At 34.3% G+C, this 57,671-nt stretch carries 53 protein-coding genes and 2 tRNA genes (2 of these 55 only partly in view); 31 read left to right on the forward strand and 24 right to left on the reverse strand.

The features are described 5' to 3' along the window. The 14 genes from IRZ80_RS02790 to IRZ80_RS02855 form a co-directional block, all read left to right on the forward strand. Nucleotides 1-338: the end of a hypothetical protein gene (locus IRZ80_RS02790; RefSeq protein WP_194640035.1), read on the forward strand. The gene continues 1,063 nt to the left of window position 1, outside the view; the window shows 338 of its 1,401 coding nt (coding positions 1,064-1,401); its start codon lies off the left edge, out of view; the stop codon is at nt 336-338. Next, the gene (locus IRZ80_RS02795) at nt 320-1,399 is read left to right on the forward strand and encodes a glycosyltransferase family 4 protein (protein ID WP_228520781.1); all 1,080 of its coding nucleotides are present in this window, start codon (nt 320-322) and stop codon (nt 1,397-1,399) included. Before IRZ80_RS02790 ends, IRZ80_RS02795 begins: the two co-directional genes overlap by 19 nt. A gap of 37 nt (nt 1,400-1,436) precedes the next feature. Continuing rightward, entirely contained in the window at nt 1,437-2,870 is a 1,434-nt protein-coding gene (locus IRZ80_RS02800; RefSeq protein WP_194640036.1) for an MBOAT family O-acyltransferase, read from the forward strand. A 477-nt stretch (nt 2,871-3,347) separates the two neighbouring features. Beyond that, on the forward strand, nt 3,348-4,265 hold the full coding sequence (locus tag IRZ80_RS02805) for a hypothetical protein (protein WP_194640037.1): 918 nt from the start codon (nt 3,348-3,350) through the stop codon (nt 4,263-4,265). Nucleotides 4,266-4,304: 39 nt separating this feature from the next. After that, a complete protein-coding gene (locus tag IRZ80_RS02810; RefSeq protein ID WP_228520782.1) occupies nt 4,305-5,498 on the forward strand; it encodes a glycosyltransferase family 4 protein in 1,194 nt (397 codons plus the stop codon). Continuing rightward, on the forward strand, nt 5,495-7,033 hold the full coding sequence (locus IRZ80_RS02815) for a glycosyltransferase family 2 protein (RefSeq protein WP_194640038.1): 1,539 nt from the start codon (nt 5,495-5,497) through the stop codon (nt 7,031-7,033). The genes IRZ80_RS02810 and IRZ80_RS02815 overlap by 4 nt, the downstream gene beginning before the upstream one ends. Nucleotides 7,034-7,036: 3 nt before the next feature. Then, nucleotides 7,037-8,041: a glycosyltransferase family 2 protein gene (locus IRZ80_RS02820; RefSeq protein WP_194640039.1), complete on the forward strand. Its 1,005-nt coding sequence runs from the start codon at nt 7,037-7,039 to the stop codon at nt 8,039-8,041. Nucleotides 8,042-8,046: 5 nt separating this feature from the next. Next, the gene (locus tag IRZ80_RS02825) at nt 8,047-9,051 is read left to right on the forward strand and encodes a hypothetical protein (RefSeq protein WP_194640040.1); all 1,005 of its coding nucleotides are present in this window, start codon (nt 8,047-8,049) and stop codon (nt 9,049-9,051) included. A gap of 9 nt (nt 9,052-9,060) precedes the next feature. After that, nucleotides 9,061-9,813, forward strand: coding sequence for an FkbM family methyltransferase (locus IRZ80_RS02830; protein WP_194640041.1), 753 nt, complete (start codon nt 9,061-9,063; stop codon nt 9,811-9,813). 205 nt (nt 9,814-10,018) lie between these two features. After that, complete coding sequence (locus tag IRZ80_RS02835) at nt 10,019-11,140, forward strand: glycosyltransferase (protein ID WP_194640042.1); 1,122 nt, start codon at nt 10,019-10,021, stop codon at nt 11,138-11,140. Further along, nucleotides 11,131-12,204, forward strand: coding sequence for a glycosyltransferase (locus IRZ80_RS02840; protein ID WP_194640043.1), 1,074 nt, complete (start codon nt 11,131-11,133; stop codon nt 12,202-12,204). The genes IRZ80_RS02835 and IRZ80_RS02840 overlap by 10 nt, the downstream gene beginning before the upstream one ends. Beyond that, on the forward strand, nt 12,205-13,548 hold the full coding sequence (locus tag IRZ80_RS02845) for an O-antigen ligase family protein (RefSeq protein WP_194640044.1): 1,344 nt from the start codon (nt 12,205-12,207) through the stop codon (nt 13,546-13,548). Then, nucleotides 13,520-14,527 (forward strand): glycosyltransferase family 4 protein, encoded by a 1,008-nt coding sequence (locus IRZ80_RS02850; RefSeq protein ID WP_194640045.1) that lies wholly within the window; start codon nt 13,520-13,522, stop codon nt 14,525-14,527. Before IRZ80_RS02845 ends, IRZ80_RS02850 begins: the two co-directional genes overlap by 29 nt. 58 nt (nt 14,528-14,585) lie before the next feature. Further along, on the forward strand, nt 14,586-15,980 hold the full coding sequence (locus IRZ80_RS02855; protein WP_194640178.1) for an exopolysaccharide biosynthesis polyprenyl glycosylphosphotransferase: 1,395 nt from the start codon (nt 14,586-14,588) through the stop codon (nt 15,978-15,980). Nucleotide 15,981: 1 nt separating this feature from the next. Here the strand turns inward: IRZ80_RS02855 and IRZ80_RS02860 are convergent, their stop codons facing one another. Both IRZ80_RS02860 and IRZ80_RS02865 read right to left on the reverse strand, forming a co-directional pair. Beyond that, nucleotides 15,982-17,121: a DUF4105 domain-containing protein gene (locus tag IRZ80_RS02860; protein ID WP_194640046.1), complete on the reverse strand. Its 1,140-nt coding sequence runs from the start codon at nt 17,119-17,121 to the stop codon at nt 15,982-15,984. 53 nt (nt 17,122-17,174) lie between these two features. Further along, a complete protein-coding gene (locus IRZ80_RS02865) occupies nt 17,175-18,209 on the reverse strand; it encodes a PorV/PorQ family protein (RefSeq protein WP_410504211.1) in 1,035 nt (344 codons plus the stop codon). A gap of 228 nt (nt 18,210-18,437) precedes the next feature. Here IRZ80_RS02865 and IRZ80_RS02870 point away from each other — a divergent pair, with 228 nt between their 5' ends. Both IRZ80_RS02870 and IRZ80_RS02875 read left to right on the forward strand, forming a co-directional pair. Continuing rightward, nucleotides 18,438-19,160 (forward strand): CDP-alcohol phosphatidyltransferase family protein, encoded by a 723-nt coding sequence (locus IRZ80_RS02870; protein WP_194640047.1) that lies wholly within the window; start codon nt 18,438-18,440, stop codon nt 19,158-19,160. A 28-nt stretch (nt 19,161-19,188) separates the two neighbouring features. Continuing rightward, nucleotides 19,189-19,998, forward strand: coding sequence for a glycoside hydrolase family 25 protein (locus IRZ80_RS02875; protein WP_194640048.1), 810 nt, complete (start codon nt 19,189-19,191; stop codon nt 19,996-19,998). 371 nt (nt 19,999-20,369) lie between these two features. Here IRZ80_RS02875 and IRZ80_RS02880 read toward each other — a convergent pair whose 3' ends face one another. The 6 genes from IRZ80_RS02880 to IRZ80_RS02905 all read right to left on the reverse strand — a co-directional run bounded on the left by IRZ80_RS02880 (nt 20,370) and on the right by IRZ80_RS02905 (nt 25,126). Next, the gene (locus tag IRZ80_RS02880) at nt 20,370-21,623 is read right to left on the reverse strand and encodes an MFS transporter (RefSeq protein WP_228520783.1); all 1,254 of its coding nucleotides are present in this window, start codon (nt 21,621-21,623) and stop codon (nt 20,370-20,372) included. A 142-nt stretch (nt 21,624-21,765) separates the two neighbouring features. Next, a complete protein-coding gene (locus tag IRZ80_RS02885; protein ID WP_194640050.1) occupies nt 21,766-22,029 on the reverse strand; it encodes a DUF5808 domain-containing protein in 264 nt (87 codons plus the stop codon). 97 nt (nt 22,030-22,126) lie between these two features. Next, the gene (gene lptB / locus IRZ80_RS02890) at nt 22,127-22,867 is read right to left on the reverse strand and encodes an LPS export ABC transporter ATP-binding protein (RefSeq protein ID WP_194640051.1); all 741 of its coding nucleotides are present in this window, start codon (nt 22,865-22,867) and stop codon (nt 22,127-22,129) included. A gap of 135 nt (nt 22,868-23,002) precedes the next feature. Further along, nucleotides 23,003-23,353: a carboxymuconolactone decarboxylase family protein gene (locus tag IRZ80_RS02895; protein WP_194640052.1), complete on the reverse strand. Its 351-nt coding sequence runs from the start codon at nt 23,351-23,353 to the stop codon at nt 23,003-23,005. Then, nucleotides 23,346-24,161 (reverse strand): twin-arginine translocase subunit TatC, encoded by an 816-nt coding sequence (tatC, locus tag IRZ80_RS02900; protein ID WP_194640053.1) that lies wholly within the window; start codon nt 24,159-24,161, stop codon nt 23,346-23,348. The genes IRZ80_RS02895 and tatC overlap by 8 nt, the downstream gene beginning before the upstream one ends. Further along, nucleotides 24,161-25,126 carry an SIS domain-containing protein gene (locus IRZ80_RS02905; RefSeq protein ID WP_194640054.1) on the reverse strand — a complete coding sequence of 322 codons (966 nt, stop codon included), beginning with the start codon at nt 25,124-25,126 and terminating at the stop codon, nt 24,161-24,163. Before IRZ80_RS02905 ends, tatC begins: the two co-directional genes overlap by 1 nt. 85 nt (nt 25,127-25,211) lie before the next feature. Between IRZ80_RS02905 and recQ the strand changes: the two genes are divergently transcribed. Beyond that, on the forward strand, nt 25,212-27,407 hold the full coding sequence (gene recQ / locus IRZ80_RS02910; protein WP_194640055.1) for a DNA helicase RecQ: 2,196 nt from the start codon (nt 25,212-25,214) through the stop codon (nt 27,405-27,407). Nucleotides 27,408-27,501: 94 nt separating this feature from the next. On the opposite strand, the gene IRZ80_RS02915 is transcribed toward recQ, so the two are convergent. Further along, the gene (locus IRZ80_RS02915; RefSeq protein WP_194640056.1) at nt 27,502-27,738 is read right to left on the reverse strand and encodes a hypothetical protein; all 237 of its coding nucleotides are present in this window, start codon (nt 27,736-27,738) and stop codon (nt 27,502-27,504) included. A 147-nt stretch (nt 27,739-27,885) separates the two neighbouring features. Between IRZ80_RS02915 and IRZ80_RS02920 the strand changes: the two genes are divergently transcribed. Then, nucleotides 27,886-29,448 carry an NAD(P)/FAD-dependent oxidoreductase gene (locus IRZ80_RS02920; RefSeq protein WP_194640057.1) on the forward strand — a complete coding sequence of 521 codons (1,563 nt, stop codon included), beginning with the start codon at nt 27,886-27,888 and terminating at the stop codon, nt 29,446-29,448. 24 nt (nt 29,449-29,472) lie between these two features. Here the strand turns inward: IRZ80_RS02920 and IRZ80_RS02925 are convergent, their stop codons facing one another. The 4 genes from IRZ80_RS02925 to msrB all read right to left on the reverse strand — a co-directional run bounded on the left by IRZ80_RS02925 (nt 29,473) and on the right by msrB (nt 31,833). After that, nucleotides 29,473-29,958 (reverse strand): nuclear transport factor 2 family protein, encoded by a 486-nt coding sequence (locus IRZ80_RS02925; RefSeq protein WP_194640058.1) that lies wholly within the window; start codon nt 29,956-29,958, stop codon nt 29,473-29,475. 65 nt (nt 29,959-30,023) lie between these two features. Beyond that, entirely contained in the window at nt 30,024-30,560 is a 537-nt protein-coding gene (locus IRZ80_RS02930) for a MepB family protein (protein ID WP_194640059.1), read from the reverse strand. Between the two features lie 70 nt (nt 30,561-30,630). Beyond that, the gene (msrA, locus tag IRZ80_RS02935; RefSeq protein WP_194640060.1) at nt 30,631-31,263 is read right to left on the reverse strand and encodes a peptide-methionine (S)-S-oxide reductase MsrA; all 633 of its coding nucleotides are present in this window, start codon (nt 31,261-31,263) and stop codon (nt 30,631-30,633) included. 18 nt (nt 31,264-31,281) lie between these two features. Then, nucleotides 31,282-31,833, reverse strand: coding sequence for a peptide-methionine (R)-S-oxide reductase MsrB (msrB, locus tag IRZ80_RS02940; protein ID WP_194640061.1), 552 nt, complete (start codon nt 31,831-31,833; stop codon nt 31,282-31,284). A 315-nt stretch (nt 31,834-32,148) separates the two neighbouring features. Here msrB and idi point away from each other — a divergent pair, with 315 nt between their 5' ends. From idi to IRZ80_RS02975, 7 genes are all read left to right on the forward strand, one after another. Continuing rightward, nucleotides 32,149-32,688 (forward strand): isopentenyl-diphosphate Delta-isomerase, encoded by a 540-nt coding sequence (gene idi, locus IRZ80_RS02945; protein ID WP_194640062.1) that lies wholly within the window; start codon nt 32,149-32,151, stop codon nt 32,686-32,688. Nucleotides 32,689-32,721: 33 nt separating this feature from the next. After that, nucleotides 32,722-33,132, forward strand: coding sequence for a 6-pyruvoyl trahydropterin synthase family protein (locus tag IRZ80_RS02950; RefSeq protein ID WP_194640063.1), 411 nt, complete (start codon nt 32,722-32,724; stop codon nt 33,130-33,132). Beyond that, the gene (locus tag IRZ80_RS02955; protein WP_194640064.1) at nt 33,132-33,590 is read left to right on the forward strand and encodes a peroxiredoxin; all 459 of its coding nucleotides are present in this window, start codon (nt 33,132-33,134) and stop codon (nt 33,588-33,590) included. Before IRZ80_RS02950 ends, IRZ80_RS02955 begins: the two co-directional genes overlap by 1 nt. 60 nt (nt 33,591-33,650) lie before the next feature. Further along, a complete protein-coding gene (locus tag IRZ80_RS02960) occupies nt 33,651-34,619 on the forward strand; it encodes a type I phosphomannose isomerase catalytic subunit (RefSeq protein ID WP_194640065.1) in 969 nt (322 codons plus the stop codon). Nucleotides 34,620-34,675: 56 nt separating this feature from the next. Continuing rightward, entirely contained in the window at nt 34,676-34,945 is a 270-nt protein-coding gene (locus tag IRZ80_RS02965) for a hypothetical protein (RefSeq protein ID WP_194640066.1), read from the forward strand. Between the two features lie 72 nt (nt 34,946-35,017). Next, nucleotides 35,018-35,091: transfer RNA gene (locus tag IRZ80_RS02970), tRNA-Thr, on the forward strand. Nucleotides 35,092-35,166: 75 nt separating this feature from the next. Further along, a tRNA-Thr gene (locus IRZ80_RS02975) sits at nt 35,167-35,240 on the forward strand. A 124-nt stretch (nt 35,241-35,364) separates the two neighbouring features. Here IRZ80_RS02975 and IRZ80_RS02980 read toward each other — a convergent pair. The 4 genes from IRZ80_RS02980 to htpG all read right to left on the reverse strand — a co-directional run bounded on the left by IRZ80_RS02980 (nt 35,365) and on the right by htpG (nt 40,955). Continuing rightward, entirely contained in the window at nt 35,365-36,312 is a 948-nt protein-coding gene (locus tag IRZ80_RS02980; RefSeq protein ID WP_194640067.1) for an MASE1 domain-containing protein, read from the reverse strand. Nucleotides 36,313-36,540: 228 nt separating this feature from the next. Further along, the gene (locus tag IRZ80_RS02985) at nt 36,541-37,353 is read right to left on the reverse strand and encodes a hypothetical protein (RefSeq protein ID WP_194640068.1); all 813 of its coding nucleotides are present in this window, start codon (nt 37,351-37,353) and stop codon (nt 36,541-36,543) included. 183 nt (nt 37,354-37,536) lie between these two features. Continuing rightward, nucleotides 37,537-38,727: a pYEATS domain-containing protein gene (locus tag IRZ80_RS02990; RefSeq protein WP_194640069.1), complete on the reverse strand. Its 1,191-nt coding sequence runs from the start codon at nt 38,725-38,727 to the stop codon at nt 37,537-37,539. A gap of 341 nt (nt 38,728-39,068) precedes the next feature. Next, complete coding sequence (htpG, locus tag IRZ80_RS02995) at nt 39,069-40,955, reverse strand: molecular chaperone HtpG (protein ID WP_194640070.1); 1,887 nt, start codon at nt 40,953-40,955, stop codon at nt 39,069-39,071. Between the two features lie 447 nt (nt 40,956-41,402). On the opposite strand from htpG, the gene IRZ80_RS03000 reads away from it, so the two are divergent. The 5 genes from IRZ80_RS03000 (at nt 41,403) to IRZ80_RS03020 (ending at nt 45,588) form a co-directional block, all read left to right on the forward strand. After that, nucleotides 41,403-41,921, forward strand: coding sequence for a lipocalin family protein (locus tag IRZ80_RS03000; protein WP_194640071.1), 519 nt, complete (start codon nt 41,403-41,405; stop codon nt 41,919-41,921). An 11-nt stretch (nt 41,922-41,932) separates the two neighbouring features. Next, nucleotides 41,933-42,616: an OmpA family protein gene (locus IRZ80_RS03005; RefSeq protein WP_194640072.1), complete on the forward strand. Its 684-nt coding sequence runs from the start codon at nt 41,933-41,935 to the stop codon at nt 42,614-42,616. 134 nt (nt 42,617-42,750) lie between these two features. Continuing rightward, the gene (locus tag IRZ80_RS03010) at nt 42,751-43,695 is read left to right on the forward strand and encodes an ABC transporter ATP-binding protein (protein WP_194640073.1); all 945 of its coding nucleotides are present in this window, start codon (nt 42,751-42,753) and stop codon (nt 43,693-43,695) included. A gap of 135 nt (nt 43,696-43,830) precedes the next feature. Beyond that, entirely contained in the window at nt 43,831-44,838 is a 1,008-nt protein-coding gene (locus IRZ80_RS03015; protein ID WP_194640074.1) for a 3-oxoacyl-ACP synthase III family protein, read from the forward strand. Nucleotides 44,839-44,913: 75 nt separating this feature from the next. Beyond that, on the forward strand, nt 44,914-45,588 hold the full coding sequence (locus IRZ80_RS03020; RefSeq protein WP_194640075.1) for a copper homeostasis protein CutC: 675 nt from the start codon (nt 44,914-44,916) through the stop codon (nt 45,586-45,588). Between the two features lie 82 nt (nt 45,589-45,670). Here the strand turns inward: IRZ80_RS03020 and IRZ80_RS03025 are convergent, their stop codons facing one another. Further along, nucleotides 45,671-48,007: a TonB-dependent receptor domain-containing protein gene (locus IRZ80_RS03025; RefSeq protein ID WP_194640076.1), complete on the reverse strand. Its 2,337-nt coding sequence runs from the start codon at nt 48,005-48,007 to the stop codon at nt 45,671-45,673. 323 nt (nt 48,008-48,330) lie between these two features. Here IRZ80_RS03025 and argS point away from each other — a divergent pair, with 323 nt between their 5' ends. Continuing rightward, nucleotides 48,331-50,109, forward strand: coding sequence for an arginine--tRNA ligase (gene argS, locus IRZ80_RS03030; RefSeq protein ID WP_194640077.1), 1,779 nt, complete (start codon nt 48,331-48,333; stop codon nt 50,107-50,109). Nucleotides 50,110-50,317: 208 nt separating this feature from the next. Here argS and IRZ80_RS03035 read toward each other — a convergent pair whose 3' ends face one another. From IRZ80_RS03035 to IRZ80_RS03060, 6 genes are all read right to left on the reverse strand, one after another. Then, complete coding sequence (locus tag IRZ80_RS03035; RefSeq protein ID WP_194640078.1) at nt 50,318-51,298, reverse strand: glycoside hydrolase family 43 protein; 981 nt, start codon at nt 51,296-51,298, stop codon at nt 50,318-50,320. Between the two features lie 62 nt (nt 51,299-51,360). Further along, complete coding sequence (locus IRZ80_RS03040) at nt 51,361-52,518, reverse strand: aldose epimerase family protein (protein WP_194640079.1); 1,158 nt, start codon at nt 52,516-52,518, stop codon at nt 51,361-51,363. A 58-nt stretch (nt 52,519-52,576) separates the two neighbouring features. Then, nucleotides 52,577-53,605: a family 43 glycosylhydrolase gene (locus IRZ80_RS03045; RefSeq protein ID WP_194640080.1), complete on the reverse strand. Its 1,029-nt coding sequence runs from the start codon at nt 53,603-53,605 to the stop codon at nt 52,577-52,579. A gap of 12 nt (nt 53,606-53,617) precedes the next feature. Next, a complete protein-coding gene (locus IRZ80_RS03050) occupies nt 53,618-55,438 on the reverse strand; it encodes a glycoside hydrolase family 2 protein (protein ID WP_194640081.1) in 1,821 nt (606 codons plus the stop codon). Nucleotides 55,439-55,573: 135 nt separating this feature from the next. Then, nucleotides 55,574-57,325, reverse strand: coding sequence for a sugar-binding protein (locus IRZ80_RS03055; protein WP_194640082.1), 1,752 nt, complete (start codon nt 57,323-57,325; stop codon nt 55,574-55,576). Between the two features lies 1 nt (nt 57,326). Next, nucleotides 57,327-57,671: the end of a glycoside hydrolase family 43 protein gene (locus tag IRZ80_RS03060; protein WP_194640083.1), read on the reverse strand. 708 nt of this gene lie beyond the right edge of the window; 345 of the gene's 1,053 nt are visible here — the last part of the coding sequence; its start codon lies off the right edge, out of view — the gene reads right to left on this strand; the stop codon is at nt 57,327-57,329.

Here is a 57,671-nt window from a genome sequence, read left to right on the forward strand (position 1 = left end):
CGGATTTAAATGTCAATATGCTTTCTACTATGAGTCTGGATTTTATGCAATTTGATAAATCGGTTATAAATCCAGTATTTGGGAATGCAAAAAATGGACTTTATGATGATCAGCGGTTTTTAGAATATCCACATATTAAAAAGGTGGTAAATTCTAATGCAACTAGGATTGTCAAAAACGAACAAGAGCTCATTGATGCCATAAAGCTATATTTAGAGAAACCCAATACAGACTCTGAAAACAGAAAACAGTTAATTCAGATGCAGATTGGAAAACCCCTCGCAGGAACTTCTGAAAGAATCGCAACAACTTTAAAAAAATGGAGTCAAGAAAAATAGCAGTTATCTGCAATTATGAACTTCTGCCGGAACGAGTAGGGGGAATGGATCAATTTTTCTGGCAGTTTGATGCCAAATGTAAAGAAAATAATATTCAGGCAGATTGGTTTTTTCCCAACGTATCCATTCATGGAGAGTATTATAAACTCACCATTTTAGAAAGCAAGAATGGTACTGTCGAATCTTCTTTTCTAGATTATTGTTCTCAAAATAATGTGCATTATGAATATGTCATCACTCATTTTATAGAGTTGTGTACGCCTTTTTTTAAAAAAGCTAAGCAAATTCCTGAGACAAAAATCATTGCAGTAGATCATAATCCAAGGCCAATAAATGGTTATTCTTTTCAGAAAAAAATAAAGAAAAAAATCAAAGGATTATTGTATTCAAAATACATTGACACTTTTATTGGTGTTTCTGATTATACAAAAAAAGAGCTTATTAAAGATTTTGGATTTCAAATAAAAAATAAAACTCGGGTAATTCACAATGGAATTGCATTAGATGATATCCAAGTGAGACAAAAACGAAACGAATCTAAACCTGTTTTTTTAACAGCTTCACATTTACGGGAATCTAAAGGAATTCAAGATTTAATTCAGGCTGTATTTTTATTGCCCGAAGCCATAAAAAAAGAATTGGTTATCGATATTTATGGTGATGGCCCTTATAGAACATATTTGCAAGATAAAGTCAAAAGATTGGCATTAGATGCTTGTTTTAATTTTAAAGGAAGCAGAGCCGAGCTAAAATCTATTTATTGCCATTATGATTATATGCTGCAACCAACGCATATGGAATGTTTCAGTTTGTCTATTTTAGAAAGTTTAGCTGCGAATGTACCTGTTATTACTACAAACGTTGGAGGTAATGAAGAAGCTGTGACTAATGCCGTTAATGGTTATATTTTTGACCCCAAAAATGTTTCTGCTTTAAAGGAGATTATTGAAGAAGTTTGTTTAGGGACTAAAAAAATTGATTTGAATACGAGGATTGACATCGAAAATCGGTTTTCTTTAAAGGAAATGGTGCAGCAGCATTTCGAACAAATCCATAATTAATCTTAAATTTGCCCATTCAATTACCTTCAATCTATTTATGTTTTTTAATTCTCTGGCTTTTGCTGTTTTTTTACCAATTGTTTTTTTACTTTATTGGTTTGTTTTTAATAAAAATAAAAGCACTCAAAACGCAGTATTGATTATTGCAAGTTATTATTTTTATTCCTGCTGGGATTGGCGTTTTTTGTTTCTATTGGTTTTCTCCACTTTTTTGGATTATTATACTGGTATCCGGATTGAAAAAAGCCAGACTGAAAAAAATCGAAAATTTTGGTTTTGGCTGAGTATCCTAGTAAATCTGGGTTTTTTAGGAATGTTTAAATACTACAACTTTTTTGCTAGCTCGTTTACCGAATTACTAACAGGTTTTGGTTTTAAGGCAAGTCCCTTTTTGCTGGATGTTGTTTTACCTGTCGGCATTTCATTTTACACTTTTCACGGCTTGTCTTATGTAATTGATATTTACTATAAACGCATTAAAGCCGAATATAATTTTATTGATTATTCGCTATTCGTGAGTTATTTTCCGCTGCTGGTAGCTGGACCAATCGAAAGAGCGACACATTTGCTTCCTCAAGTAAAAGTGAAGCGTACTTTTGATTATAAAACTGCTAAAGAAGGACTTTATCAATTAATATGGGGATTGCTGAAAAAAGTAGTTATTGCCGATACCTGCGCTACCTATGCGAATGCCATTTTTGATAATTATAACAGTATGAATTCCTTATCATTGATTTTGGGAGCTGTTTATTTTGCATTTCAAATTTATGGGGACTTTTCAGGGTACTCTGATATGGCTTTGGGGATGTCTAAGCTGTTTGGAATTGATCTGCTAAGGAATTTTAACTATCCTTATTTCTCCAGAGATATTGCCGAGTTTTGGCGTCGCTGGCATATTTCGCTTTCTTCCTGGTTTAAAGATTATCTGTATATTCCGTTGGGAGGCAGCAAAGGGGGAATTTGGATGAAAATCAGAAATACGTTTATCATTTTTGTAGTGAGCGGTTTTTGGCATGGCGCTAATTGGACTTATTTGGCTTGGGGATTTATCAATGCAGTTTATTTTTTGCCTTTATTGCTGATGAAGAAAAACAGGAATAATATCGAGAGTACAGTCTTAAGTTGGAATTTAGAATCCATTAAAGTGCGACTTAATATTATAATGACCTTTTTACTTTCGTGTATAGCTTGGGTCTTTTTTAGAGCCAAAACGATAACTGATGCAGTTTTGTATTTGAAAAAAATCTTTGTTAATGGAGAGTTTACTTCTCAATACCTTTCCAATGAAAGATACAATTACGAATTATTGATTATGGTTTGTTTGTTTGTTTTGGTTGAATGGAATAACCGAACGAAAATAGAACCCATTTCGGGAAAATATTCCTATGCAAAATTGGCATTGTGTTTAGTTGCTATTATTGCAATTGGCACTTATTCGGATTATAAAGAGTTTATTTATTTCCAGTTTTGATTTTTTTAAACACATAGAGACATAGGTTTATGGGGACGAGAAAAGGCATTTCATTTTTTAGAATTAAATTATAGAAGGTGTTCTATTTTGAGCGAATCATCTTTTTATAAATAGTAAAATTTCTCTATATTTTTAAAAGATACTATGACTATCTGTAGCATACCAAGAATTTAACATGTTCAAAATATTACTCTTTCGCCTCCGTGCCTTTGCGTGGAATTTGGTTCGCAAAGGCGCAGAGACGCAAAGAATAGAGATAATAAAGTTAAAAAAATATCCAGCAACTAATTTATTCTCTCAGATGGTACTAGTCGGGGATAGTCATAGAAGATAATATAAATATCGAATAGGAACTAATATGTTTGTAATTTATAAAATGATTAATTATTGTTTCTATTTAAAGTGAAACGTTCTTTGAACACAATACAAATCTATGCATCTATGTGTTTAAAAAATAATATTAAAAATAATATCTTAATGCAGAAATTTTTACGTTTAGTTATTTTAATTCTAGTGACAGTATTTTTACTGTTGAGTGTTTTAGATTTTCTATATACCAAAGCTTATTTGCAATCATCTAGTAGAGGAAAAATAGATTATGTCTACAATTCAAAACCTAGAAATTATGATGTAGTCATTTTGGGTTCTTCCCGAGCCAATAATCATTTTGTCTCTCAAATGTTTGAAGATAAGGGGTTGAAAACCTTTAATTATGGAATGAGCGGAGGGCATTTATTTGAAGCCGATCTGTTATTGAAATTAATGATTGAGCGTCATTATAAAATTGAGAACGTGATTCTGGAAGCCGATTTGAATTTGACAAATGAGCATCGTGCTGATGGTATTTGTTCCAGATTTTTGCCTTATTTACATGATTCAAAAATCATAGAGGAACATTTTTTAAGAGAAGAAGATTTTAACTATTTATATTATATTCCATTTTATCGCTATATTAAGTTTGATTCTCGGATAGGATTTAGGGAAATGTTTTTTAATGCAATTAATAAAAAAACGAGTCATTTGCAAAATTTGGGATACCATCCCTTGGAAAGTAATGGGAAAGGGAATATGAAAGGTAATTTAGAGCTTTTAAAACCCTTGATTCACAATAAATATTACGAAGATATTAAGGAGATTTGCAAAAATAACAACATCAATTTCATTGCCATAATGACACCAATGTGCGAAAATGTTATAGGAATGAATTATTTTGATAAAGTACAAAAGGCTTATCCTGAGATTCACAATTATGAAAATGCAGTTGTCGAAAATAAATATTTCTCATCTTGCGGGCACATGAATGATATTGGTGCTAAAATGTTTACCGCCCGTATTATAAAAGATTTTTTTCCTCACCCCAGCCCTCTCCATAGGAGAGGGAGTCTAAAGAGGTGAGAGAATGAATTTAAAAATTATTAATAATTTACAAGATCAATGAAAAATAATTCTACTTTTTCCTCTGAAGATCGAACGGGAGTGATGAAAATAGCTTTTCTGACCCCAGAATACCCACATGCCAGAACAGGAAATTCAGGAGGAATTGGTACGAGTATCAGAAATTTAGCTAAAGGACTTTTGGAGGAAGGCTGTCAAGTTCGTGTTTTAATTTATGGACAGAAGGAGGAAAGTGTTTTTGAAGATGATGGTATTGTAATCCAGCAGATTAAAAATATAAAAGTAAAAGGATTATCCTGGTTTTTGACTCAAAAAAAAATAGAAAAAATCATCAATCAACTTTATTCTGAAAAAAAAATAGATTTAGTTGAAGCGCCAGATTGGACAGGAATTACTTCGTTTATTAAACCTAAAAAATGCCCAATTGTTATAAAACTGCATGGTTCCGATACTTATTTTTGCAATTTAGATAAACGTCCCGTCAAATGGAATAATAAATTTCACGAAAAAAGGGCTTTGCAAAAGGCTGTTGCTTTGCTTTCTGTGAGTCAGTTTACCGCAGATGAAACGAATAGTATTTTTGGTTTACAAAAGCAATTTACAATTATTCCTAATTCCATTGATATTACTTCTTTTGAAGTGGATAAGTCAATCGCAGAAGTACCAAATACTGTTTTGTATTTTGGCAGTTTGATTCGCAAAAAAGGGCTTTTGGAATTGCCTCTAATTTTTATTGAATTAATTAAACTTAATCCATTAGCAAAATTAGTTTTAGTAGGGAAAGATGTGTCGGATATTATTTCGGGTTCGCCTTCTACTTGGGCAATGATGCAACGATTGTTTTCAGAAAATGCCTTGGTTAATGTTAGTTATTTAGGAAGTGTGCCTTATCAGGAAATTCAAAAGTATATTAGTGAATCAGCAGTCTGTGTGTTTCCTTCTTTTGCGGAAGCGTTACCAGTTTCTTGGATAGAAGCTATGGCGATGCAAAAAGCAATTGCAGCCTCAAATATCGGCTGGGCGACAGCTGTTGTTGATGATGGAATCAATGGTTTTTTGGTTAATCCTAAGAGTCATGCCGAATATGCCTCAAAAATTAATACATTGCTTTGCAATACTTCCATGCGAGAGGAATTTGGGATTTCGGCTAGAGAAAAAGTGGCTCAACAATTCAGTATTTCGGCAGTAGCACAACAGAGTTTAGCATTTTATAAACAGTTCTCACGAAGATGATAGTAAAAGAATATAAAACCAATTCAGGAGAAATTATTTATTATAATGGAAATCCAGATTTTGACAAATTAGAACAGCTTTCCAATGGAGCAGGAGATATCTGGCATAGTTCTTTTGAACAAGGTTATAAAAATGCCTTTCCAGAATTAGTATATCAAACCGCGGTTTTCTTTTGGTACATCAATGATTTTGATGATTTGGAGGAATGTGTGAGCTGGAGAATTAATCCTAATGCATTTGCTATTAGAAAATCAACATGGGAAACACTAAAAGGTTTTGATGATGAATATGAAAACCCTCAGATACAAGCATTAGATTTTGGTTACAATGCGGTACGTAATTCTGGGGCAGTTTCATTATATGTAAAAGATTTATTTACAATTAATGAAATAGAAAAAATAAATATATCAACGAGAGACCGCTATACTTTTTTTATAAAAAATTTCAAAGTAGATCATGCGTTATTTATGATTTACAGAAAAGGTTTTTGGAAATGGAAAGAATGGGACGCATTTTTTTATGCTAAAAATAAATTCAAAAAAACATTACCAAAAGCAGTATTAAAACCTAGGGAATTACAACCCATTGAAAGCAATTCTTCAGTGAGTTACATTATTCCAACAATGTTTCGACAAGATTTTACTTTGCAATTATTAGAAGATTTAGCTTGTCAAACTTATAAGGTTACTCAAGTAGTTGTAGTTGATGCAACACCAGAAAATGATCGTGATGAGAGTTTATATGAACAGAAAAAGTATTCTTTTGAATTAATTGTAAAGTGGCAGGAATCCAAAGGGAGCTGTCGGGCGAGAAATGAAGCGATTGCTTTATGTACGGGAGATTATATCGTTTTTGGAGATGATGATATTAGAGTTCCAAATGATTTTATAGAAAATCATATACGTTTTTTGCAAACCAATAATTCGGGAGCCTGCAATGGTCTGGATATTAGAGCCGACCATCAAAAACAAGATTTGCAAGATTTAGAAAATAAATTAAATACACTTGGAGATAAAAGATGGATTGCTGGCTGTACCCAAATGTTCAGTAATGCCAATTCCTGTGTAAAAAAGGAATATGTATCACAGCTGACAGGTAATGATGTTAATTTTGATGGGGGTTACGGCGAAGACAGCGACTTTGGGATGTCTTTATCGAAAATAGGTGTTACGGTATTGCATAATCCTTTTTCTGTAAATCTGCATCTTAAACCTCTTGCAGGAGGATACCGATTTTGGGGACTTCAAGCAAAAATTACAGGGAAGAAAAGAAAAGTACAGCCTTGGGAATTAGATGTTCTGGTAAAAAGAATCAAGCCTGTACCGAGCCCGACTGTGATGTATGGAATTTTAAAACATTTTACGCCTCAGCAAATTATAGAATACAAGAAAAAACATTTTTTTCTATATCTTTTGAAAGGAAAAAAAATATCTCTTTTATACCGATTAATCCGTATCCCTTATAAAAATATTCAATTTAAGAAATCCTTGTTTTATGCCGAAAAGTTATTGGCTTTAGGAAAAAGAACCCATTAAATCATGAAATTTTCTTTAATTATCTGTACTTATATGCGCCCTAAACCTTTGTTGCAATTACTGCAGTCGGTTCAGGAACAAACTGTATATCCCGACGAAATTTTGATTATTGATGGTTCTACCAATCTAGAAACAGAATTAGTTTTAAATGAAAATCAATTCGATAATTTAATTTATTTTTTGGTTTCTGATAATGATAGAGGCCTTACTAAACAAAGGAATTTTGGTATTTCGAAAGTCAGTTCCAGTTCAGAGATTGTCTGTTTTTTGGATGATGATACTGTTTTAGAAAAAAAATATTTTGAGCAATTACTGCAAACCTATCAAGTATATCCTGAAGCATTAGGAGCTGGAGGTTATATTTCAAATGAAGTTAAATGGGAGCAGGTTTCGGATGTTTATAATCCGAAGATAAATGAATTTTATTTTGATGGCTGGAAGCGAAACGATGGTTCCCGTTTTGTCCTTCGGAAAAAATTGGGTTTAGACAGTGATTGTCCCCCAGGATATTCGTCATTGTATTCTCACGGCAGGAGTGTTGGTTTTTTACCTCCAAGCGGTAAAATTTATCAAACAGAAATGCTTATGGGAGGAGTTTCTTCTTTTAGAAAAAAAGTGTTCGATACGATACAATTCTCCACTTATTTTGAAGGGTATGGTTTGTACGAAGATGCTGATTTTACGCTGCGAGTGGCTAAAATGGGGACGTTGTATGTAAATACGGCTGCTAATCTAAATCATTATCATGATGCTTCAGGCAGACCTAACCAATACCTTTACGGGAAAATGGTGGTAAGAAACGGCTGGTATGTCTGGAGAGTTAAGAATCCGAAACCATTGCTAAGAGCAAAATTAAAGTGGCATGCTATAACTATATTATTGACTTTAGTTCGGTTTTCCAATACTTTGACGACAAACCAAAGAAAACAGTCATTTACCGAAACGATAGGGAGAACAGCAGGCTGGTGGAGTTTGATTTTTAATAAGCCAAAAATAAATTTAAAATAACAGTTATGAGATTAGAATTTCATCATTGGACTCCTCATCATAACATGATTGTTTTTTCGTCTCTATATTTTTGTGAAGAAAATGATATTAATTTTGATGTTCAGATTAATCCTCAAATATCTTGGAACGGAGCTATACTTTATTTTAGCAATAAAACTTTTTATTTTGATTATTCTGATGATATTCAGTTTATTGACGATCCTCAAAAATATGATTTTTATCTAAAAAGATCATTGAAAATAGCAGATGTGAATCAGAATGTTTTTCCACTCAATCTGCAGGTAAATTATTCGTATAAATCATTAAAACTATTGTCAAAGTTAAATTTAAAATTTCTAACAAATAAAATAAATAGAATTGAAATTATAAGAGCCCTTGACTATTTTAATACTTTTACAAATTTATCACATAATGCAATTGATGTCAGAAGGTTATTAAATAAAGCAAAGGATAATGATGGTAAAGTTATTTTTTATACTAGATTGTGGAATCCTGACAATCACATAGATTTGGAGGAAAAAGAAAGGAGACGGTTACAAAATGAATTTAGGATAGAGTCGTGCAGAATAATAAGGAAGAATTTTAAAAATGCTTCAGTAGGTTTATTTCCTGATTTACTATCCTCTAAATTAGCACCAGATTTATTATTAGATAAAAATAAAACATCATTAAAAGAATATTTTGGACTTCTTCGACAGTGTAATATCGGCATTGCAGATGATGGTTTAAAAGATACTCCCGGATGGAAGATTGGAGAATACTTGTTATATGGACAAGCAGTAGTAACAACACCAATAAATGTTGCTGTCGAAAATTTTAATGAACATATTAATTATGAAAAGGTTTCATCGCGTTCAGCTTATTTAGAAATACCCGAAAAAATTGAATATTTATTAAAAGATAAAAAATACCTTAAAATAGCTCAAAATAATCTTGACTGGAGTAACGAATATTTGCATCCAAAAAATTATTTAAAAAGAATATTATCTATAACAAGAAACAATTATTAAATAGAATAAATGATAAAAAAAATAATAAACCGTTTAAATCAAGGAATTAAATATATATTTTTTAATTTAATAATTTCACTTAGAATATCAAAAAAGATTTATTTGTCTGGATTTTTATCACCAATACATTTGAGGTCGAAGTCAAGTGATTTATTAGCTTTTCACCAAGTGTTTACTTTTAAAGGATATGATGTTAATTTAGGATTTATCCCTAAAATTATCATTGATGCTGGAGCTAATATTGGTTTAACATCTTTATATCTTAATAAAAAGTATCCAAATGTAAAAATAATAGCAATTGAGCCCGAACAATCTAATTTTGAAATTCTAGAAATGAATTGTAAAAATTATAAAAATATTGTTTTACTCAAAAGAGCATTATCTAATCAGGAAAATCTTAATTTGAATGTAATTGATAAAGGTTTTGGAAATTGGGGATTTACAACAGAAATTAATGATAATACAAGTTCGCAAAACGTTGTAAATACAATCAAAACGATTACGATTGACGAAGTAATAAAAGAGAATAATTTAGAATATATTGATTTATTAAAGATTGATATTGAAGGAGCTGAAAAAGAACTCTTTGCAAGTAATTATGAAAATTGGATTCCTGTAACCAAATGTATCGTAATTGAACTTCATGATGGAATGAAAATGGGATGTTCTAAAAGTTTTTTTAGAACTATAAGTAAATACAATTTTTCATTTCATCAAATGAATGGTGGGAATTCATTATTTATCAACAGAGATATTTTTTAATTTTTTAAGGATATGACCCTAAAATTATTTATGAAGGGTTTAAAGTCTCTAAATAAATAATGGAGAGCGAATAAAAAAGATTTTTTTTGAAGCTAAATTAGAACTTAGATAAATTTTTTAAAGCTAGTTTTTTATGAATTTACTTTAGGAAAACTTTGATTAAGTGTATTTTAATGTTGATGATTTTTTATAATAGAGTTAACAAATGAAGTTTACCGTAATTACTCACGTTTCACATATTCATTTGCAAAATCAATATTTTGCTTATGCCCCATATGTAAACGAAATGAATATTTGGTCAAAATATATTGAGGAGCTAATTATTGTTGCTCCATTACAAAAAATGAATAAATCAAGAATTGATTGTTCGTATAATCATAGTAATGTACAATTTGTTCCAATTCCACAAATAAGTTTGTTAGGTTTTTTTGAAGTTATAAATTCTATTGTAAAAGCATCAAAAATTAGTTGGAAGATATACAATGCTATGAAACAAGCCGATCACATCCATCTGCGTTGTCCCGGAAATATAGGATTACTAGGCTGTTTGGTTCAGATTTTATTTCCAAGTAAGCCAAAAACAGCAAAGTATGCCGGAAATTGGGATCCCGAATCCAAACAGCCTTGGAGTTACTGTTTGCAAAAATGGTTATTAAGCAATACTTTTTTGACCAGAAATATGCAAGTATTGGTTTATGGGCAATGGGAAAATCAGTCCAAAAATATAAAACCTTTTTTTACCGCGACCTATTTGGAATCCGATAAAAAAATGATTCAAGAGAAATCGTTAACTCCAACGATTCGTTTTGTTTTTGTCGGTGCACTAGTGAAAGGTAAAAATCCACTATATGCGATTCAATTGGCAGAAGAATTATTTAAGAGAGGATATTCCGTTCATCTGAACTTATATGGAGAAGGAGCGGAACGAGAGAATATAGAACGTTATATTATAAATTCTAATTTAGGGAAAGTTGTAACGTTAAATGGAAATCAATCTAAAGATATTGTTCAACAAGCCTATCAAAACAGTCATTTTGTTGTTTTACCATCCAAAAGTGAAGGCTGGCCAAAAGCTATTGCCGAGGGAATGTTTTGGGGCTGTGTTCCCATTGCAACTGAAATTTCCTGTGTACCTTTTATGCTGGATTTTGGAAATAGGGGGGTGTTGCTGCAAATGGTAATAGATGAAGATGTTCAGCAATTAGAAATACTCTTAAAAAACGAATTAGATTTTGTTACTAAAAGTAAAAAGGCTTCTGATTGGTCACGTAAATATACACTTGATGTTTTTGATACAGAAATAAAAAACATAATGCAATGCGGATAGTTCAATTAATTGATTCTTTAGAAGCGGGAGGAGCAGAGCGCATGGCAGTTAATTATGCTAATGCCTTGGCTGATAAAATTGAATTTTCAGGATTGGCAGCTACTCGAAAGGAAGGTTCATTATTACAGCAAGTTAGTCCAAAAGTATCCTATTTGTTTTTGAATAAAAAGAGGAAGCTGGATATTGTTGCTCTTTTTAGATTTAGGTCTTTTGTTCTAAAAAATAAGATTACTCATATTCATGCCCATAGCACTTCTTTTTTCTTTGCTTTTTTATTGAAATTAACTTGCCCCTCATTATTAATTATTCGGCATGACCATTATGGGAATAACGAATTTTTAGCTTCAAGACCTCATTTAATATTAAAATGGACAGTTTCTTTTTTTACAGGAGTTGTTGCTGTGAATCAACAACTGAAATATTGGTCTGAGATAGAGCTTAAAGCTAAAAACGTTATTTATTTGCCTAATTTCACAGTAAAGGATATAAATGTTGTTAATCATACTATTTTAAATGGGGGTGAAGGCAAACGGATAGTATCTTTGGCTAATTTAAGAGAACAAAAAAATCATTTTTTACTATTGAAAGTGGCTCAAAAGCTAAAAGAATCTCATCCAGACTGGACTTTTCATTTGGTTGGAAAAGATTTTGAAGATGAATATGCCGTTCAGATAAAACAATTAATTAAAGAATATGGTTTAGAAAATAATGTTTTTATGTATGGTTCCAAACAAGATATAGGAAACATACTTAATCAGGCATCAATTGCAATTTTAACCTCAAAATCAGAAGGATTACCAGTATCTCTTTTGGAATATGGTTTGTATAAAAAAGCAGTTGTTGTTACTCGTGTCGGCGAAATTTCAACAATCGTTCAGAATGGCAAGAATGGATTTATTGTTGATGCAGACAGAGAAGATTTATTTTATCAATCTTTGGTTAATTTGATAAAAAATGAGATTTTAAGAGATGATTTTGGCAAAGTTCTTTTTGATACCATCCAGAGGGATTATACAGAAGAGACCGTTATGAAAAAATATTTAAATTGGCTGCAAAATAGTTAAATGAAGAAAGAAGAGTTATCCTATATCTACTTATTGTTATTCCACGCTCTGCTGGGTATAGCGATATTTGTACTGCCTTTTATTTCAAAGCTTTATACGCTTGTGATATTTGTTTTTGGTATTTATTATATCATAAGAACCAAAAACAGAAATAATGAAGCTTTGCTGATTTCTGCATATGTGGTAAGTGCTGAAGTGTTTTTGAGGATGACAGGAGGAGGTTTTCTTAATGAATATGGTAAATATAGTGTGCTGGTTTTTATGTTTATGGGCATGATTTATTCTGGATTTTCTAAAAATGCTTTTTTGTATTGGTTATTTTTAGGGTTATTAATTCCTGGAATTGTTTTGGCAACACTAACTTTAGATTTGGATACAGACGTAAGAAAGGCAATTGCATTTAATTTATCAGGTCCAGTCTGTTTGGGATTTAGTGCTATATACTGTTACCAGAGGAAAATATCTTTTACCAGATTATTAGGGATAATTACGGCATTTGCTATACCACTTGCAGCACTTGCTGTTTACTTGTTTTTATATACACCAAGCGTCAAGGCTGTGGTAACAGGTACGCAGTCTAATTTTGAGACTTCTGGCGGGTTTGGTCCCAATCAGGTATCAACTATTTTAGGATTAGGAGCTTTTATATTTTTTGTTCAATTGGTGCTAAATTCCAGAAGCAGATTAATGCAGCTAATTAATGCAGGATTGGTTGTCGTTTTTGCTTTCAGGGGAATTGTGACCTTCTCAAGAGGAGGTATATTGACTGCTGTATTAATGATTTTTATTTTTTTGGCAGTGTTGTATTATCAGGCAAATTATGCTGTGAAATTTAAGATAGGAATTATTATCATGTCATCATTTGTTGCAGGCTTGGGAGTATGGGGATATAGTTCTATGCAAACGGGAGGATTGATTAACAAACGATATGCCAATCAAGATGCAAGAGGGCGTGAAAAGAAGAGCCAGTTAACAGGAAGAGAAACTCTCATTGCTTCGGAAATGCAGATGTTCTGGGACAATCCCATTTTGGGCGTAGGAGTGGGCAGGAATAAGGAAATCAGAGAAAAAAAAACAGGAATTGTATCGGCTTCACACAACGAAATCACTAGAATGCTGGCAGAACATGGTTCTCTTGGATTGATTGATTTAATTATTTTATTCTGTACTCCTATATTTTTATTTATGTTTAATAGACAGAATATTTTGGCTTTGTCTTTTTTAGTTTTTTGGCTGTTAACAATTAATCATGCTGCTATGAGATTAGCAGCACCAGCTTTTGTTTATGCACTTTCATTATTAAAAGTTTATACTGTTGAAGAACCTGCTGTACATAGGGAATAAATTATCCAAGCATGGAGTTACACCTACCACTATTGAAACTCTTGGCCCCCTTTTGGAGCAAGAAGGTTTTAAACTGCGATATAGTTCTTCTCAGAAAAATCAGGTATTACGATTATTTGCTATGATATGCAGTATATTTCAATATAGAAAAGCTGATTATGTCCTTATTGATACTTATAGCACAACTAATTTTTGGTATGCTTTTGTCACTTCTCAATTGTGCCGCCTGTTAAAAATTAAATACATTCCTATTTTGCACGGTGGGAACTTAACAGTCCGATTGAGAAAGAATCCTAAAATTAGTAAAATGATTTTCAAACATTCCTTTCAGAATGTTGCTCCCTCTCTTTTTTTGCTCCATGAATTCAAAATCAAAGGATATGATAATGTAATTCATATTGCAAATGCAATCGAACTGGATAAGTATCCATTTTTAAAACGAGAAAAAGCATCTCCTAATTTACTGTGGGTTCGCTCTTTTGCTAAAATATACAATCCTATAATGGCTGTTGAAGTGTTTGCTTGTTTGAAACAGAAATATCCAGAAGCTACACTCTGTATGGTTGGACCTGAAAAAGATGGCAGCTTGTTAGAAACAAAAAAAAGAGCCGAAGAACTTAATGTTGAAGTTCTTTTTACAGGCAAATTGTCTAAGAAAGATTGGATTGATGCTTCTAAAAATTATTATGTTTTTATAAATACAACCCATTTTGACAACATGCCTGTTAGCGTGATAGAAGCGATGTCTTTAGGTTTAGCCGTTGTTTCTACTGATGTTGGAGGTATACCATTTTTATTAGAAAACGAAAAAGACTCATTATTGATTCCGGATAAGGATGTTAATAAAATGACTCATGCTATAGTTAGATTAATTCAAGAACCGGCTTTATTTAGCAAAATTACCTCTGAAGCAAGAAGAGAATCAGAACAATTTGAATGGCAGAAGGTTAAGCAGAAATGGCTGACAATTTTAAAATAAAAAAGGTTTGTTTTTTATATAATTATTAACTTGCAGCGAAATACAATTCCTGTTGATGATGAATGATTCAAAAAAGATGCATTTTGAAATATCTGAGCGTAAACTGCTTTTACGTTTTTTTGATGTAGTATTTGTATTTTTTGGATTATATTGTTTGAGTTTTGTTTCAGACTTTGATTATTTCCAATATTTAGTAACAAATTACTCTTGGATTATTGTTTTGGCCGTTTACATTAATGGATTTGGAGGTATTTTTGAAATGTACAACCTTCAGGTAGCAAGCAATAATTTTCAAGTACTGCGAAGTACAATTTTAACCACTACTTCTACGGTGTTGTTTTATTTATTAACACCGTTTTTCTCTCCTGAGTTGCCCAAAAACCGCTTGCAGTTACTCTTTTTTTATATTACTTTTTTTATAGCTTTATATGCATGGAGAATGATTTATCTTCATTTTTTAGCATCTAACAGGTTTGTTCAAAATGCAGTTTTGGTATGTGATAAGGATCAGGTGAAAGAACTTGTTTCAGGATTAGAAAGCGTCGACCCTCATTATAAAATTATCGGATATATTAATCTTGACAGTGATTCAGCTTCCGATTTTGAAATTCAATATGTGAGACATATTGAAATAAAGAACTTAATTTCATTTGTAGCTAAAAATGGTATTTCTGAAATAGTGGTGGCTTCTCAAAAAACAGATGGAATCACTACTGATTTATATCATCAGCTGCTTAAACTGCTGGAATCTGGTAAGAGTATTCGAGAATATACACAAGTATATGAAAGTAAAACGCAGCGTATTCCGGTTCAGTATATTTCTAGGGATTTTTATCGGTTTTTTCCATTTAGCCGCAGTAATCAAAACAAATTATATTTGATGTTTATACGGTTTTTTGAAATTCTTTTGTCATTAATCGGATTGAGTTTTGGACTTGTTTTAATTCCAATAATTCTTATTGGTAATGCTTTCTGGAACAAAGGGGACTTGTTTTACACTCAAAAACGAGTAGGTAAAGATGGTGTTATTTTCAAAATAATTAAATTTAGGACGATGGTCAAGAATGCCGAAAAGGGGGGGGCTGTTTTTGCTAAAGTTAATGATTCCAGAGTAACTAAATTTGGAAAGTTTTTAAGGAAAACCCGAATCGACGAGTTTCCGCAGTTTATCAATATTTTAAAAGGAGATATGGCTGTGATTGGACCAAGACCAGAAAGACCAGTATTTGTTAATGAAATTGCTCAAATTATGCCATTCTATGAAACACGTCATATTATTAAGCCAGGACTTACAGGCTGGGCGCAGATTAATTATCCCTATGGTGTAAACTTAGAGGATAGTCTAATAAAACTGCAGTATGACTTATATTACATCAAACACAGAAGTGTTTATCTGGATTTAAATATTGCTTTTAAAACCGTTTCAACAGTTTTGTTCTATAGGGGGCAGTAATTTAAATAATTATTGGAATACGTTTTTTATTTCTAATAGCAATTCGGGATAGAACAAATAAATTGGTCAGTAATATCGGAGAAACAATGAGTAAATGAACTTTTGACAGCATTAATCCGCAATAAACTATTAGAAGCAGAATATTGAAAACAGATAATTTGTATGTCCATTTTGAGTTTTTTGTTTTCGCAAAATACAGTACGCCCAAAATAAAAGGGCTGAATAAAAGTACGTTGTAGTTATATTCTAATTCCTGATGAAAAGAATAAAAGCCTAAAAAAACAAATAATAAACCCAATAAGGATATTATTGACAAATAAATATAATCAATGCTTCTCTTGTTTATCAGAGTTACAAATCCTAAAATAAAAAGATAAGTATAACTGTTATTCCACCAGGAAGCTGGAGTTTCTTCTTCAAAATTTAATATTGTTTTGTTCTCTTTGCATAAAGGCTGATTTTTATATCGAATGTGTTTTAAACTTTCCTGAAGCTCAAAAGGCAGGAATATTTTTGTTCCCACTTGATCTACTTTTGTCCCAAAAACAATACTCGTTCCGAGCTTTTCATAAAAATGATTATTGAAATAAGGGAATAAAATTGATCTGTACGTTTGATTAGTCGATGTTTTTTTTGTGATTAGATTTCCTTTCAATGTTTTATTAATCACATCTACTACCTTTGATGTGCAGTTGTTATCAATGAATTTATATTGATATAAACGTTCATCAGAAAGCATTGATTTGGCTAAATTTTCTAATAATTCCTGTTTCAGTTCTAAAGGAAGGTTCAATTCCTGTTCGTAAACATCTCTTTTTTCATAATTGTACTGACCAAGAAAATCAACATATCTATTATTAGTAATAGAATAATCCAAATCTCCTTTTGTGAATTTCAGCACAAAATTTTGGGTGTTAAAATCAAAATTCCCATAATTATAAACGACATCAAAATTATTATCCAGATCACTAATTCTTATAGCAGTGTGGCCAAATAAGGAATAGGATTCATTACCAGTACCGCAGGTCAGGATGCTGACATGTGCATTTTTTGACAGCAAAATATCTTGAGCTGATAAATTATAAACGGAACCCAATAAAAGAATGCAAACGAATATTTTTTTTAATAAGGGAGCTTTCATTTTGCTGTTTTTTTAGATATAAAATAAGAGGTGAGTTTTTAAAATAATCAAAGTTAGTTTCTAAAAAGAGATAAATCAATTTTTAATGAAAAAACATTTGAGTACAATGCAGTACTTTGGTTCCCTAATGAGGTTAATGCATAATCGATGGCAATTCCTTTGTATTTAAATCCCAAACCGATATTGGGCTGAAATCCTATTTTTTTGCCATTGTCTAATTGTGTTACCTGCTGGAAATTCCCAACACCCGCTCTTAAAAAGGCAAGATCAGTATATCCAAATTCTAAACCTACAGCAGGATCAATACTTACAAGAGAACTTGAAATTATATCATTGGTCTGAGTGAACTGCATATTCATATTTGCGGTGGTCAAAAGGCTGTAATCTTCATGAAAAATAATTTTTTTGGCGACGCCTAACTGCGCTTTAGGAAGTGTTATTTCAGTACTTTCAGGCATTTCTTGATTTTGGCCGGGAATGGCATCGGCTATTTTCTGGTAAGCTTCCTCATTGATATTCCAGATATTGTAAGTAGTGGTAATATCCCGAAGCATTAATCCAAATTGCCAGTCATTTTTTTCAAACTGAAGACCAAAGTCAAATCCAAATCCCCATGAAGTCGCAAAATCTCCAATTATTCGCCGGATAATTTTAGCATTTACTCCATATTGAAATCCCGGAACCGGAAGTTTTACAGCATAGGAAAATGTAAAGCCATAATCTGCAGTAGAAAAAAGCGAAATTCGGTTATAGTCAATATTGCCTTCATTGTCAATTAAATCGGTGGTGTTCATAATATCATCAACTCCAAAACGTATTAACGAAATTCCCCAGGCACTGCGGTCGTCAATGGGACTGGCATAAGCAGCATAATCATATTTGGCAATATTAGCGAAATAATTAGAATGCATTAAAGAGATTTGATTGTCTTCAAGATGTATTAGTCCGGCAGGATTCCAATAACAGGAATTAACATCGGATGTAGAGGCAGTAACGGCATTTGACATTCCTAGAGCTTTAGCATCCACACCAATATTCATAAACTCATTCGAGTATTTTCGAACGGTTTGGGAATAGCTGCTATTTATTATGAATAGGAGTAAAAAAAGCTGTATTTTTTTCAACGGATCTTAATTTGTCGGTTTAAAACCATTTTAATTATTTTCCAAAAATAAAGTTTTTTGATGATGTAACTGCTTCAATTCAATTAATTAATAATTTTTGTACAAAACAGTCTGAAATCAATCACTAAAAACAAGGTGAGCTTTCACATATTGTATTAAATTTGCCAAGCTTATAATTCAATTTTAATCACTATGAATATCAAAAAACACATTCCAAATACAATTACTTTACTGAATCTTTTTTGCGGTTGTATCGCTGTAGTATTTGTAAGCAGGGATCAGTTTGAGATGGCGTTCTTTTTTGTCTGCCTCGGAATTTTTCTGGATTTTTTTGATGGCTTTTTTGCCCGTCTGTTCAAAGTTTCCGGTCCATTAGGACTGCAGCTGGATTCTCTTGCTGACATGGTTACAAGCGGTGTTGTTCCTGGGTTTGTAATGTTCAAAATGATGCAGAGCAGTTCAGCTTATATGAATGAAGGATGGCTGCAGTTTTTTCCTTATTTAGGTTTTATTATTACTTTGGGATCGTGTATGCGTTTGGCAAAATTCAATATTGACACGCGTCAGACGGATTCATTTATAGGACTGCCAACTCCGGCAAATGCCCTTTTCATATTGAGCCTTTCATTGGTTAAAGAGTATTATGCAGCTGATTCATTGATGGTACTTGAAATTTTTACGGAGAAATGGTTTTTATTATTAATATCACTGTTTAGTGCCTATATTTTAAATGCCGAGATTCCTTTGTTTTCTTTAAAAATAAAAAAGTTTAATTTCAGGGATAATGCACTTCAGATTGTTTTCTTGGCAGTTTCTGTTTTATTGTTACTGTTTCTGCAATATTTAGGAGTTACATTAGTTATTGTTTTCTACGTTTTACTATCAGTGATTAATAACAAGTTTCAAAAGAAGTAATTTTTTTAGATAAAAAAACAGCAGTGCTATGCCAAGGCGTAAATCAAAAAAGAAAAAAGGAAAGTGGATTGATTTCTTTTTTATTGGGATAGTTGTTCTTATTATTTTTTCAACAGCATATCATTACCGTTCTGGGCTGGCAAATTATCTGGGCTTTAGACCGCGTTATAAAAGTGAGGTAGATGTTTTTTCTGAGGCAAGAAATCTTAGGGTCTTAGAAAAAAATGATGGAAAAACAGTAGGAATTGATGTTTCAGAATATCAGGGAAAAATCCGTTGGTCTTATGTAGATACTATTGAAGAGAAATATCCATTACGCTACGTTTTTATACGTGCAACTGTCGGAAATGACAGAGTAGACCGTCAATTTGAAAGGAACTGGCTTGGAGCGAAAAAAAATAAAATGATACGCGGTGCTTATCATTATTACCGTCCAAATGAAAATTCTCTTGAACAAGCTTCACTTTTTATAAAAACAGTAAAACTCAGGAAAGGTGATCTTCCTCCGGTTTTGGATATCGAAAAGCTGCCAAAAGAACAGTCTCTTGAACGGCTGAAAATTGGATTAAAGCGCTGGCTAAGTGCTGTAGAACAGCATTATGGCGTACGTCCGATTATTTACACTGGAGAAAAATATTATGATGATTTTTTGAAAGAAGAATTTAGCGATTATTTGTTTTGGATAGCCAATTACAATTTTTATCGCGAAGAAATCGAAGATGATTGGCTCTTTTGGCAGTTTACAGAGAAAGCCAAAGTGCCTGGAATTGACCGTACTGTTGATGTTAACATTTATAATGGCGATTTGGAACAGCTGCAGTATATAACCGTAGAATGATTTTTTATGTGAAAAAGGCCTGAAATTTGCAAAAACATTTAGCTTCAGCTGAAGGAAAATTGAATGTTTTTTTAAACCATTATCAAAAAATAAAACAATTTTAAAAGAGAGTATTCCTAATAGGATTTTTTATAAAGAGCTTCATTCAAGGGGTAGCCATTGCCTATAAATGAGTTTGGCTATTGGATATAATAATATATGACTGTCCGCAAATAATACCATGTGTTTTTTCGCCACTGATTACACAGATTCTTATAGATTTCATTACTATTTTTTAAAAAAATCTGTGTAAATCTTTTTAATCTGTCACTAATTCGATTTGTTTGGTATTAGTTAAGGATAGTAATGTAATAATGAATATTGGTAAAATTTTAGCTTTGCTGTTTTTCTTCGGTCATGTTTATCGTTTTTGGGTGTAAGCTGACCAGCTGTAAAACGATGGCGATCAACACTACAAAGAGCAGCAGAATGAATATTTGTTCCATACCGCCTTTGTCTGCAGCTTTCCCCAAAAATTCAGTAATAACCGCTCCGGCAGAAATCCCGACAAAGTTCATGATGCCGTATCCTGTGGCGCGATAACGAGGCGAAACAAATTGGCAGAGAATAGGCATGTTATTAGTGTCAAAAATTCCAAATCCAAGACCAAAAAGCATGCCGCCGGCTATAATAGCTTCGATGCTCTCACATTTGCCTAATAAAAAAAGGGCTGGAATTGTAAGGGCTAAACCTATCGTGCTAGTGTAGATTCTTCCTTTAAGATTTCGGATTACCCATCTGTCAGAAACAAATCCGCCAAGCAGAACGCCTACAAATGAAGACATCGCTATGCTGACTGTTGCAATTGGGCCTGCAATAGACATATCCAGATGCAGTTTTTCGGAAAACAAGGTGGGTAACCAGTTTTTGGCCGCCCATCCCGGAAGGCTTGGCGCTGAAAAATAAAAAAGCAAAACCCAAAAGGATATGTTTCCAAACAAAATACTCAAACCTCTGAACATTTGTTTTAATTCCATGCCTATCGTTAATTTTTGGGAGGCGTCAAAAGTGTAGGTTTTCTTTTCTTTAATAATAAAAATCAATAGAAAACTATAGATAATGCCAATAAGTCCTACAGAATGAAAGGTAAACTGCCAGGAAAATTTATTGGAAATAGTTGTTCCAAATCCGCCGAGTGCCTGCCCCAGATAAATTCCGGTAGTGTGAATGCCTATGGCAAAAGAGCGGGTGTTTTCCTGATGATAATCGGCAATCAATGATAATGCGGCCGGAATATAAAAGGCTTCACTGAAGCCCATAATGGCACGCAAAACATATATTTGGTTAAAAGTTGTGGCATATCCCATTGTCATTGTCACTCCAGACCAGATAAAAAGACTGCAGACAATCATTTTTTTTCTATTGATTCTGTCGGCTATAATGCCGGAAACAGGACTCATTAAAGCATAAATCCAAAGGAAAACAGCCATCAGCAGACCAAAGTTTTCGGCTTTTGCTAACTCTGGAATGTCAAGCATCATTGCGGGTTTCATAGTAGAAAGCATCTGCCTGTCCAGATAATTTAACAATGCTACAAACCATAATAAGCCAACTACTATCCATGGATAGGATTTTTTTTCACTCAATTTTGCAATCATAGCAGCGTCAGTATAAAAGCGATAATGTATGAATCCAAAAGAGAAGAAATGTTAATCATTGCTAGGCATTAAAGTATAAGAAATCGAACGGATAATGTTTTTTACTCTGGAAAATCAGCAGGATGCCGAATTAAAGTCTGTTTAGAATAAAAAATAGGACAGTTGAAAAGAACAGTAAAAATAAAAGAGAGACCCATTTTGATTTTTTATTGGCAAAATTCAAGGCAGTTCCTTTCCATTCTGTTTTTTTTGGAACAAAAAGGCGTTCGTCTTCTTTGTTGTAGTAGAAAAGACCTTTCCATTTCCAGTTATTTGGATCATTTCTCCATCTGTCTGATGTTTCTTTATCGGGGTCATTATCTCTCCAATCGTCCTTTTTTGTATTTGAAATCATGCCAATATTTGTTTAGTGAAAATAAGATGATATGAATGAAAATCAGTGGTTTAATGATGTTTAAGGAACAGACTGTTCAAAAACTGACCGCTGATTATTAAAATTCCAGCTTCTTTTTTCTTAATTCAAAGTTTTGGCCTAGATATACGCGGCGCACCATTTCGTCTTCAACTAGTTCTTCTGGAACACCTGCTTTTAGAATTCCCCCTTCAAACATTAGATAGGTTTTGTCGGTAATGGCTAGTGTTTCCTGTACGTTGTGATCGGTGATTAAGATTCCGATGTTCTTGTTTTTCAGCTGGGCGACAATTCTTTGAATATCTTCCACAGCAACCGGATCTACACCAGCAAAAGGTTCATCAAGTAAGATGAATTTTGGATCAGTGGCCAGACATCGGGCAATTTCGGTTCGGCGGCGTTCTCCTCCTGAAAGCAGATCCCCGCGGTTGGTACGAATGTGTTCCAGACTGAACTCAGCAATTAAACTTTCCATTTTGGCTATCTGCTCTTCTTTAGAAAGTTTAGTCAGCTGCAGTACGCTTAAAATATTATCTTCGATACTTAATTTTCTAAAAACAGAAGCTTCCTGTGCCAAGTAACCAATTCCCTGCTGAGCTCTTTTATACATTGGATAATCGGTAATGTTTAGATCATTCAGGTAAATATTCCCAGAGTTGGGTTTTACCAAGCCTACGATCATATAAAAAGAAGTCGTTTTCCCGGCACCGTTTGGTCCCAAAAGGCCAACAATTTCACCTTGGTTTACTTCTACCGAAATACCTTTTACAACGCTTCTGCCTTTGTAGGTTTTTATTAAATTTTCTGCTCTTAGCTTCATTTTTAATTGGATAATGTGTCAATTGAAATTACCTGAATAATATAATAATTGTTGTCCTAAAGAGACAAAATAAGTAAAATTAATCAATCGGATAAACAAATTAATATTTTGTAAAATTATCTAATTGACTATTTTTTAATTGCCCTGCTCTTCCAGTGCTTCCCAAAATTCGTAAGCTCTGCGCAAATGCGGTACTACAATTGTGCCGCCTACTAGCGTTGCAATCCCCATAGCTTCCATCATTTCCTCTTTGGTAACACCTTCTTTATAGCTGGTTTCCAAATGGTATTTTACGCAGTCATCACAGCGTAAAACAGCCGAGGCAACTAGTCCGAGCAGTTCTTTGGTTTTTACATCTAAGGCTCCGGGAGCGTAAGCATTGGTGTCAAGATTAAAAATACGCTTTACTATTTTATTATTGTCTGCCAATAATTTTTCGTTCATTTTAGAACGGTAGTCGTTAAATTCTTGTACAATATCAGACATTTGCTTTCTTTTTATTTAATACTACAATTTTTGATATCAAGATACTTACTTCATAAATAAGGAGCATCGGAATGGCAACAATTGTCTGGCTTACCACATCCGGCGGTGTTACAATTGCGGCAACAATCAAGATTATTACAACGGCATATTTCCAGTACTTTCTTAAAAATTCAGGGGTTACCAGATCTAATTTTGTCAGGAAATAAATAATTATAGGAAGTTCAAAGAATAATCCGCTGGCCAGTATGCTGGTTTTTACCATGCCAATATAGGAGTCAAGCGTAAATTGATTTTTGACAACATCACTGATTGTAAATGTGGCCACAAAATTAACAGACATTGGAATTACTACATAATAACCAAATATCACACCCATAAAGAAAAGCAGGGAAGAGGTGAATATAAATACCCGAGCGTTTTTCTTTTCTTTTTCATACAAAGCAGGACTGATAAATTTCCAGATCTCCCATAAAATATATGGGAAACTTAAAATGAAACCTGCCAGAATACACATCCATACGAAAATATTAACCTGACCTTCCATTTCTGTATTCTGAATGATAAAAGGCATTTCGGTTATACAAAGTCCTTCTGCAAACCCCAATGAATGAGATAATTCACAGAAATAGCGATAAGTAAAAAACGTCGGTCTTGTTGGTCCAAATATAATGGTGTCAAACAAGTAATCGCTTATGAAATAAGTTACAAAAGCCATGATAATTACAGCAGTTGTACTTCTGACTAACAGCCATCTTAATTCTTCAAGATGGTCTAAAAAAGACATTTCGCCTAGATTTTTTTTTGCCATTATACAATTCCTTCTTTTAAAATATCGTGTAAATGCAATACGCCTTTGTACTCTCCATTATCTACTACTATTAATTGAGTAATAGAGAAATCTTCCATTAAATTAAAAGCATCTACAACCATATCTGTCGATTTTATTGTTTTTGGGTTTTTGCTCATAATGTCTTTTGCTGTTAATTCGGCAATTGTGTCGCGGTCATTTAACATTCTTCGGATATCTCCGTCGGTAATTATTCCTACTACTTTGTTGTTTTCTACTACAGCGGTTACACCAAGGCGTTTTTCTGAAATTTCGAAAATTGCTTTTTTAATTGAGGTATCGGGAGTCACTTCGGGTTTTAAAGTGTGTTCCAGCATGTCTTTTACGCGAAGCAGTAATTTTTTTCCTAAAGCACCGCCAGGATGATATACAGCGAAATCTTCTGCTTTGAAATCTCTCATTTCCATTAAACAGACAACTATGGCATCTCCCATAACTAATTGTGCAGTTGTACTGTTAGTTGGTGCCAGATTCAAAGGGCAGGCTTCTCTGTCAACAGTAGTATTTAAAACATAATGAGAACCTTTGGCCAAAAAGGAAGTCATATTTCCGGTCATGCCAATGAGTTTATTCCCAAAACGGGTCAAAAGAGGAACTAGTGCTTTGATTTCTGGACTGTTACCGCTTTTGGATATACAGATAATAACATCGTCTTCTTGCAGCATTCCTAAATCGCCGTGTATGGCTTCAGAAGCATGTAAAAATAATGATGGAGTGCCGGTTGAGTTGAATGACGCTGTCATTTTTTGAGCAATAATGGCACTTTTGCCAATTCCTGTTACTATTAATCGTCCTTTGGAATTGTAGATACACTGTACCGCTTCCGCAAAAGTATCGTCAATGAAGTCAATTAATTTGGCTATAGACTGGCTTTCTGATTCAATTGTTTTCTTGGCGTTAGCCAGTATGTTTTCTTTTGTAATCAAAACAGATAATTTAAAATTTGTAAGTGTGAAAGAAAGTTGTATCTTTATGTGCCGCAAATTTATATAAAATACCACATATTAAAGAATGAATTCAAACGAAATTGACATAGACAAAGAATTAAAGAAGTATTTTGGCTTTAGCAAGTTCAAAGGCCTGCAGGAAAATGTTATTAAAAGTCTGCTCAATAAGCAGAATACATTTGTGATTATGCCGACAGGAGGAGGGAAATCACTCTGCTATCAATTACCCGCTTTAATTCAGGAAGGAACAGCTATTGTTGTTTCTCCTTTGATAGCATTAATGAAGAATCAGGTAGATGCTATCCGAAGCCTTTCTTCTGAAAATGGGATTGCCCATGTTTTAAATTCTTCACTTACAAAAACTGAAATCGCACAAGTTAAATCCGATATTAGTGCGGGGATAACAAAGCTGTTATATGTCGCTCCAGAATCTTTGACCAAAGAGGAGTATGTTGCGTTTCTTCAGACTGTTCCTATTTCATTTGTAGCTATTGATGAAGCACACTGTATTTCAGAGTGGGGACACGACTTTAGACCAGAATACCGCAATCTAAAAAATATTATCAAGCAGTTAGGTGAAGTTCCTATTATTGGTCTTACAGCTACGGCTACTCCAAAAGTACAGGAAGATATCTTGAAAAATCTGGAGATGGCAAATGCAAAAACTTTTAAGGCATCATTTAACAGAGCCAATCTGTTTTATGAAGTTCGTACCAAAACCAAAAATATTGAATCGGATATTATTCGGTTTATAAAACAGCACAAAGGAAAATCGGGAATTATTTACTGTTTGAGCCGTAAAAAAGTAGAATCAATTGCCGAAGTGTTACAGGTAAACGGAATAAGCGCCGTTCCATATCATGCAGGACTTGACGCTAAAACACGCGCCAAACATCAGGATATGTTTTTGATGGAAGATGTAGAGGTTGTTGTTGCAACTATCGCATTTGGGATGGGAATCGATAAGCCAGATGTGCGTTTTGTGATTCATCACGATATTCCAAAATCTTTGGAAAGTTACTATCAGGAAACAGGAAGAGCTGGCCGTGATGGAGGTGAAGGTCACTGTCTTGCTTATTATTCATATAAAGACGTTGAAAAATTAGAGAAATTCCTGTCTGGAAAACCAGTTGCAGAACAGGAAATAGGATTTGCTTTGCTACATGAAGTAGTAGCTTATGCCGAAACTTCAATGTCAAGACGTAAATTCTTACTGCATTACTTCGGAGAAGAATTTGACAGCGAAACCGGTGAAGGAGCTGATATGGATGATAATGTCCGCAATCCAAAAACAAAAGTGGAAGCCAAAGATGAAGTGCTTAAACTATTGGAAGTTGTCAAAAAAACCAAACATATTTACAAGTCAAAAGAAATTGTATTTACGCTGATAGGCCGTGTAAATGCGGTTATCAATGCTCATAAAACAGATTCTCAATCCTTTTTTGGGTCGGGATCAAAACATGACGAGAAATTTTGGATGGCATTATTACGGCAGGTTCTTGTGGCAGGATTATTGAAAAAAGATATTGAAAGTTACGGTATAATAGAGATAACCAAAGAAGGCCTGGCCTTTATGAAAAATCCGGAATCTTTCATGATGTCGGAAGACCATGAATACAGCGAGGCTGATGATGAAGCTATAGTAACGGCCTCAAAATCATCTGGAACTGCCGATGAATTGTTGATGTCGATGCTGCGAGAACTGCGTAAAAAAGTAGCTAAAAAATTAGGAGTTCCTCCATTTGTGGTTTTTCAGGATCCTTCCCTCGAAGATATGGCTTTGAAATATCCAATTTCTCAATCAGAATTGGTGAACATTCATGGTGTTGGCGAAGGAAAAGCTAAAAAATATGGTAAAGAATTCATCGAATTGATAAGCCGTTATGTAGAAGAAAACGACATTATTCGTCCCGATGATTTGGTAGTAAAATCTACCGGAGTCAATTCTGTCAATAAATTATACATTATTCAAAATATCGACAGAAAGTTGTCCTTGACTGATATCGCTTCCGCAAAAGGACTAAAAATGGATGATCTGATCAAAGAAATGGAACAAATTGTTTATTCAGGAACTAAATTAAACATCAAATACTGGCTGGACGAAATGCTTGATGACGATCAGCAGGAAGAAATCCATGACTACTTTATGGAATCAGAATCAGACAGCATCGAGAAAGCACTTAAAGAATTTGATGGAGACTACGATATAGATGAATTGCGCCTGATGCGTATAAAATTCATTAGCGAAGTAGCAAATTAGTCTGCAGTTTTCAGCAGGCAGATTTTAGAAAAATATCCCGTTTCATAGAAATGGGATTTTTTATGTAAACTGAAGTCTGCGTTCTTTTATCTGATTACTCATAAACCTCACCGCGATGCGGTTTCAATGCATCTCTTACCTGAATCATATTTTCTTCGGTTACAACCATAAAAGCGGTTGCATACATTTCATTTAAAATCTCAAATCCGGTGATGTTTATCGGTAATTTTTCGATAATGATATATTCTTTTAAGTGGATTTCGTGATGTTCAGCTGTTTTTGCCGAAGCTGGACCCCGAAAATCCCATATTAGTTTTATTTTTCTGGACATTATTTTTAAGTGCAAGGTTTCAAAGTAACAAAGGTACAAAGTCATTTTGAAATCGATTTTAGATTAAATAATTAATTTCAGTTCCAAAATAGTATTTTTGCATCTTCTTTTCATAGCAAGAAAAGCTAATTGAATAAATACAATACAATGCCAAGAGAACTTTTACTTCAGGTAACTCCAGAAATAGCTGCAAATGATTTGCTACTAAAAGATTATTTATCGAAACAGATTAAAGTTCCGACAAATGAAATACAGCATGTTGCCATTTTGAAACGCTCTATTGACGCACGTCAGAAAGCGATTAAAATCAATTTGAAAGTTTCGATTTATTTAAAAGGGGAATTATTTCAGGAAAACAAAATAGAATTACCGGATTATAAAAATGTTTCCAATGCGAAGGAAGTTATTGTAGTTGGAGCAGGACCGGCAGGTCTTTTTGCTGCTTTGCAGTTAATTGAGTTAGGTCTGAAACCAATTGTTATCGAACGCGGAAAAGACGTTCGCGGACGCCGACGCGATTTGAAGGCAATCAATAGAGATCATATTGTCGATGAAGATTCTAATTACTGTTTTGGTGAAGGCGGAGCAGGAACTTATTCGGATGGGAAATTATATACTCGTTCTAAAAAGCGTGGAGATGTCAATAGAATATTAGAATTACTGGTCGCTTTTGGTGCCACGGGAGATATATTGGTAGATGCTCATCCGCATATTGGAACCAATAAATTACCGCAGATTATACAGGATATCCGTGAAAAAATTATCGAATGCGGCGGACAGGTTTTATTCGAAACCCGTTTGACTGATATTTTGATAAAAAATAATCAAGTACAGGGAATTGTAACTCAAAGAGGCGATACAATTTTAGCTAATAAATTGATTCTGGCGACAGGACATTCTGCCCGTGATATTTTTGAACTGCTGGATAAAAAGAAAGTATTAATTGAGGCTAAACCATTTGCATTAGGGGTAAGAGCCGAACATCCACAGTCATTGATTGACAGCATTCAGTACAGCTGCGATTATCGAGGTGAACATTTGCCTCCAGCACCTTATTCTATAGTGAAACAGGTGAATGGTCGCGGAATGTATTCGTTTTGTATGTGTCCGGGAGGAGTAATCGCACCTTGTGCCACAAGTCCAGGCGAAGTAGTTACCAATGGCTGGTCACCGTCCAAAAGAGATCAGTCAACGGCCAATTCTGGAATTGTAATCGAATTGAAATTGGAAGATTTTAAGCCTTTTGCAAAATTCGGAGCTTTGGCAGGAATGGAATTTCAAAAAAGCATTGAGCAAAAAGCTTGGTATTTAGCTGGAGAAACCCAAAAAGTTCCGGCACAGCGAATGGCCGATTTTATACAAAATAAAGTTTCTGCCAATATTCCTAAAACGTCTTACGTTCCAGGAACCACTTCGGTGGAAATGGGACAGGTTTTCCCAGGATTTTTATCACAGATTCTGCGTGAAGGTTTTACTGAGTTCGGAAAATCAATGAGAGGTTATTTAACCAATGAAGCGATTTTACATGCGCCGGAAAGCAGAACTTCATCTCCAGTCCGCATCCCGAGAGACCCAATTTCATACGAACATTTGCAGATAAAAGGACTCTATCCTTGCGGCGAAGGAGCAGGTTATGCTGGAGGTATTATTTCTGCCGCGATTGACGGTGAAAAATGTGCTTTGAAAATTGCTGAGGTTTTGCAAAAATAATTTTTATATAGCAGAGGAATGGAGTCAATGATCATAACTTACCATTCTTGAAATTTTCCATTGACTGCCAACTTTTTTCCAAATAGCAAGAAATTTAAAAGTGCCTATTTCTTCTTTTCCGTTTTCCATGTGGCGAAATTGATGTGTGGCAGTTTCAATAGCTCCAAAATCCTTTATGGGATGTACTTCGAGACTGCCTTTGACTAAACTTCGGATGAGTTTGTTTTCGTTTTTAAACATTTTTTCAAAATTTGAAAAAACAGTTTCGTAGGAAATTAGGCCTCCATTGTCTTGATACCATTCCAGATCTTCGGTAAATAAAGGTTTGAATTTTGCCATGTCTTTGGCGTTAAATGCATCAAAAAGTTGTGTATCCATTGAAGCAATTTCGTTGTACAGCTCCTGTGAAGTCGGTGCTACTTTTTTTTCCTGAGCCAAAGTTAGATTTAGGCTTAGAATAAATAGAAATGAGAAGAAAAAGCTTTGGTATCTGTATATATTTTTATTCATGTTTTTTAGATTAATGACTTTATAAAGATAGGAAAAGAATATTTAGTTTTGTTAAAAGCTGTTTTTTAGTGTTTTATAAAAAATAGTGATTCAATTCGGTTTACATCTATTGTTTGGGAATCTGGTAATTCTAAGAAATAATCCAATTGCCATTTCTGCGTTTTTTGTGCCTGTTTACTGGTTGTAATATCCCAAGGCGGATAAACACGAATGGCACGTTTTCCTTCTTTTTTATCCGAAACAATTTCTTTGGTTATCAAAACTGATTTAGGAAAAATAAACAGTCCGAAATCATTGTCTTTACGGACGCTGATAAAGAAGAAATCGATTGGATCGGCAGTGTCAAAAGGCTGAATTGGCTCCTGATTTATTCTTTTCCAGAGCGTAACAAACTGCCCGGTTTTAGCAGGTGTGATTTTAGCAGTTCGGAATAGAATATTTAAATTATTTAGAACAAAACGGCAGGCTCCATATTCAGTGCTTTCTGCTTCAAGAATAGGCTGCGTGATTTCGAAATCATAATTGTCAAAAAGTCTTTCTTTGATTAAAATTAAATCTTCGGGTATACTTTCTGATGCGGTCCAAGACTTTTGTGTAATCATTTGAAAATGAATTTGATGTTTTGATAAATAATAAAGCCGAAAATGGATTTCGGCTTTGAGGAGTTTGAAATTACTTTTTGGTTTTCAGCTTGTCTTTAAAGACTTTCTCAAATTTTTCAATTTTTGGCTGAATAACCATTTGACAATAAGGCTGATTTTTGTTATTGGCATAATAGTTTTGGTGATAATCTTCGGCTTTGTAAAATTTAGTAAAAGGCTCTATCGTAGTCACAATTGGATTTTGATAAACCTTTGCTTTGTTTAACTCAGCAATAATGGACTGTGCTTCATTTTTTTGTTCTTCATCATTATAAAAAATAACAGATCTGTACTGCGTTCCTCTGTCAGCACCTTGTCTGTTAAGGGTTGTAGGATCATGAACGGTAAAAAATACTTTGAAAATCTCATCAAGACTGGTCACATTTTTGTCAAAAGTAATCTGAACAACTTCGGCATGACCTGTCGTTCCCGAACAGACTTCTTCATAGCTTGGGTTTGTGATTTTCCCTCCGGAGAATCCGGAAACGACTGTTTTTACACCTTTCAGATTTTCATAAACAGCTTCTACGCACCAGTAACAGCCGCCACCAAGAGTTATAGTTTCAAAATTAGATTGTGTCATTTTTTTAGTTTTAGTATTGTTTTGGGAAAATAATATTCCGGTAAATAATAAACAGAGTAAAATTAATGTTTTCGTTTTCATGAGAATCGTTTTTAAATTTTATTTAGCATCTGGTACAAAATCAAGTGCAATGGAATTCATGCAGTATCTTTTGCCGGTTGGAGCTGGCCCGTCATCAAATAAATGGCCAAGATGTCCGCCGCATCTGCCACAGAGGGCTTCTATTCGTTCCATGCCGATAGAATTATCTTCTCTAAATACAATGCTTTTTTTGTTTTCCTGTTCAAAAAAACTTGGCCATCCGCAGCTGCTCGAAAATTTTGCTCCAGATCGAAAAAGTGTATTACCGCAGGCTGCGCAGTAATAAGTTCCTTTTACATCGGTATTCCAATATTTGCCTGTAAAAGGTCTTTCAGTATCTGCTTTGCGGGAAACTAAATAAACGTCTTCCGGCAGAATTTTTTTCCATTCGGCATCTGTTAAATTCAGTTTTGTAGTATCGGTATGCGAATAATAGGGATTTTTAGCTTTGCTTGAATTGGTTTCAACGGATGTCATTTCCGAATTTTTCACTTCTTTATTCTGTCCGCAAGCTTCAAAAATAAACAGGGGAAGAAACAGTAAAATGCAAAAAAAAGATTTTGTTTTCATAACGGCGATTTTTTATATATCAAATGTAATGGAAGAGCGGCAATAGAAATGTCGGTTATTTTACAATTTGATTCTATTTATATAATTTTTAACTATTTTGATATACGTTAAAAATGGTTTCTTGGTTTTAAAAAGAGTAGTTACCGGATACAGTACAGAAAAAAAGGGATATGAAATATGCAGAAAATTAACACTTAGATTTTTGTTTTGAAGAAGCTAATGACCATGACGATAATAATTTCTGCAAAATACAAAAGAATCTTTAGGCCTTTATAAAGGTATCTTTTTTGTACTTTTGTTTCATCAATACAGAATATGGAAGAAGAAAAAGTAATATTAGTAAATGAATTGGATGAGCAGATTGGCTTAATGCCAAAATTGGAGGCGCATGAAAAAGCTATTCTGCACCGTGCTTTTTCAGTTTTTATTTTAAATAATAAAAATGAAATCATGCTGCAGCAAAGAGCTCATCAAAAGTATCATTCTCCTTTGTTGTGGACCAATACCTGCTGCAGTCATCAGCGGGAAGGTGAAACCAATATTCAGGCCGGTAACCGCAGATTGTATGAGGAAATGGGTTTTAATACCGAATTGAAAGAGCTTTTTCATTTTATTTATAAAGCACCTTTTGATAATGGTTTGACAGAACATGAACTCGATCATGTAATGATTGGTTATTATGACGGCGAACCTATGATAAATACTGAAGAAGTAGAAGACTGGAAATGGATGAAAATTGAAGATATACAAAGCGATATGCTTTTGAATCCAGAAGTTTATACTGTTTGGTTTAAAATCATTTTTGAAGAATTCTATCATTTTTTAGAAGACCATTCGTTAGAAAACAGGAACTAATCTATTTTGCCGAAATTAAATTCTTAAACCTACATGAGAGTAACCATATCCAGAAAAGCCCATTTTAATGCTGCTCATCGTCTGTATCGAAAAGATTGGACTTTTGAACAAAACGATGCTGTTTTTGGCAAATGCAATAATCCTAATTTTCACGGACACAACTACGAATTAATAGTGAGTGTTACCGGAGAGATTGATCAGGAAACGGGTTATGTCATGGATGTGAAATTCCTGACGGATATTATTAAGGAAGAAGTCGAGAATCAAATGGATCATAAAAATCTGAATCTGGACGTGCCCGAATTTCAAGATTTGAATCCTACTGCTGAAAATATAGTAGTAGTGATTTGGAATAAAATACGAAAAAGAATAAAACTTGAACTTGATTTGGAAGTGGTTCTTTATGAAACGCCCCGTAATTTTGTAACTTATAAAGGAGAATAATGGGACTGAAAGCAGGGGATAAAATTCCAAATTTCACAGTAAAAGACACGGATGGGAACGATTTTGATAGTCTTGACTTAATTGGTAAAAAGCCTTTGGTTATCTATTTTTATCCAAAAGACAATACGCCGGGCTGTACAGCTCAAGCCTGCAGTTTTAGAGATCAATATGAAGATTTCAAAGATCTTGGCGCTGAGGTAATAGGAATCAGCGGTGACAGTGTGGCTTCACATCAAAAATTCAGCAGTCAGTTCAAACTGCCTTTTATTCTTTTATCAGATGCTGACAAGAAAATTAGAACCCTTTTTGGAGTGCCTTCTAATTTGTTTGGTTTAATACCTGGCAGAGTTACTTATGTTGCTGATAAAACTGGTACAATAATTATGGTTTTTGATAGCATGAAAGCAAAAGATCATATCCCAAAAGCACTTGATGCAATCAAAGAAATACAATTATAAAAGGACAAAATAATATTACCTTTTGAAAGTAAAAGTATAGAAATTTGTAAATAAAAAAATATGAGTTCAAAAATTTATCCATTACAGTTTGAAGCCATTCTTAAAGAAAGAATCTGGGGAGGCGAAAAGTTAAAAACTATTCTGAATAAGCCAATTACATCTAGTATTACTGGAGAAAGCTGGGAACTGTCTACAGTGGAAGGTGATATTAGTGTTGTTGCAAATGGTGATTATAAAGGGAAATTATTGACCGAATTAATCAATGAATATCCAAATGAAATTCTGGGAACTGCTGTTCATGAAAGATTTGGAAAACAATTTCCATTACTTTTCAAATATTTGGATGCCCGTGAAGATCTTTCTATTCAGGTGCATCCTAATGATGAATTAGCAAAAAAACGTCACAATTCTTTTGGTAAAACAGAAATGTGGTACGTTATGCAGGCTGATACTGATGCCAGAATCATTGTTGGATTTAAGAGTGATTCCAGCGCCAAGGAATATATGGATCATCTCAATGATAAAACACTGATTGATATATTAGATACTGTAAAAGCAAAACCAGGAGATGTTTTTTTCTTAGAGACAGGGACGGTTCACGCTATTGGAGCAGGTCTGGTCATAGCCGAAATACAGCAGACCTCGGATATCACTTATCGTTTATATGATTTTGACAGGAAAGATGCTCAGGGAAATACCCGAGAACTTCACGTTGATTTGGCTTTGGATGCTATTAATTATAAAAAAGTCGATACTTATAAAGAATATGCCAAAGAAGTAAATATATCGAATACAGTAGTTGACTGCCCTTACTTTACAACTAATTTTATTCCGCTGGAAAATGAAAAGAATGTAGTTAATTCTGGGGCTTCTTTTGTTGTATATATGTGCGCAGAAGGTTCGTTTGAAATTGATTATGAAGGTGTGGCATATCAATATAAAAAAGGAGACACAATTCTTATTCCAGCAGCGATGAAGGATTATAATTTGAAGGGAAAAGCTTCAATTTTAGAAATTTATATTTCATAGTTCGTAATAGAAAGATTATGTGTACTTTTGCAGACGCAAATTAAATAAAAAATAAAATGGCAAACGTTAAGAATTTAAAGAAAGACATCAACTACGTTTTAGGTGATATTATTGAGGCAGTTTACTTGTTCGAAATTTCTACAACAGGAAAACCAACAGATGAAACGAATGCATTGATTGACGAGGCTATTGTTGCTTTTGACAGTTTAATCACTAAAGTGAATGCTAAAAATGTTGAAAACAAAAAAGCACACTTCAAACAAATAAATGTAGAATTGGAACAAACTGCTAATCAATTGATTGCTAAAATCAACGAATTGCAGTAAAAAAAAGGGCAAAAAAGTTTGATTTTTTTTTGGAAAAACGAAATTCAGGCTTATCTTTGCACCCGTAACGAGGCCGATGTAGCTCAGCTGGCTAGAGCAGCTGATTTGTAATCAGCAGGTCGTGGGTTCGAGTCCCTCTATCGGCTCAAAAAACCATCTAGTTAAAAATAGATGGTTTTTTATTTAAATTTTCGCATTACAAAAAAAAGCATATTGAATAGGCCGATGTAGCTCAGCTGGCTAGAGCAGCTGATTTGTAATCAGCAGGTCGTGGGTTCGAGTCCCTCTATCGGCTCTTAATGAAAACCATCTAACTTCTGTTAGGTGGTTTTTTGTTTTTGACATGGATCAGTTTTAAATCAAAAGATTGGATAATCTGAAGATAAAAAGGGGATCAGGTTTAAAAGGATTTCAATTAGTTAGCTTTTTGAGGTCTCTAGTTTATGATGTAAATAATCAGAATAGTATCCTGATAATATTAAGGCGATAACTGTTGTTAATCCAAAAAAAGGATTAATGTTGATCAGTGAATCTTCGGAGTTGACTACTACAAATGAACCATAGCCTAGGTATCCATATATTGACGATAAAAGAGCAAACATTGAGGCTAAGATTGATACTCCTCTAATTCTAAAGCGAAATGTAGCCCACAATAGTATTATAATGAATAGGTATTGATCACTTGAATGGTCAAAAGCAATTAGTACACAGACTAATATTGTTGCTAATCCTAATGATATTGCTTCTAAAAGTGATGTCGAAATAATTTTTATGTGATGACGATAGAACCAGGATATTAAAAATGGGGTTATGAGTATTGTACCGATTAAATCACCTTTCCATAGAGTTGTCCAATTGGAAATGAAATGGTTTGGGGTACTCAATTCCCAAAACGAAATAGCTGAAACACATAATAAAGAACAGATGCCGCAATATAAAATACTGACTCCTAAAAAGGCTATAACTGAAAATCCTGTTTTTAAAGGATATTCGCCTTTGTTGATTAAATTAATTAAGTAAGCACTAATAGCTACTCCAATTACTACTCCTGTCGCTACAGATGCTGATGAGAGTATAATTTCGAGTAATGATTTGTCCAGCATTTTGCAGACATCCCAAAATGAAAATATATTCGCAACAAATGACCCTGCCCAAACTCCAGCTATAGCTTTGCGTCCTATAATTAATACAGCAGCAAGCGCAAATCCAACATCTGGGAAAATTGGCGATAAATTGTCTGGGGAAACAGTTATTCTAAAGCTCAAAAAGGCAAGTACATTGAAAACAAATGCTACCAAAATAATTTTAAAAAACTGAGATTTTAAAAAAAATGGAGTGTAATAATCGTTTATATCTAACTTGTACATAATGAGCTGTTTTTGTTGTTGTTCTTGTGCGAAAAGAATAAGGATTTGTCTAACAAATTTAGTATTTAAATTTTAATTGTTAATTTTTTTGAAATTTAATTTTGTGGCAGATAAGTATTTTTTTTATCATTAGTTTGTAATTTTTTTTTGACCAAAATAGGAATAAATGGGCAAAAAAAGAGGCTGTTCAAAATCATGACAGCCTCTGTGAAATCTTTTAAAATATTTTTACATCGTAAAAGGAAATACTATTCCGTTTTGTGTGTAGGTTGCATTCTTGTCACAGTCACCATTGCCGTAGTCGATTGTACCGTTTAAAAGAAGACTTTCTACTTTAAGCTTTCCTTTTGATATATAATCACAATTGTAATTTTTAACTAATGATTCTAAAACAGTCAAAGTAATTTTTGCTCCATTCTGTTTGGTGACAGAATGCGTTCCTTCTATCATTTCATAGGTATTGTCATCTAAAACAGCAGTTGAAACACCTGCTGTTTGTTTTATAGTATGAGTGCCGGAATTTAAATATACTTCTCCCTTCGTATCGGTAAATATTCCCCCTGTAATGGTTCTTGTCCATTGCGGGGTGTTTGGACTTACAGTTGTATTTTTGTATTCAATTTTTCCTTCGGCTTTGTTTCCGTTTACATAGTAGTCTACTCTTTCAATTGTCATAGTACTTCCAGTCTGAGTAATGTAATTTGAAAAAGTTACTTTTAATTTTCCTTTTCTTGTAATGCCGTTTGTTGTACATCCAGTTCCAAAATCAACATAAAATGTTTTAGGAAAAGTGGTTGTTACTGGATCCATAGTTACAGCAGCACATGAAGCAGTTAAGGATTTACCAGTTTGTTTTGTTGTTAATTTATCAAATGATATTTGATTTCCTGTTTTAATATCTAGTTCATTAACTAAATCAATAGAAGCAGAAGCTACTACAGAACTATTATCTGTTGCTGCCAATGAGTCTTCTTTAGTACACGAAATAAATGATAGGAAAGTAACTGCAAAAGCAGAGAATAATAAGGTATTGTTTCTCATAAAAATTTTGATTTTGGTTAAGTTTGTTATTTGGGTAGCCAAATTTATTATTTTATATGAATTAATTATTATGAAAGGTGTTAAATTTTTAAATTATGGCTTTATCTGTGGATGTTAAATTGCTGATATGATAATTTTTATGTAAGATTTTGACTTGCAAACTATATTGAAATCGAAAAAATATTAGTGGGTTTTAAAATAACTTGAAACATCTGGTAATTCTGCTAGATCAAGTTCCAATTCAGTTGTGCCATTATCTGCAAAAGCTCCAACAGTAAAAGAACCATAACTGTAAAAAGTAATTTCTGCAGATTGTTTTTCGACTTGCACGAGTTTGAAAGGCAGATTACCAAAGGTATTGTGAAGAGCAAATAATACGTATTCACCATTTTTTAATGGATTACTTTTAGGATTTGTGGAAACTATCTGTAAATTAATATGGTATAATCCTTTGTTTTCCTCGGTAACAGTTGCTTTTAATTCTCTTTCATTGTTTACTGCTTTTGATTTCCATTGTCCTTTTTGAGGGTCGTCATGATTTAGGATTAGGCCTTTGTGCAGTTTTAATTTGGCTTCATCTATCATTTTGTCGACTTCGGATTTTATGTTTGCTCTGTCTTTTTTAATTTCATCTGCGCTGGTTATTTTTTTGACTGTCGTTTCAAACTCGGTACTTGATATCGATGGTTCATTGATTTTAGTTATTAAAGATTTTGTCAGCTGTTCTTTTTCTTGTATCAGATTTTGGCTTTGGATTATTTTTATCTCTTTCTGCTGTATTTCTTCTTTTACTTCATTGATTTTTTCATTTGCTATTTCCAGTTCTTTCCGAATCAGATTGTCATCGGCATATTTGTATTTACTGGATAAAACGAGGCGCATATAGTTGTATCCAATGTATAAGCCTAAAAAACCAAAATAAATTACTATTCCGATGCTGTAAATATTTAGAAGCTGACCGTCATATTTGGATGAGGTTTTTACATATTCTCCCAGCGAAACCAGATAACCTGGAATCTCTTTTAGATTGACTAGTCCAAGCCCGACAATTATTTTGGTTAACCAGTCTGAAATTTCAACTAAGCTGTTGTTTAGAGAATAATCACTTTCTTTTTCATTGTTTCGTTTGGGCATACCGAAGAGTGTTCCCGTGAAAAAAAAACTTAAAAAAGAGGCTATGCCAAGGATTATTCCAATAAAAAGAATTTTCCCTCCCATTTCTGGAATAGTAACCGGAAAACCAATTACAGGGACTAATCCTAAAAAAAGACCCATGTACAATGTCAGTAAGATTGAGGTTTCGGCTTCTTTTATTGTCTTTTTTTCTTTTTCTAATTCCGTTTCGTTTTGATTTTTGATTTCGTTACTTGCCATATCTGTTAGGTTTAAGTTAGGTTTAAATCAATCAGCATTAAAATTGGTTTATAAGCTTTTCAATACGTGTATATGTTTACTATTTCATTTTTGAATTGAGCTTTTGAAAATAAAAAAGTAATGCGGGGTATTTTAGAAAAATAAGATCGTTTTGTAATTCTTAAAATTAATCAAAAAAGCAACACGAAATTAGGTGTAGAATACTGTTTTTCAATAATATGGTTATTTGTTGTTTCTCTTTTGCTGAAAATCGGACAGATTATGAAATAAAAAACCCTGCAAATTTAACTTTGCAGGGTCAATTACTATTCATCACTAATTTCTAAGTGATGTGCATGAAGTTATTTTATCAGTTCAAAACTTCTTTTTACGAAAGCGGTTAATGCTTCCCCTTTTAATAAATTTTGAGATAATTTAGCCAAATCAAGTGCTTGTTTAACCAAGTTTTCCTGAGCCGATTTATCGGAGTTATTCAATATACTTGTAGCTAAGTCAGAGTTAGTGTTCACAACCAAATTGTACATTTCCGGCATGTTGCCCATTCCGAACATTCCGCCGCCGCCAGTTTGACTCATTTCTTTCATTCTACGCATGAATTCTGGCTGCGTGATAATGAATGGAGCTGCTTCACTGTCTAATGCTTCAAGCTGTACAGTGTAAGTTTGTTTAGGAACAATAGTTTCAAGAACCGTTTTTAAGTTTGCTTTTTCTTCATCAGATAATTTAGAAATAGCGTTTTCTTCTTTTTTGATCAAGTTATCAATATGATCAGAATCGACACGAACAAACTGCATACCGCTATTGTCTCCTTCAATTTTTTGGATTAAGTGTGAAATGATTGGTGAATCCAATAACAAAACTTCGTATCCTTTGTCTTTTGCGATTTCAATATAAGAGTGCTGTGCTTCTTTATTTCCAGCATATAAAACAACAAGTTTTCCGTCTTTATCGGTTTGTTTCTCTTTGATTTTCTCTTTTAATTCTTCAAGAGTAAAATAAGTGTCATCAACAGTTGGGTAAAGTACAAACGCTCCTGCTTTTTCGTAGAATTTATCTTCAGAAAGCATTCCGTATTCCAGAACAATTTTAATATCATTCCATTTTTGTTCGAAATCAGCTCTGTTTTCGTTGAACAAAGATTTCAATTTATCAGCCACTTTACGGGTGATGTAGTTCGAGATTTTCTTAACTGCACCATCAGCCTGAAGTCCTGAACGTGAAACATTCAAAGGAATATCCGGCGAATCAACAACACCGCGAAGCATCATAAGGAATTCAGGAACAATTCCTTCAACGTTATCCGTCACGAATACTTGGTTTTGGTACAATTGAATTTTGTCTTTCTGGATCTGAAGATCTCCGCTTAATTTTGGAAAATATAAAATACCAGTCAGGTTAAAAGGATAATCTACGTTTAAGTGAATATGAAACAATGGCTCTTCAAACTGCATTGGATACATTTCGCGGTAGAAATCTTTATAATCAGCATCAGATAAATCAGACGGCTGTTTAGTCCAGGCTGGATTTGGATTGTTTACAATATTATCAACTTCGATAGTTTCAGCAGTATAATCTTCTGGAGCATCTTCTGGTTTTGGAAGTGTTTCTTTTTTGGTTCCAAATTTAATCGGAATAGGCATGAACTTATTGTATTTGCTCAATAAGCCAGAGATTTTAAATTCTTCCAGGAACTCAAGAGAATCTTCTGCAATATGTAAAATGATTTCAGTTCCTCTAGTCGTTTTGTCAGCTGGTTCTAATGTAAATTCCGGACTTCCGTCACATGTCCAGTGTGCCGCAGGTTCGTCTTTGTATGATTTTGTGATGATTTCTACTTTCTCAGCAACCATAAAAGCTGAATAAAAACCAAGTCCAAAGTGACCAATAATACCAGAATCTTTAGCAGAGTCTTTGTATTTATCTAAAAATTCTTCAGCTCCCGAGAAAGCAACCTGATTGATGTATTTTTCTACTTCATCGGCAGTCATTCCTAAACCTTGATCGATGATGTGAAGTTTTTTGCCTTCTTTGTCAATTTTAACTTCAATAATTGGTGAACCATATTCAACATTAGTTTCTCCAATACTGATTAGATGTTTTAATTTTAAAGTTGCATCGGTTCCGTTAGAAATTAATTCACGCAGGAAAATTTCGTGATCACTGTATAGAAATTTCTTGATTAAAGGAAAGATGTTTTCAACCGAAACATTAATTTTACCTGTTGTCATATTTTTATATTTTATTAATGGTTTTACAATCGGGAAAATTACTTTCAAATAGAATACCAATTGTTCTAATAATGACAAATTGTCGTAAGTGGGTTCTGTGAACTGCGGTGAAGCAATCCTGAAACAGTAAATAAATTGGATTTAAAGTACAGTTGTTAGGCAGTTTTGAAGATTTTTGAAAAGAAAAGTACATTTTAGCAGCGTTTTTTTGCCTCAAAAAGCTGCATTTGGACATGTCCAATAATTTCGATATTTATAAATAGATATCCGTCAAAATTCCTGTTTTATAACATTTTAACCGCAGATTGTTTTTTTAATAAACAGCAGGCAGTTATAAAAATACCACCCTTCTGAAAATTATTGTAGCCAAATTATATAAATAAAAAAATAATTTTGAACGAAATTGATATGTATCTTTGTAGCTAAATTAATTTAAATTGAGAAAAAATGAGAAAAATTCTTTTAATATGCGCTATGGCCATTATGGTCTTTGCTTGTAAGTCTGGATCTACAGCTCCGACAGCACCTGCAGCACCAGCACCAGTTTCTAATGCTCCAATGACAAAATTAGATAAGGCTTCTCAAGTTGGAATAAAAGGAGATTGGCAGATTGTAAGTGTAACTTATCCTGGATCTGATTATATTAAAGTAAATTCTTTTAATCTTGCCGATTCAAAATGTTTTATAGGAAGCACTTGGCATTTTATTTCTAATAATAATAAAGGAACAATGACTTTGAATAGTCCAAATTGTACTGCTTTTACGTCGGCAATTACATGGTATATTAATAAGGAAGGACAATTTGTGCTAAAAATATTAGATGAAGGATTGAAATCTAAAAACGTAAAAACCGGTTTTGTTCTTGCTGTAAGAAATCAATCGGAAACTTCGTTTGAATTGGTTGATAAAATAAACGTAGGAAGTAAGCCGACAGATGTTGTTTACTTATTTCAAAAAGCTAATTAAATATAGGAAAAATGAGAAAAATATCGATTATAGGACTAAGCAGTTTGTTTATGTTAAGCATTCTTTTTACTGGATGTGATTCAGTAAAGAATGCCAATAATACTCAAAAAGGAGCAGGAATAGGAGCCGTTGCCGGCGGAGTTATCGGGGCAATTATTGGAAACAATACCAAGCTAGGAACTGCTGCAGGTGCTGCGATTGGTGCTGCTGTAGGCGGCGGAACCGGAGCCTTGATTGGAAACAGTATGGATAAACAAGCCCGTGAAATAGATCAGGCTCTGCCTGGAGCAGAAGTGGAAAGAGTAGGAGAAGGAATTCACTTGACTTTAAACGAGAACGCTGTTCGTTTTGATGTAAATAAAGCGACTTTGACAGCTCAAGCCAAAGCGAATCTGGATAAATTAGTTCCAGTATTCAATTCGTATGCAGATACCAACATTGAAATTTTTGGTTATACGGATAATACGGGTAAACCAGAGTACAATCTGACACTTTCACAAAAAAGAGCCGAATCTGTAAAAACGTATTTGATTTCAAAAGGATTGGCGGCAAGCCGTTTCAAAACATCCGGTTATGGAATAGCTGACCCAATTGCAACGAATGATACAAAAGAGGGACAAAGCCAAAACCGCCGTGTAGAATTTGCAATTACTGCAAATGCTAAAATGATTGAAGACGCTAAAAAGAAACAATAAAGGTTAGCCTCAATGATATTTGAAAAAAACTGCTTTATCATAAAAGCAGTTTTTTTTTGGATTAAATTCAATTATCAACATATTTTTTTTAGTAAAGAAACTATCTTTGTTTTCTTAAATTTTAATGCTGTAGAATGCTTCAAGTTCAAAATATTTCATTCGGCTACACCGAGAAAATCATAATTCAAAATGTAGACTTCACTGTTGCTAAAGGGCAGAATATATCAATTCTTGGTGAGAGCGGCTGTGGAAAAAGTACGCTTTTAAAACTGCTTTATGGTATGTATGATTTAAATCATGGACGCATTTTGTATAATGATACAGAGATCCGGGGGCCAAAATATAATTTGATTCCAGGAATGCCATTTATGAAATATCTGGCGCAGGATTTTGATTTGATGCCTTACGAAACTGTAGCCGAAAATGTAGGCAAGTTTCTTTCTAATGGTTTTATGCCTTTAAAGAAACTGCGTATTCAAGAACTGCTGGAAATGGTCGAAATGACTGAATTTGCAAATGTAAAAGCGAAATTATTGAGCGGAGGACAGCAGCAGCGAGTGGCCTTGGCTAGAGTTTTGGCTTTAGAGCCAGAAGTTTTACTGTTAGATGAACCGTTCAGCCATATTGATAATTTTAGAAAAAACGCACTTCGAAGAAACCTTTTTGCTTATTTAAAGAAAAAAGAAATCACTTGTTTTATAGCGACTCACGATAGTGTTGATGCTCTTTCTTTCTCGGACGAGACCATTGTTTTGTATCAGGGAAGAATTATGGAAAAAGGACCTTCAGCCGATGTCTATAAATATCCTTTGAATAAATATGTTGCTTCCCTTTTTGGTGAAGTTAATGAATTAAAATTATCTCAGTTAATGCCGATTGAAGGAGAAGACGAGGTCGTTTTATTGTATCCGCATCAGTTAAAAGCAGATCCTGCTGGAACTATAAAAGCAATAGTAAAAGAATCTTTTTTTAAAGGAAGCCGTTTTTTAATAAAAGCTGTTTTCGACAGAAGAGTTATCTTTTTTGAGCATGAAACTGCTTTAGAATTCAATCAGGAGGTGATATTAAAAATCATTTAAGAAAAGACTATTAGCAGCATAAAGAAAAATAAATGCTGAATAAAACTGGAAATATCTAAAAAAATACGATATTGTATTCTGATTTTTTAAAGGATGTTTGAATTTTACGTCTTGATTTTAATAAAAAGATAAACTATGTACCATTCAAAAATAACGGGATTGGGATATTATGTCCCAGATAATGTAGTGACTAATGATGATTTGTCCAAAATCATTGATACCAATGACGAATGGATTCAGGAAAGAACAGGGATTCAGGAGAGAAGACATATCATCAGAGGTGAGGATACTACTACTTCAATGGGTGTGAAAGCGGCCAAAATTGCGATAGAGCGTTCAGGTGTTGCTGCATCTGATATTGATTTTGTAGTATTTGCAACACTGAGTCCCGATTATTATTTTCCAGGACCAGGAGTTTTGGTACAGCGGGATCTAGGATTGAGAACAGTTGGAGCATTGGATGTTAGAAATCAATGTTCGGGTTTTGTTTACGCACTTTCTGTAGCCGACCAATACATTAAAACGGGAATGTATAAAAATATTCTGGTAATTGGTTCCGAAGTTCATTCTACTGGATTGGATATGACAACACGAGGCAGAGGAGTTTCGGTGATTTTTGGAGATGGAGCAGGAGCTGCTGTTTTGAGCAGAGAAGAAGATCTGTCGAAAGGTATTTTGTCAACACACCTGCATTCAGAAGGAATTCATGCTGAGGAATTAGCTTTGACTGCACCGGGAATGGGAGCGCGATGGGTTACCGATATTATTGCCGACAATAATCCAGATGACGAAAGTTATTTTCCTTATATGAACGGACAGTTTGTATTTAAAAATGCAGTGGTTCGTTTTGCTGAAGTTATCAATGAAGGTTTGGAAGCCAATAATCTGCAGGTTTCGGATATTGATATGCTGATTCCGCATCAGGCAAATTTGAGAATTTCGCAGTTTATACAAAAGAAATTCGGGCTAGAAGATGATCAGGTGTTCAATAATATTCAAAAATATGGAAATACTACTGCTGCTTCTATTCCGATTGCCTTGACCGAAGCTTGGGAGAAAGGAAAAATAAAATCCGGCGATACCATAGTTTTAGCAGCTTTCGGAAGCGGATTTACATGGGCGAGCGCAATTATAAAATGGTAATATAAAACTTTGTGATAATTAAATTTAAAAAAACTTGAAGGCTGTACTTCAAGTTTTTTTTTAAGATTTTTTGAAATGAAAAACAGCTTACTTGAAATCGCGTGTTTTAATTTACAATCTGCAGTTATTGCCCAGCAAAATGGGGCAGATAGAATAGAATTATGTGCCAACATGAAGGAAGGAGGTACTACTCCTGATTTTGAAACTGCACGTAAAGTCCGAAGCGAATTGCATATTATGATGTATGTAATGATTCGGCCTCGGGGAGGAAATTTTGTATATACTAATGAAGAATTCAGTAAAATGAAGAATGACATTGAGCAGTTTAAAAGTATAGGAGCCGATGGGTTTGTGTTTGGAATTTTGAATAACGATGGAACTGTAAACGTTGAACAGAACAAGCAGCTAGTTGCTTTGGCAAGTCCATTTCCATGCACTTTTCATCGCGCTTTTGATGTGGTTCCGTCGGTTTATGATTCGTTAGAAATAGTTATTAACTGCGGTTTCAAAACCATATTAACCTCGGGACAAGCAGCAAATGTTTTGGAAGGAATTGAGGTATTATCGGTATTGGCAGAAAAAGCAAAAAACAGAATTGTAATAATGCCAGGCGGAGGATTTCGCTCCTTAAATAGTAAGATGATAATGAGAAAAACAAATGCTCTTTTTTATCACTCTTCTGCAATTACTGATTCAGGCGAAACAGCAGATGCTGATGAAATAAAAGCATTGAAACAGAGTTTACACTAAATGTAAAAGCATAAGAAACCCCAGAGTTGGCATTCTCTGGGGTTTCTTCTTTTGTAACCAATTCTAATATTAAAACTAATTTTTAGAAACCGCCGCTTCCTTGGGTTTCGTTTTTATCTCTTTCTTTTCTTTGAACTGCTTTGTTTTTTCCAGCTCCAAAACGGTAGTTGAAACCAATGTAGGCCGTTTGGCTTTCCCAATGGAATTCTCCGGTTTGTAATTTTGGTTTTGTAGCATCGAAGGCAAAATGCATACTGTCAAATAAATCACTTACTCGGGCGGTTATAGTTCCAGTGCCTTTAAGGATGGTAAGACTTGAACCTGCATCGATTCTCCACATTGGTTTTCTTAGGAACTGTAGTCCCAAATCCTCGCCTCGATACATTCCTGTCAATTGGAAGCGCAGATTTTTTGACGCTTTGAAAGTGTTGCTTATGCGGGAGTTTATAGTGGTCACATCTACTTCTACATAATCGGTTTCCACGTATCCTTTGGTTTTTTTGTTGTATAAATCAAAACTGATGTTGGCAGTGTACCATTTTGTGAAATCCAGATTTCCTGAAAGCTCCACTCCATAAGCGTTGTTGTCGCCTAAATTGGCATACGACAAAATTTGTCTTTCGGGATCAGTAGGGTTTTCATTAAGGGTTCTTGTAATTTCGTCATTAATCTGACGGTAAAAAACGCCCGAAGTGATAGAACCTATTTTAGTTTTTCGTGTGTAATTCAATTCTACCGAGTTAGTAAATTGAGGAAATAATTCAGGATTTCCTTCAGAGTCTATCAAAGGCGTACTCCATTCACGAATAGGATTCACTTGATCAATGCTCGGTCTGTCCACACGTTTTGAAACACTGAAATTGAAGGAATTATTTTCGGTAGGTGTGTAGGTCACAAAACCAGAAGGATAAACAGTGAACAAATCATCATTAAATGTTCCGTCGGCTTGATTTACTTTTTGGAAAAGTGCATCGGCAGTGTATTTTTCAAAACGGGCTCCCACTTGGGCATTCCATTTTTTCCATTGTTTAGCAATGGTAGTGTAGGCTGAATAAATTTTTCTTTCGTAATTGAAATCAGAATTATAAGCGTCATTCAGCAGAAAATTATTTTTTGTGTTTTCAAGACGGGTTTCCAATCCGGCTTCCAGTTTGATAGTTTCTGTCAAAGGATTTACGTAATCCAGATTCAGTAAAATATTCTCGCCTTTATTGGTTATATCATTCAATGCAGCTGGATTGGTGAATGAACTGTTTTCTTCATTGTCATTATTGCTGTAATTGGCTTCAAATTCAAGGGTATGTCCCTCTTTTTTGAAGCTTTTCTTATAATCGAAATTATAGGTTTGGGTATAATTATCATTTTTGCTGTTAAATATCTGATTAATATTAGCAGCCGGGTTGTTATAAATTACATTTACATTTGATTTTCCTGTTTCATTATTGATGTTTTGTGTTGTGTAAACAGAAATTGTATTGGTTTCATTCAAATAAAAATCAAAACCTACTTTGGCCAAGTGTGAAGTACCGTTATTTAAAAAATCAAAGTTTTGTGTATTTTCTTCGTTTGGCTCCAGCGTTTCTATTTTTCCATGATTATGGTGTTTTCCGGTTGTTAAACCATAATTTCCATAAAGATTGAATTTTCCGTTACGGTAATTCATGTCAAAAGAGGAATTGGTTTTTGGAGTTTCACCAAAGGTTATGCCGCTGTTTACGCTTCCGTTAAAACCAATTTTAGCATTTTTGTTTAATACTATATTGATAATGCCGCTCATTCCCTCCGGATTGTATTTGGCCGAAGGATTGGTAATCAATTCAATTTGTTTAATTGAAGCTGCCGGAATCTGCTGTAATAGCTGAGAAGCACTAACAGTTGATGGTTTGCCATCCACAAATACTCGAACGTTTGAATTTCCTCTAAGGCTCACCGCATTGGTCTGCGGATCTACGCTTACCGAAGGAATATTGTTCAGAATTTCGGAAGCTGTTGCTCCTGCACTCAGCAAATCCTTGCCTACGTTAATTACTTTTCGATCTGTTTTTTGTTCAATCATCGAATGTTCTTTGACGATATCAACCGACTGCAGTTCTGTGGCTTCCTCTTCCAAAAGGATTTCGATCGAGGAATTCTTTTTTACGGAATTTAATTCAATAGACGTGGCGTATTTTTTATATCCAATAAATTCTACTTCCAGTGTAAACTTTTTTAGTTCTAAATTTTTAATGGAAAAAGCTCCGTTTTCGTCAGCTACAATTCCGGTAATTATTTTTCCGGCATCTTTTATTACTATCGAAGCGTATTGAACCGGCTGGTTTGTTGCTTTGTTTTTTACTTTACCCGAAAGGACTCCTGGGTTTTCTGCTTTTGTAATTCCCACGAAACTCAATAGGAAAAACACTAAAAGTTTAATTTTCATAATTGTTTTTTTGATTGATGATTTTGATTGATGATTGCAAATAAGACTGTTTTGTCTTTGTTTTGTAACAATATTTTTGAAAAAAAAATACATCTTTGTTTCGATTCGTATTGATAAACTTTGATTATTAAAGGTTTGGCATCTGATTTTTTTTCTTGAAATAGCATGTTTTTGAATTGTTTTAGACTTTTTTCACCTGCTATTGGATACTATTTTACAGTAACGTTTTTAAAAAGGCAGTCTCAAACAGAATGTAGTTATTCACTTTCGCTATTTGGCGAATAAGCCTTATATTTGCACACTTAAAAAAAAATAATCATAAGATGTCATTATCCAATATTCTTACCCCATCGATAGAAAAAGCAATTCAGACTTTGTTTGACGTAACCATTGATAAAATTGAGTTTCAAGCTACCCGCAAAGAATTTGAAGGCGATATAACGATGGTGATTTTTCCATTATTGAAAGTGGTAAAAAGTAATCCTGTAGAATTAGGAAACAAAATTGGAAACTATTTAGTAGAAAATGTTTCAGAAGTAGCTCGTTTTAACGTGGTTTCAGGATTTTTAAATATTGTGATTGCAGACAGTTATTATCTGAATTTCTTTAATGGAATCAGAAGTTCTGATAAATTCGGTTTTGTAATGCCTTCGGCAGATGATAAGGCAGTGATGGTGGAATATTCTTCGCCAAACACTAATAAACCGCTGCATTTAGGACACGTTCGTAATAATTTGTTAGGATATTCAGTTGCCGAAATTATCAAAGCTTCGGGCAAGAAAGTTTATAAAACTCAAATCATCAACGATAGAGGAATTCATATCTGCAAATCAATGCTGGCTTGGCAGAAATTTGGTAACGAAGAAACTCCCGAATCGACAGGTTTGAAAGGCGATAAACTGGTTGGAAATTATTATGTGGCTTTTGATAAAGCATACAAAGAAGAAATAAACCAATTAATTTCACAAGGAAAAACTGAAGACGAGGCCAAAAAACAAGCGCCAATCATTCTTGAAGCACAACAGATGCTTTTGGATTGGGAAGCTGGAAAACCAGAAGTTATCGAACTTTGGAAAAAGATGAACCAATGGGTTTATGACGGTTTTGGAACAACTTACAAAAACTTAGGAGTTGATTTTGACAGCTATTATTATGAAAGCAACACCTATTTATTGGGGAAAGATGTCGTTCAAGTAGGATTAGACAAAGGGATTTTTGAAAAAGACCCAGACGGTTCGGTTTGGATTGATTTGACTGATGAAGGTTTGGATCGTAAAATTGTGTTGCGTTCTGATGGAACCGCGGTTTATATGACGCAGGATATTGGAACTGCGATTCAGCGTGTAAAAGATATGCCGGATGTTGGCGGAATGGTTTACACTGTAGGAAACGAGCAGGATTATCACTTTAAAGTATTGTTTTTGATTCTTAAAAAATTAGGTTTTGACTGGGCTTCCAATCTTTTCCATTTATCATATGGAATGGTGGATCTGCCTTCCGGAAAAATGAAATCGAGAGAAGGAACCGTTGTAGATGCCGATGATTTAATGAATGAAATGACCAGCACTGCCCAAAAAATTTCTGAAGATTTAGGGAAATTAGACGGTTATTCTGATGAGGAAAAAGCAAAACTATTCAATACAATAGGTCTTGGAGCACTTAAATATTATATTTTGAAAGTGGATCCAAAGAAAAGAATCCTTTTTAATCCAGAAGAATCGGTTGATTTTGCTGGAAATACAGGACCTTTCATTCAGTATACTTATGCCAGAATTCAATCCATTTTAAGAAAAGCCGATTTTGATTTGAATGCAGTATCAGGCGTTGCAGAGGTACACGAAAAGGAAAAAGAACTGATAAAACAGCTTGAGTTGTTTCCAGAAGTGATTCAGAACGCGGCCAATAATCACAGCCCGGCTTTGATTGCCAATTATACTTATGACTTAGTACGTGAGTACAATTCTTTTTACCAGGCTGTTTCTATACTTGGGGAAACTGATTTAGCTAAAAAAACATTCAGAGTACAGCTGTCCAAAAAAGTAGCAGATGTTATTGCTGATTCTTTTAGTTTACTTGGCATAAATGTTCCGGAGAGAATGTAAATTATCACGGCATTTGCATTTAAAAAAAGATAAACACGAATTTCACCAATTAACACTAATTCTTATCAAAATTGAAATCAAATTTTATAACTTTTACAGTTTCGAATATTTTGTGTAATTAAACAGCAATCTTAATTCGTGCAAATTAGTGTAATTCGTGTCAGAAACTTTTAAAAGCGAATGCCGTGGTAAATTATAAAATTCCTGATTATTTAGTATTCAGGAATTTAAAACTGCTGCTTTCGGCTTTTATTAAATCTCCGTCAAAGTAAATATCAATAATGCCAGCCTTTCTGGGGGAAACTTCCGATTGGCTGAAATGGGTGTGTAAAACGTAATGCATTTTGTTGTTTTTGTCCCAAAACACATCACCGTGGCCAATTCCGTTTTGATTAGTATTTTTTCTGCTGATAATTGGGCTGTCTTTTGATTTTTCCCAAGGGCCCAGCGGACTTTTGCTGGTTGCATAACCTACCGCATAATCTGGGTTTCTGAAATCATTGGCAGAATACAGCATATAGTACAAACCATTGTGTTTTATAACAGTTGGACCTTCTGTAACGGGCCAGCTGGCATTTTGTGTGTTTTCCCAAGGCAAAGTACCCGAAATACATTCGGTGAGTGTTTCTGGTTTTATACTTTGAAGATCATCATTAATTTCGGCAACAAAAATTCGGTTTCCATTTGTTAAGCGGACATGGTACAGGTATTTTTTTCCATCTTCATCAATAAAAATGAAAGGGTCAATCTGATTTCCGGTTTTGATGATCGGTTCTTTAGAGTCATTTTTAAAAGGGCCTAAAGGATTGTCACTGCTTGCAACCGCAATATTTTCATTGGCAGTATAAATCATATAGAATTTGTTTTTATACTGAAGAATCTGTGGAGCCCAGAAACCTTTGTCTCCAAAAGCTTCTCCTTTTTTCAAAGCAAGACCATTTTGGGCTCCTGCTGGACCTTTCCAATCGTTTAAATCAGATGAAGTGTAAACTTGAAATCCTTCTCCGTTTGGGAAGTTTCCGCTTGTAGTTCCGTATAAATAATACAATCCGTTATTGTAAAAAATCGTCGGATCGGCCAGAAAAATGGTAGTAGTTGGTTTGGTTTCTACTGGTTTGTCAGAATTCTTTTCTTGTGAGCAGGCTGCGAAAATTGACAGCAGACTTATTATAGATAGCGTTTTTTTCATGTTTTATTGGTTTGGGTTTTAGCTTGTCATTCCTATGGAAGAGTAATGACTGACTTTTGTTTTTACTTCACAGAAAATTGATAATAGGAAACGGTATGATATTTTTGCCCCGGTTTTAAAACAATAGGAGCAAATTTTGGCTGATTTGGTGCGTCAGGGAAATGCTGTGTTTCAAGAGCAAATGCTGTTCTGAAATCATCTTTTGAGCCCGATTTGAAAGTGTTTTTTGACTGCATGAAGTTGCCACTGTAAAATTGCAGTCCAGGTTCTTCTGTATAAATATCCAGAGTGATTCCTGATTGATCACCAGAAATTGTTGCCGCGTGATTCAGCCCGTTTTTCTTTGTTCCGTTTAAAACATAATTATGATCGTATCCTTTCCCAAATAACAACTGCTCGTCTTTTGTCTCAATTCGTTCTCCAATAGTGTGTTTTGAAGTAAAATCAAATGGAGTATTTTTTACCGGTTTTAATTCACCGCTTGGAATCAGGCCTTCGTCAACCGGTGTAAATTCATTGGCATAAATCTGTAATTCGTGGTTTAAAATAGTTCCGCTTCCTTCTCCGTTCAAATTAAAAAAGGCGTGATTGGTCAAATTAACAATTGTGGTTTTGTCGGTTGCCGCTTCGTATTCCATTTTAACTGAATTATCATCTGTAAGCGTGTAGGTTACTTTTACAGATAAATTCCCGGGAAAACCCTGCTCTCCATCAGGTGAAACATAAGTGAAAACCAATGTTTTTTCATCTGTTTTTACTGCATCCCAGACAACATCCTGAAAACCTTTTACACCGCCGTGCAGCGCATTTTCTCCATTGTTTAGCGGAACCTGATATTGTTTTCCTTCCAATGTGAATCTGCCTTTTGCAATTCTGTTTCCGACTCTTCCGATAGTAGCTCCAAAATAAGGCTCTGTTGAGTTTTTGAAACCTTTTGCGCTGTTCATTCCAACAACCACATCGGTTTGTTTTCCATTTTTATCGGCAACCCAAAGTCCAATTAATCTTCCGCCATAATTAGTAAAGGCGGCTTTGATACCCTTATTTTCAATCCAGTATAAATTGACTTTATTACCATCGATTATAGTGTCAAAATTTTTGGTTTCTAAAACTGGTTTTACTGAGTCAACTTTGATTGCGGTATTCTCTTTTTTATTGTCTTTACAGTTAAACTGAAAAAGTGCCAGCAAAACGACAGCTGCGATTTGAATATTTTTCATTTTTTTATCATTGTGAGGAATGAAGTAATCTCATTCTCTGGTTTAAAAATTTTTCTAATTATTTAGATGGAATTGCCAATTTTGTTTCTTCGCTTACTGGTTCTCCCAAAACCGGAAATCCATTAGAATCCCAGTTAATTTTCTGCATTCTGGGCGATCTTTTGTTACCACATCCTTCTCCAGGGTTTGAATTGGCGTGGTACAAAATCCAGTCTTCTTTCCCATCAGGAGATTTAAAAAATGAATTATGTCCCGGAGCATACACTTTATTTTTATCTGATTGTTTAAAAATAGGTTCTGCCGATTTTTTCCAGGCCGAAGCATCTAATAAATTATCTCCTCCGTTAAAACTCAGTAATCCCAAAGAATAAAAATCTGTCCAGCATCCACTGGCCGAAAATACGATGAAAATTTTATCATTTTTTGACAAAAACTGAGGCCCTTCATTCACATTTACCTGCGGAGGATTCACATCATCATGCAGTGCGCCATGCGTTTCCCAATCGTTTAAAGGTGAAGAAATTTTTACACGGTCACCGTCAATTTCAAGCGGATTCTTCATTTTGGCGATATAAATATTCTGCTGTCCGTTTGTATCGCCTTCCCAGCCAGCCCAGATTATATACAGCTGGTTTTTATGTTCAAATATGTTTCCGTCAATGGCCCATTTGTCAGTTTTGGCAGCGATTTTTCCTTTAAATTCAAATTTTCCTTTAAATGGATCAGACGATTTATTTTCCAAAACATACATTCTGTGCTTGTTGTTGTCTCCGTTGTCAGCAGCAAAATAACAGTACCATTTTCCATTGATAATATGAAATTCCGGTGCCCAGATTTCTGCCGAATAATCAGTGTTTTTTGGCGGTGTCCAAATTACTTTGCTTTCGGCATTTTTTATATCGGATAAATCTTTTGTTTTCCATAGAACCAAACGGTTTCCAAGTGTATTGGTGTAATAATAATATCCTTTATAATAGGTGCTGTAAGGATCTGCGCCTGATGGCAGAATTGGATTTGTGAATGTTTTCTGCTGGGAATATCCAACAGATATAATTGCTAAAAGAAGGAAGATTGCTGTTTTTTTCATCTCAGTTGTATTTTATTTATTCGACTGATTCAGGGTATTTATGACTTCGGTATTTATTTTGTTTACGGCTTTGAAATCCATTTTATCCACTTTTCTGTCGTAGGTCATAAAACCGTTTACTTCGCCTTCAACATCTGTGGTTTGGGTGTAAACCGCGGCTGAAAATCCGGTTTTTACATAGTTTTTCAGAATTTTGGCATACTTGATATATTCAGCAGTTACTTCGGCTTCGTTTTTAAATTTAATGTAGCCCCAGTTGTCGTTTGCTCTCCATAAATGTCCTTCAAGCGGCAGACCGATTCCTCCGTATTCTCCTAAAACAGTAACTCTTCGGGCATCGTATAAATACATTTCCGGGCCAGGATAATTATGCAGATCCAAAATGTCTCCAGTTTGAAAATGATTTCCTCCACTTGATGAATTTGTCAATCGGCTAGGGTCGTGATTTTTTGTCCACTCAGTAATTTCAACGGTTTTGAATTGTCCCCAGGCTTCGTTAAACGGAACCCAAACAACAATACTAGGGTAGGAGTACAAGTGATCCATAATTTCACGCCATTCTTTTCTGTAGATTTCCTCCGATTTTGCCGAACGCTGTAATTCTGTTCCTTCGAAATATTTTCTGTTTTGCCAAATGGGCTGATCGTCACCGCTCGGCATATCCTGCCAGACCAAAATTCCCAGCTGATCGCAGTAGGTATACCAGCGTTCCGGTTCAACTTTTACGTGTTTGCGAATCATATTAAAACCTAATTCTTTGGTTTTAACAATGTCGTATTTTAAAGCTTCGTCTGTGGGTGCAGTGTACAGTCCGTCAGGCCACCAGCCTTGATCTAATGGGCCAAACTGGAAATAATCTTTGTTGTTCAGCTGCATTCTCATAATGCCGTTTTCATCTCTTTTGGATGAAATTTTTCGCATTGCAAAATAACTTTTCACCTCATCAACGACTTTGTTTTTACTAATTAAACGAATTTTAGTCTGATACAAAAACGGATTTTCCGGAGACCATAATTTTGGAGAATTTATGACAATATCATTGTTCTCGCCAACAACCGCTTTTTCTTTGGCAATTTCTTTTCCGTTGTCTAAAACAGAAATTTCAACTAAATCTCCAGCTTCTGCTCTGTTTACATCTGCTTTAATGCTGATGGTGTTTTGATCTATATTCGGCGTTGTTCTTAATGCTGAAATATTTTTGGCATTTACAGGTTCTATCCAAACCGTCTGCCAGATTCCCGTTACTGGTGTGTACCAGATTCCTTCTGGATTTTTGACCTGTTTTCCTCTTGGCTGAGGTCCGTCATTTGAAGGATCCCAGACTTTTACAACCAGTTTTTGACTGCTTCCTTTTTTGATAAAAGGTGTAATATCAAATGAAAACGGAGTGTATCCGCCTGTATGCGAACCTACTTTTATGTCATTAATAAAAACTTCTGTTTTCCAATCAACAGCACCAAAATGCAAAAGGATATTTTTACCGTTCCAGTCAGATTCAATCGAAAAAGCAGTTTCGTACCAAAGCTCATTTTTAGCTCCCACCTCTTTCATTACGCCAGATAAGCTTGATTCCGCAGCAAACGGAACCAAAATCTGCCCGTCATATTTTGAAGGCACTTTTTTTCCAAATTCCTGAATGGCATAATTCCATAAACCATTCAGATTCTTCCATTGGCTGCGCTCCATAATCGGGCGGGGATATTCAGGCAACGGTTTTTTTTGGTCAACCTGCTCGGCCCATTTTGTCTTGATTTTATCTCCCTGCGGTTTCCATTGCGCATTTGCTGTAAATAGGGAGAACAAGGCTAAAAAAAGGATGCTTTTTCTTTTCATGCTGTATATTTTTTGGGCAGTCATTTAATGTGATGCCGTTATGTTTTTTTTTAAATCAAAATGAATTACCAGACTTATATTCGCATAAGCCTGGTAATTGCTAATCAAACTCAACTAACCAATTTTTATGTTTTTTTAATTCAATTTTAGTGTCAGCCACGTATTAGGTTTATCACCGATACTGCCCGAAATGCTTTCTATATAATTTGCTGCGCCTTTTTCCCGAAGTTCTGCGCTATAGCCTATTCTTGTTTGTTTTGAAGGGATTCCTCCTAATAATTCCCACGGTATTTTAGTTTCTATCTGATAACCACTGGCTGTTTTAACTGTCGTTGCTGTAATACCTTGTACATTTTCTAATTTCTTCCATTTACTGTTTTCTCCTTCAGAGATTGAGAAAGCTGTGGTCTGTCCGAATTCTAATTTAAATATTGATTTTCCAGGAGCTGTTAAGCTTCTGTTTTTAGGATCCAGATATAAATTAAAACCATCACTGTCTGTCAATGAATTTGAATTTATGATTTGGCTGTCTTTTGCTTTTGCAAAAACATATAAAAATGATGCATCGTAAGTAAAATTAGCTTCTAATTGTGCTGCGCCTTTTTGTCCTATAAAAACAGGACTTTCTTTTTTCCAAACCGCTTCATTACTTTGTCCGTCTATTGCTGCCGTTTCGTTCTCTGCTCCAATTTCAGGCAGAACATGTCCTTTTATCATCCAAACCTGCGAATTACTGCCAAATTGATTGGTGGTAGTTAAGGCTATAACCGTGTCATCATCAAGAACAGCAATACTGTTCCATAAGGCTGATTTTCCGTCGGATACTAGAAAAGGAGTTGACTTTCTGTTAAAATTCCTGGCATCGTTAGTGCCTATGACAACTTTCATATCAGCGTTGTCAATACTGTTTGTCAATCTATTATCGGTTCCCTGATAAGACATTAAAACTTCACCAGTGCTTAATTGAGCTAAATAAGGAGCTCCGCCGTAAATAGCATTATTCAGTTCTTCTTTTAAGGCATAATTACGGTTTGGACTGTTTCCGGTAATAGTTTGCTGCCAGTTATCGGAAATTGTATTTCGAATGATGTAAGGCTTAAACTGATTGTTAACACCATTATCTTCTATCGAAAAAACTATTTCTGTTTGATTTTTCAGCAGAATAGGAGAGGGCATTCCGTCCCTGCTTCCTGCTCGGAAACTTGCAATAGCAGGGGTTACCGACCATGTTAAACCATTATCCGAAGATCGTAATAATGAAATATTTTGTTCGTTAGAACTTCTGTATACATTTTCATTCGAAAAAAACAATTGAATTTCGCCACTTGGAATTTGAATAGCCGAAGGTTCCCAGCAGCCGTTTTCAAATTTGGAATCGGCTTCATAAATAACCTGATTTCCGTTCCATGTTAATCCGCCGTCAGTGCTTTTAATGGTATTTATCGAAAATTTTTCTCCCGAATTATTTGCACCAATCGGTCTTGGATTAAAGCATATTAAAATTGAATTATCTTTCAATTGTAAAATATCAGGCGTTGTCATATTTACGGTTGCTGTTCCTGAAACGGCTTTAATGGGCGAACTCCAGGTTTTGCCTAAATCATCACTGATTTTTACCAAAATTGCTCCTCCAGATTCATAGGTACATATTAATTTCTTGCTGTTTAATTGTATCAATCTGGCATAACCATTGTAATCTGAACTGTTTTTATCTGAAATTTGCGTCAGAGAACTATAATCCCAAGCTATTCTAACACCTTCTACCGCAGGACTTGACGCAATTTGTTCTACCGTCGGTTCTTCCTTGACTGTATCATTTGATGCATCACTGCACGACAGCATTGGAATCAATAATAACGCTAGTAATAGATTGTTTTTGTTTGTCATCTTATTTTTTTGAATTTAAGTTTTTGGTCAAGCCAAATTTTTTCACCAAAGCGTCATATTCATTTCGTGAAATTGTAATCATACAGCCGTGGCGCACTTTTTCAGGGAGACTGTATTTGTCCCAATTGGAGAAAAAGGTGTAACCTGAAGCTTGAAACCAAGGTCCGTTTAGGTTATCTGCAATTGATAATCCGTATGAAACACCAGGATATTGTTCGTAATACATGTACCAAATTTTATCATCAGGAGAAGGAATCAGCATTGGGGCCTCTCTAAAGTTTGGACTGATTGATTGCTGGGGCAAAGAATAAGGTCCTAATAATGATTTTGATTTGGCAATTCTAAT

The organism is Flavobacterium sp. HJJ (assembly GCF_015351475.1).
Taxonomy (GTDB): domain Bacteria; phylum Bacteroidota; class Bacteroidia; order Flavobacteriales; family Flavobacteriaceae; genus Flavobacterium; species Flavobacterium marginilacus.

Coding starts and splice junctions, on each gene's coding strand:
- IRZ80_RS02795 (WP_228520781.1), top strand. CDS start 320: ATGGAGTCAAGAAAAATAGCAGTTATCTGCAATTATGAACTTCTGCCG.
- IRZ80_RS02800 (WP_194640036.1), top strand. CDS start 1,437: ATGTTTTTTAATTCTCTGGCTTTTGCTGTTTTTTTACCAATTGTTTTT.
- IRZ80_RS02805 (WP_194640037.1), top strand. CDS start 3,348: ATGCAGAAATTTTTACGTTTAGTTATTTTAATTCTAGTGACAGTATTT.
- IRZ80_RS02810 (WP_228520782.1), top strand. CDS start 4,305: ATGAAAAATAATTCTACTTTTTCCTCTGAAGATCGAACGGGAGTGATG.
- IRZ80_RS02815 (WP_194640038.1), top strand. CDS start 5,495: ATGATAGTAAAAGAATATAAAACCAATTCAGGAGAAATTATTTATTAT.
- IRZ80_RS02820 (WP_194640039.1), top strand. CDS start 7,037: ATGAAATTTTCTTTAATTATCTGTACTTATATGCGCCCTAAACCTTTG.
- IRZ80_RS02825 (WP_194640040.1), top strand. CDS start 8,047: ATGAGATTAGAATTTCATCATTGGACTCCTCATCATAACATGATTGTT.
- IRZ80_RS02830 (WP_194640041.1), top strand. CDS start 9,061: ATGATAAAAAAAATAATAAACCGTTTAAATCAAGGAATTAAATATATA.
- IRZ80_RS02835 (WP_194640042.1), top strand. CDS start 10,019: ATGAAGTTTACCGTAATTACTCACGTTTCACATATTCATTTGCAAAAT.
- IRZ80_RS02840 (WP_194640043.1), top strand. CDS start 11,131: ATGCGGATAGTTCAATTAATTGATTCTTTAGAAGCGGGAGGAGCAGAG.
- IRZ80_RS02845 (WP_194640044.1), top strand. CDS start 12,205: ATGAAGAAAGAAGAGTTATCCTATATCTACTTATTGTTATTCCACGCT.
- IRZ80_RS02855 (WP_194640178.1), top strand. CDS start 14,586: ATGAATGATTCAAAAAAGATGCATTTTGAAATATCTGAGCGTAAACTG.
- IRZ80_RS02860 (WP_194640046.1), bottom strand. CDS start 17,121: ATGAAAGCTCCCTTATTAAAAAAAATATTCGTTTGCATTCTTTTATTG.
- IRZ80_RS02870 (WP_194640047.1), top strand. CDS start 18,438: ATGAATATCAAAAAACACATTCCAAATACAATTACTTTACTGAATCTT.
- IRZ80_RS02875 (WP_194640048.1), top strand. CDS start 19,189: ATGCCAAGGCGTAAATCAAAAAAGAAAAAAGGAAAGTGGATTGATTTC.
- IRZ80_RS02885 (WP_194640050.1), bottom strand. CDS start 22,029: ATGATTTCAAATACAAAAAAGGACGATTGGAGAGATAATGACCCCGAT.
- lptB (WP_194640051.1), bottom strand. CDS start 22,867: ATGAAGCTAAGAGCAGAAAATTTAATAAAAACCTACAAAGGCAGAAGC.
- IRZ80_RS02895 (WP_194640052.1), bottom strand. CDS start 23,353: ATGTCTGATATTGTACAAGAATTTAACGACTACCGTTCTAAAATGAAC.
- tatC (WP_194640053.1), bottom strand. CDS start 24,161: ATGGCAAAAAAAAATCTAGGCGAAATGTCTTTTTTAGACCATCTTGAA.
- recQ (WP_194640055.1), top strand. CDS start 25,212: ATGAATTCAAACGAAATTGACATAGACAAAGAATTAAAGAAGTATTTT.
- IRZ80_RS02915 (WP_194640056.1), bottom strand. CDS start 27,738: ATGTCCAGAAAAATAAAACTAATATGGGATTTTCGGGGTCCAGCTTCG.
- IRZ80_RS02920 (WP_194640057.1), top strand. CDS start 27,886: ATGCCAAGAGAACTTTTACTTCAGGTAACTCCAGAAATAGCTGCAAAT.
- IRZ80_RS02925 (WP_194640058.1), bottom strand. CDS start 29,958: ATGAATAAAAATATATACAGATACCAAAGCTTTTTCTTCTCATTTCTA.
- IRZ80_RS02930 (WP_194640059.1), bottom strand. CDS start 30,560: ATGATTACACAAAAGTCTTGGACCGCATCAGAAAGTATACCCGAAGAT.
- msrA (WP_194640060.1), bottom strand. CDS start 31,263: ATGAAAACGAAAACATTAATTTTACTCTGTTTATTATTTACCGGAATA.
- msrB (WP_194640061.1), bottom strand. CDS start 31,833: ATGAAAACAAAATCTTTTTTTTGCATTTTACTGTTTCTTCCCCTGTTT.
- idi (WP_194640062.1), top strand. CDS start 32,149: ATGGAAGAAGAAAAAGTAATATTAGTAAATGAATTGGATGAGCAGATT.
- IRZ80_RS02950 (WP_194640063.1), top strand. CDS start 32,722: ATGAGAGTAACCATATCCAGAAAAGCCCATTTTAATGCTGCTCATCGT.
- IRZ80_RS02955 (WP_194640064.1), top strand. CDS start 33,132: ATGGGACTGAAAGCAGGGGATAAAATTCCAAATTTCACAGTAAAAGAC.
- IRZ80_RS02960 (WP_194640065.1), top strand. CDS start 33,651: ATGAGTTCAAAAATTTATCCATTACAGTTTGAAGCCATTCTTAAAGAA.
- IRZ80_RS02965 (WP_194640066.1), top strand. CDS start 34,676: ATGGCAAACGTTAAGAATTTAAAGAAAGACATCAACTACGTTTTAGGT.
- IRZ80_RS02980 (WP_194640067.1), bottom strand. CDS start 36,312: ATGTACAAGTTAGATATAAACGATTATTACACTCCATTTTTTTTAAAA.
- IRZ80_RS02985 (WP_194640068.1), bottom strand. CDS start 37,353: ATGAGAAACAATACCTTATTATTCTCTGCTTTTGCAGTTACTTTCCTA.
- IRZ80_RS02990 (WP_194640069.1), bottom strand. CDS start 38,727: ATGGCAAGTAACGAAATCAAAAATCAAAACGAAACGGAATTAGAAAAA.
- htpG (WP_194640070.1), bottom strand. CDS start 40,955: ATGACAACAGGTAAAATTAATGTTTCGGTTGAAAACATCTTTCCTTTA.
- IRZ80_RS03000 (WP_194640071.1), top strand. CDS start 41,403: ATGAGAAAAATTCTTTTAATATGCGCTATGGCCATTATGGTCTTTGCT.
- IRZ80_RS03005 (WP_194640072.1), top strand. CDS start 41,933: ATGAGAAAAATATCGATTATAGGACTAAGCAGTTTGTTTATGTTAAGC.
- IRZ80_RS03010 (WP_194640073.1), top strand. CDS start 42,751: ATGCTTCAAGTTCAAAATATTTCATTCGGCTACACCGAGAAAATCATA.
- IRZ80_RS03015 (WP_194640074.1), top strand. CDS start 43,831: ATGTACCATTCAAAAATAACGGGATTGGGATATTATGTCCCAGATAAT.
- IRZ80_RS03020 (WP_194640075.1), top strand. CDS start 44,914: ATGAAAAACAGCTTACTTGAAATCGCGTGTTTTAATTTACAATCTGCA.
- IRZ80_RS03025 (WP_194640076.1), bottom strand. CDS start 48,007: ATGAAAATTAAACTTTTAGTGTTTTTCCTATTGAGTTTCGTGGGAATT.
- argS (WP_194640077.1), top strand. CDS start 48,331: ATGTCATTATCCAATATTCTTACCCCATCGATAGAAAAAGCAATTCAG.
- IRZ80_RS03035 (WP_194640078.1), bottom strand. CDS start 51,298: ATGAAAAAAACGCTATCTATAATAAGTCTGCTGTCAATTTTCGCAGCC.
- IRZ80_RS03040 (WP_194640079.1), bottom strand. CDS start 52,518: ATGAAAAATATTCAAATCGCAGCTGTCGTTTTGCTGGCACTTTTTCAG.
- IRZ80_RS03045 (WP_194640080.1), bottom strand. CDS start 53,605: ATGAAAAAAACAGCAATCTTCCTTCTTTTAGCAATTATATCTGTTGGA.
- IRZ80_RS03050 (WP_194640081.1), bottom strand. CDS start 55,438: ATGAAAAGAAAAAGCATCCTTTTTTTAGCCTTGTTCTCCCTATTTACA.
- IRZ80_RS03055 (WP_194640082.1), bottom strand. CDS start 57,325: ATGACAAACAAAAACAATCTATTACTAGCGTTATTATTGATTCCAATG.